This window comes from Granulicella sp. L46 (genome assembly GCF_009765785.1).
Classification (GTDB): Bacteria; Acidobacteriota; Terriglobia; order Terriglobales; family Acidobacteriaceae; genus Granulicella.
The window spans coordinates 269,714-327,384 of the sequence record NZ_LMUT01000025.1 but is presented as its reverse complement, the minus strand read 5'-3'; the positions used below and the strand labels follow the sequence as shown (position 1 = coordinate 327,384).

The following is a 57,671-nucleotide window of genomic DNA, read 5'->3' as shown; positions in this document are numbered from 1 at the left end:
TCATCGGCCTTTGGATGGGACCCCAATACTCACACCAATCGGGAATCGTCCTGATCATTCTTTGTATCCCTCTCTTCTTCTCCTATGCGAATAAAACCGCAGGGGCGATTGCCTTCGGGATCGAGAAGCACAAAATGGGATCATTCTGGGCAGTGGGTGAAGGCGTCGCAAATCTGACACTCAGCATCATCCTTGTTCACTGGTACGGAATCTACGGAGTCGCCATTGGAACCCTCGTGCCCAGCGTCATCGTGAATTTGGTCTTTTGGCCGCGATATATCTCCCACCTCGTGGGCCTCAATTACTTTGAGGTTGTATGGAAAGTATGGGCGCCGATGTTCCTGTCATCGGTTCCCTTCATCATTGCCACCTATGCGGTGGGCCTCCTCTGGCCTGCCCGTAGTCTTCCTGTTTTTTTCCTGCAAGTAATCTGCACCTTATCGATTTTCATCCTCACAATCGGTCTCATGTATCGGACGTACGTTCGCAGCCAAATCTTGCCTAAGATCCGGTCGTTTTTCTTTGCAGAGGCTACAGTCTAAGGACTGTAGCAAGTCAAGACAGAACCTTGCGTTTGAGCATTTAAAGTCGTTCGATGGAATGCCAGGGGGAATATTTGCCACTCGTTCGCAGACTCCGTACTCCAGCTCTCTTCTGCGCCCTTGCCGTTCTCGTCTGCGAGCTAATAGCTCTCCCGTACGCCAACATGGGCGTCGGCGACGACGGGCCTTATGTCCTGATGGCGCGACACCTCTCCGACACCGGACACATCGTCTTTAACGGCTGGGCCACGGCTATGCTCGGCTGGCAGCTTTATATCGGAGCGGCTTTCATCAAGCTCCTGGGCTTTACCTACACCGCTGCCCGCATAAGCACGCTGCTTGTGGCTACGGTGCTGGCCTTCGTCCTACAGCGCACACTCTTCCGCGCAGGCATCAGCGAGCGTAACGCCACGATTGGCACATTGGCGCTCGTCCTTTCTCCCCTTTACCTCACCCTCTCCGTTACCTTTATGAGCGACATCTTCGGTCTCTTTGCCGTCGTCATCTGCTTCTATGGATGCCTCCGCGCCTTGCAGGCCTCCACCACCAGCGCGGCAATCGGCTGGCTTTGCTTTGCAGTCGCGACCAACGCTATCTGCGGAACCGCCCGTCAGATCGCGTGGCTCGGCATTCTCGTCATGGTCCCCTCGACGCTTTGGCTGCTCCGAGCCCAGCGCCGCGTCTTGATCACTGGTACCGCCGCTACGTTCGCAGGCATTCTTTTCATTCCCGTCTGCATGCAATGGATCAAGCACCAACCCTACGCCAAACCCGAGCACCTACTTCCCACCACCTTCCCTATCGGTCGCACGCTCTCGGAACTCATCCACTTCTATCTGGATGTTCCATTCTTACTGCTTCCCATCATCGCTTTGTTCCTCCCCGGAATTCGGAGAAGCAGCCGTAATTTCAGAGTGGCGATTTCTACCGTTTCTCTCAGCTATATCCTGCTGGTGATCCATTTCTGGCACTCCCATCCTGGCTTCCTACTGGAACCGACTGTCGAAAGCTGGATCGGTGTGCATGGCGTCGCGGGAGGAATGTTCCTTCAGGGCACTCCTCCCATCTTTCTCCACACCACCATCCGGGTATTGCTGACGGTCGCTTCGATTGGCGGACTATTCGGCCTGATCGCGTCGTGGCTTCACACCAGACGAGCACCACCTGTTGCAGGCCCTTCCCACGGGAGTTCATGGAAGCAACTTCGCATCGTTCTCGTGCCGTTCGCTACAGCTTACGTTCTTCTTCTATTCCCCAGAGCAACTGGCTGGCTCTACGATCGCTACGCACTGGCGCTGCTGGTCATTGCGCTGCTATGTCTGGTCCGCTATTACGAGGAGCGAATCAACCCGCGGCTTCCGCTCTACTGTACCTTTCTGGTCGGAATTATGGCGATCTACGGTGTGATGATTACCCACAATATGTTTGCGCTCTACCGTGCGCGCGTGGTGATGGCCGCCGAGATCCGTGCCTCCGGGATTCCCGACACCGCCGTCGATAACGGCTGGGAGTACAACTTCGGGGTCGAAATCGAGCATGCCGGGTTCCTAAACGATGAGAGGATCGAAATACCCGCCCACACCTATGTTCCCACACCTCCGCTTCCAGCAGGCACTTGTCCCATGTTCTCCTTCGATGAAACTCCTCACATCCATCCTCTCTACGGCGTTTCCTTCGATCCCAACGCCTGCTATGGCACCGCTCCCTTCGCTCCGGTGCACTACTCTAGCTGGCCCTACTCCGCGCCCGGCACGCTCTACGTGGTCAAATACACACCACCCTCAAAGTCCTGAACTCCGCTCGCTTAGCATCGCGGCTGATAGGATTGCGGGCTAATCCCGCCAGATTTCCTCTGCCAGTGCTCATAGCAGCGAGTGAAACTCCAAGGAATAAATCCGGAGTTGGGCTGTCTCATGAACGCCTCGCGAGTTAGGTCAAACCAATCAAGACTTGCCTTATGCGCAGTCTGATCCCGAGGAAAAAGGACTGCCGGTGAAAATGCAAATCCGGCTCAGCGAGGGCGTGCATATCGATAAAGCCAGAAGGAATTCCAGATATATTGCGTCCACCAAAACGCCGCACGCACCAGTGAGAGTTTGGAGTACTCCCGATATATCTTCCATGTGTCTGTCACAGCTCTCAGCTTATTGGACGAACGGCTGTGCGCAGACAGCCGGTAACGGCCCAGGTCGAACGGAAGCCGATGACCGTTTTCGCCCTGCTGGATGATGCTTAGCCAGCCACAGAAATCCTCGTGCGTATAGCGATAGCGGTGCGGAAAGTGGAAGTCCGGCACCCGATCGCGATCGATAACCATGCTGAGGCAGCCGCCCGTGCCACGGCGAGTATGCAGCGCGCGCATGTCCAGCACCTCCGGTCCGGTGATCAGAGCACCAACAAGTGCCCCGTCGTGGGAGATGTGCCGGTAGTCGTGATAGATAAAGCCGTAGCCGTGCGTCATCATCCAATCCACTGCGCGAGCGAGCTTTTCGGGATGCCAAAGGTCGTCGGCGTCAAGAAAGGCGACAAAGCGTCCGTTAGCGGCGCTGAGCGCGAGATTGCGGGCAGCGGACGGGCCTTCGTTATGGGGCGTCCGCAAGGAGCGAAAGCGTGGATCCTCCTTTGCCGCAGCCTCGACGAGAGCAAGCGAATTATCGGTGGAACCGTCATCTACGAGAATCTGCTCCCAATCTGTGAACGTTTGCGCGCGAACCGTTGCGAAGGTTTCCGGCAACCAGCGCGCAGCGTTATAGACGGGAGTGATGATCGAAACCAATGGCATGTTGCAACCTTTCCGCGGACACACTAAACCGAGCGATGTGACCGCGTGCATTTAGGGCGATGTGGCCCTGTCGACGACGCAATAGACAGAGGCATATCGCGCATCGCTGTGGTGACGAAAGCTACCCCGGATAGAAGTGGGAGTAAGTGCCTTCCAGAATATCAGCAGCGCAAGGCAATTCTTCCTGTCCGCTCCTCCGAGTTGAAATATAGCCCGCAGGATGCGCACATGCAATCATCCCAGAACAGCGCCACACCAGGTCCTGCGAAGCCGTTGAGCAGCGGCTCGATCCTTGCTGTTCGGAAGGCAAGAAAGTTTGAAGGTGTGACCCGCGAACAGGGATTGCTGAACTTCACCCAGCACAGTTCTCTAAGGATGGGCGGCCGGGTACGAAGCCGTCGAGTAATCCGGTGAACTGTCGTTTGTGAGCAAATATGCAAGCGCGCCTGCTGCCAGTTTGTCGAAGTCGGACTGGTAGACTACGCTTGCGATAAACAGTCTATCGCTCTGAGGGGAAACTGAATCGTGCAAGATGAATCGACTCCCGAGGCACTGGCGCGCCAACCGCTGCGCAGACTTCATCTTCTTTATCACGAGGTGACGCTAGGCCGAAAAGAGTACTCCTATTCAATCGAGCGCGAGCAGTTTGAGCGGCACATTGACCTTTTTGTTCAGATGCGGAAGGCTCAGAGACTTGACTTGTGGCCGGAGGTGACGTTCGATGATGGGGACATTTCAAATTTCGAGGTTGCGCTACCTGTTTTACAGCCGCGAAGCCTGATTGCCCGCTTTTTTATTACCGCGGGTTGGACAGGAAAGAGAGCAGGCTACATGGACTGGCCGGAGTTGCGATCCCTACACGCGTCTGGTCAGCTGATTGGTGCACACGGATGGTCGCACACTCTTCTTACTCACTGTACAAAAAAAGAATTGGATAGAGAGCTCAGCGGGGCGCGGCTGCTGCTGGAGGATAAGCTTGGAGACTCGATTACGACGATGTCGTTACCGGGTGGCCGCTACAACCAGCGAGTTCTTGCGGCTTGTCGAGAGGCGGGATATTCAAAGATCTATACATCTGAACCCAGCGCCGAGCAAGCTCTCGATCAATATATGGTTGGCCGGCTAAATATCCGCGGGGATATGACCTTGGACTGGATTCAGAGTGTGTTTGAACCTGGGAGCCGCGTGTTGTCAGGCCTGGAACGCCAGTATCGAGTGAAGGCGACCGCGAAGAAACTGCTGGGAGACCGGTTATATGAAAAATTCTGGGCGGTACTAAATAGAAAAGAGCCGGGCACACGTGACGGTGGGGAAACCGCCGCATGAGAGTTCTGCACATCATCAGTAGCGGCGGAATGTATGGCGCAGAGGCGGTAATTCTCAACATGTCCCGCACCCTTAACGACGGACCGCATCGCAGCACGTTGGGAGTGTTCCTGAACTCTTCAAACCCAAATCTGCAACTCCATGAAAGCGCCACCAGGGAGGGCATCGAGTCGCACCTGATCCCATGCACAGGGAGACTTGACCGGACGGCTATTCGTCGTATTCGGGAGTTGGCAGCCCAGACGGGCGCCGACGTGGTCCATGCCCATGGCTACAAAGCAGACCTGTACGTCTATTTCGCGCTACGAGGATCTAACCTTCCGCTGGTGTCGACGTGCCACACCTGGTACAACCACGACCCCAAAGACCGTTTCTTCGGAATCGTGGACCGATTCGTTCTGCGCAGCTATGGAAATATCGTGGCCGTGTCGGAAGGCGTGCGCCAAGATCTTCTCGGAGCGGGCGTCCGCGCGGACAAGATCAGCATGATCCAGAATGGAATTGATCTGCGAGCCTTCGATCGCGCATCAGCTGTCGTGAAAGCTGAGTTGGGCTTGAACGACCATTCACTGGTTGGGTTGGTGGGACGCCTTTCGTCGGAGAAGGGCGTCGATATCTTTCTGACCGCTGCGGCTCGCGTCTTGAATCAACTGCCGGACGCAAAGTTCGTGGTGGTTGGAGATGGGCCTGATCGCGCCAATTTGGAAGCCCTGATCGACGAACTCGGCATTCGAGGCAGTGTGCGTATGCTTGGCCGCCGTGACGATATGCCTGCAGTCTATGCTTCGCTGGATGTGATGGTGTCTTCCTCGCGACGAGAGGGTTTGCCGATAGCCATTTTGGAGGGAATGGCCAGCCGCCTGCCTTTGATCGCAACACCCGTTGGTGCGGTACCGACAGTCATTTTCGATGGTCACACTGGAGTGCTGGTGCGTGCAGAAGACCCGGAATTACTTGCAACTAAAATCATCGAGCTGCTGCAAGATGACTCGCAACGGGAACGGCTTGGCTCGGCGGCAAGGAAATTGGTGGAAGAACAATTCTCTGCGCAGCGGATGACGGCTGATTATCTAAACGTGTATGAAGCGGCAACTGTAAAAGCGGCGAAGAGTCGAACACGTTGGTGGAAGTCATCGGTTGATCCCCGAGGAAACTCCAAGTGAGCGAACGGCGACTACGTGTTTTCATGATGGACTTGTGGGCAACCGTGCCGTACTACACGGCGTATCTCTCGAGGGCTCTCCTTGCAGAAGGCGTCGATGTATTGGTGGGGTCGATCACCTACTACCTCGATCTAGATTGCTTTTCGAGTCGAGGAATCAAAGTCGACCCCGGGCTACTGAATATAGTGGGAAAGTATCCCCTACCCCCACTGCCGCGCAGAGCGCTGAAGCTGATGGAGGCGCTCGTGAACCTGTCCGCGCTGACCGTGCGCTTCCTGATCTCTCCACCGGACGTAATTCATGTCCAATTTCTGCCCATGCTGAAATGGCATCTGCCACTCGATCTTTGGTTCCTTAAGTTTTGTCGCAACCGGGGCTCGAGAATTGTGCTGACAGTTCACGATGTACTCCCTCACAATACGGGCGAGACCTACAAGCCAACGTTTCTTCAGCTATATCAACAGGTTGATCGAATTATCTGCCACTCGGAACACATCCGGACGCTGCTAGGGACAGAATTTTCTGTGCCTGAGAACAAAATTTCGGTTATTCCGCACGGACCGTTCTTTTACGATCTGCCTGCAGCCCGTCCTGGGCAAACGTCGCCGAGCCTCGAGGTGGAACCGCACGGTGTGCAGGTACTGTGGCAAGGGATCATCTCCCCCTATAAAGGGGTCGACCTTCTGCTGCGCGCGTGGAAGGAGGTCGAAGCTCACGACGGTGATTGCCGGCTAGCGATTGTTGGTACTGGAGCGCCCGAACTGCTGGAGCAGATTCGTGATCAGGTGAAGGTCCTAGAGCTGAAGCGCGTGGAGCTGCAACTTCGCTTCATTTCCACCCGCGAGCTTGTGGCGCTGTATCGAGCTGCGGATATTGTCGTGTATCCCTATCGCGCGATTACAACCAGCGGAGCGCTGGCTACGGGGCTAGCCTTGGGAAAGGCAATCGTGGCCAGCGATCTGCCCGTGTTTCGCGAGTTGCTGACGGACCGGGAAAACGCGTTACTCGTCGATCCGCAGAAATCCGAAGACCTAGCTGGTGCACTAATCAAATTGGCTCAAGATGCGGCGCTGCGGGAACTTTTCGCCGGTAGGGTGCGTGCGATGGATTTCGGCGATCAATCCTGGATTTCGATTGCGACGAAAACAGCACAGGTCTATGAAAGCGCATTGTTTCCCCTCTCGTCCGCCTCTTCCTCTTGATCGCCAGAAGGCCTCTAGGGTCTTCCCAGAAGGGCCCGCTGCGAGCTTCAGTAGATTGTCCCTCAAGTTGTCTTAGTTTTTAAGAGTTCGGGTGTTAATAATCCTTCAACCGGAACCGCATCATCATCAACCGAGCATTCACGATCAAAGTAGCACTAGCAAAACTCACTGGATAACCGTGCAGTCATCGCAACCGCCCCATACGGCATCGACAGCTATGGGGCATTTTAGGGCTTACCTTTTATCATCGATTTGCCGTCAATAATTTCAAAATCATCGGTCCTGGAGTAGGTATGGGTCCCCAGGTTATTACTAGTCCACTCCGGATCGATCCGTCCCACAGGAATCTCGCTATATTCCATTTCGTTCATAACAGTTACTTCTGAGAAACACAGAGCATAGCCATATGCTTTCGAGCAGTCTTGGGACGGCCGGATTAATTTGCCATCTTGATAAAACAACGCTCCAGCAGGTCGGGCTCTTCGCACATCCGATACAACTGGATTATTGCGATGTGGCGTCCAGGGGCCGAACAATGAGTCTGCATAAAACAATCCAAGCTCGTCGCAACTCGAGTACCTGCCGTTGGACAACCCCGCAAACATCCAGAACTTCCCGTCTGCCCGATGGATAGTAGCGTCAACCGCGCCAACATCCCTTAGCAAGACCGCTGCAAGCGACCAGCAAGTTGGAAAAGTATCTGCACGATATAACTCCACCGTCCCATTTTGTCTGGACTCAGGGATCATATAAATAATTCCCTCGTGCTCGACTAAAAACGGATAGGAGAGATGGTAAGGACGGCGCAAAACCTCCACCGGCTCCATAAGCGTGCCTTCCGAACTTACTTCCGCACAGGAAATAAGAGCTCGCGATTCACTGTACCTATAATCTTCAAAAAATAGATAGGTTTTTCCATCTCTCACGAATAGAAATGGATCAGCGTAGAACCTGTCCATCGGTGGATGAACAATATGGTACTCCAAGGCATTGTCGAAACCGCGATTCGGCGACCGTTTCCGGATCGCCACAAACCATTGTTCAAAGCGTCTGGTCAGACGTGAGGATATATTGTTGCGAAAAGACTCCAGTACAAGACGCCACAGAAACAGCATCATCTGAAACGTATTTGGAATCCTGTAAATGCTTCGATCATAGTCATCCTTTTCGGTATAGGTCGCCAGGGACTCAATGTAACTCCACCCCCGCGAATCAAGGTCGCGTAGCCTACGCAAGGCAAATTCTGCGGTCTTCCAATAGATAGGATTTCTGTTTCGATAAAGCGAGGTAAAATCTGTCGCGGAATAGCTCCGGTAAATAACATGGCCGCCATCAAGAGACTCGTTCAGAATCTGCAGGACAGAGCCGGAAACAGGGTTCTCCTCGTATATTTCCCAAAAGAGCGGTGGCCGCCCCCTGTACGCAAGATTATCATCATGATGAAAAGACCAAGTACCATACCTTGCTACGTTCAGAATTTCGCCTCGAAGAATACGAAATCCAAACCGAAGGACGACATCGAGATTCGCAGCACGTATCTGAACGAGATCGTCCTCATCGAACAAATCTGCGGGGCCCTTGCGAACGGGATTTACTTCGATGCACTGGGATTCGCTAAGGATCATTGACAAATCACGCGGCGCTTTTGCGTCTGGATCAGTTTTGTACTTCTGGTAGTCCCATCGCGCGTAATGATGATAGAGAGCCAGATTCCAATGGTCTATTACCCACTTTTGCAGCGAAGGCTTCTGCTTCACCGCGGGCGTATTCAGAATGACAACCGAAACATCGGCAAACTCTGAGGCTTGAATATCCTCGATGATTTTGGCGACCCACGCACTAGTTGTCAGCGAATCCAGCATCACACCGATGCGTAACATACCTCTCCTATATCTTTTGTCATTCTGCCACGCGAGTTGCTTCGGTTTTGCCCGCTAAGTATAACAGTCGATCAATCCGAGAGGCTGGCGTTACACCCAAGGCACACGCTGAAGTCATGGCAATTATTGAGTTACGTTACTTTAGCGGATCGATTTCCGCCCTCGTCGTCAATTTTTACAATCAACTTTGTTCAGATGCGCGGTCGATTCTGCGGGTACTTTGTCGTTATGCCTTTCCGTTGGCTGAACCGAGTTCTCCCTGTGGACGTAATTTCAGAGAATTAGGCCGCCAACATCCAGCGTCTAATCGGAATTCCGGTGCGTGGAGATTCACGAGGCTTCCTTACCGCTCCATCTCAAACTCGGCTGGCTCTGCGTTTCGCAGTGCAACGCTCTCCAAGAGATCGGCCATCGTCGGGTCCTTCTCTGCACCAGGACGCGATCCGAGTTCCTCATAGACTGTTCGCAGTCGGCCCTCTTCCCAAGCTTGATGAGCTTCTCTCCAGTGCCACGCTACATCCGTTGAAAGATTTGGTGAGTTGACCAGTGCGCGATAACCACGCACGATCTTGCGCTCGAACTGTTCATAACTACGCAATGGATAGTGATAGACGCGAATGTTATTCGACGAAGCAATGATGCGCGGTATAGAGCGCGAGCTATGGTTACCGGTATACATTCCGTGGAGACCCGGAGCCAGACAGAATAGCTTGCTCATGCCGCCGTGATACCAGGGCGTATCGCCGATATCGTCAAATTTCTGCCACTCCACTCCCGAGCGGGGCAAAAAGTTGTGCCAGCTACATTTCAGAATGTTTTTGCGCCCATCCAATTCAGTGTGATAATGCCCGCTAACTGGATACCAGAATTCATCCGCATCCGCCGAGATAATCCAACGGGGACGGAACTTTTGTTTAGCTACCCGGATCATCCGGTTCACCAATTCGCTCTGCATGAAAGCGGCCTCGGGATTATCAATCACAATGAAATTAGGTAACTGCCTCTCGAACTTGGCCAGAATATCCCGCGTGCCGTCGGTCGATCCATTGTCGGTAACGACAAAACGTTCGATCCCGAAATGCCGATGAAAGTTGATATTGGATTCGATGATGTCGGCTTCATCCCGCACCAACAGCAGCATGGCGATCGGGCCTGGACGAGCTATCAAACGCACGGCTGCGCGGGTAAGCAACGACTCACCGACAAAGACATCTTTCAGCAAAGAACGTACCATGCGATCCTCAATTTCGCTGCTAAGACAAGTTCTATGCGAATTGCCTGACCGATGACGAAAGCAGGGAACAATCTCATCGCGCAGGCATGGCAATTCGAAGCAAAATTACTTTATTGAATAGATTACTGCCTTTTGGGGTCCGGGTAACTCAGCGATCCACGCCGAGCCCCAGTTCGCCGCCGCGGAGATACGGAACGCTGGGCTGATGCCGCACGCCAAAATTGGCTTTCCAGAGATTGGGTGAATACTCGACAGAGCCAACTTTGGTCCATGGGTGCGGAATGCAGGGTATTCACGTGCGCAAGTCGCGGACTTGCTAACCTTATGTTTCGCAGCGATGAGCTTCAGCCGAACACATTGCTGCGAGCCCACTGATTGTCATTACCAAGTCCCTGTAATCGTAATGACGATAATCTGCTGGTCTTCGAAAAGCTGATGTCCCCCTCGCCTTGGGCACTGGGAACTCTTCCGATCGCAAAAGCAGACTAGAGCAAGTGGGCAATTCCCAGCCTGGCGGCAACCTCCTCAATGTCAAAGTTCAGGTCTATTTCTGCCCCCAGATTGCGTGCGCCGGCAGGGTCGACTTGACGATAAGACTTTCTGTTGATCGAGGTGCAGTGTCCTGCCGCAACTAATTTCTCGGGAATGTCTTCGACGTGTCCCCCATAATGCCGTTTCCAGTACATGATGCCAACTCCGGAATCGTAGTAGTATTTTGAGCGTCGATGGCGCTCTTTTTCGTCGAGGCACTGAGGGTGATCTTTGAAGTACCGCCACCAACCGCAACCGTGCTCGAACTGATCCCTGCCTGCCCCCTTGGTCGTGCAACCCACCAATTCCCAATAACGATGGTGACGAAACCTAAGTAAGTTGCGGCGCCCACCCCAGTTGGGGACTGCTGCCGTGGCGCCATCGGGCAAGGTTTCGAACTTGTCTCGCAATATTTTCATCGTGTCAAGCGTGCACAACAAATCGGCATGCCAAAATGCGAGCCGGTCCGCGAACAGGAACGCAAATTCAAGTGGGAAGTGCGGCCACATGACATCAAATCCAAAATGAGAGTTGAAGTCGATCATGATCGAACCTGGCAATACCGTGGGTGGTCCGCAGCGCGGATCAAAACCGATTACTGGTGTCCAGCCGACCTCCTGAATGAGCCTTTGTTGGACCCTGCACCAGCGGTCGCTCACATTCCAACATAGCCACGGACGGGCGACCCCATTCAAAGCCTGACGCCACTCCGTAGCCGCTTCCTCTACCTTCTCCATCGGAAAGTTAAAGCGCGCCCAGTTCCCCTTTCCCGCCTGAGTCGCGTCCATCGCCGCTTCTTGCTTAGTCATCCTGTTTCGTCCTCACAGTGTTGCCTTTTCAGAACCCAGACTTCTGAGACAGTCGTGTCAATTGGCATTGTAGCTACTCGTAAGCGGCGATGGGTTCATCAACCGGCATGGGGTTACCGTGGGTACGTAGTATCCTTGAAATTATCTTTCCGCAATGCTGTCGACTAGAGGTTGGCAAATGATTGAGATCGCAGCCGGATCTTCAGAGCTGCCTGCAGCAAATGCGGCGAATGGCAATTTACCTCACGTTCTGTTGGTGGTGGACCAGTTTTCGAAGACTCTGGGGGGAGCAGAACGCATCATTCTGAGGCTTGGGGCTCTTTTGCCATTCTATGGATATCGCGCGTCCATCCTGACACTTTCGATTGATCCTACGATCGCCGAACTGAAGTCGCCGCCTTGCCCCATCTACCTGCTGCCGATCCAGCGCACCTACGATCTAACGGCGCTTCGAGCTGCGTTGGATTTGAGACAATTCCTCAAAGAACAGAACGTCCAGATTGTGAACACCTTCTTTGAGAGTTCCGATCTCTGGGCAGGCTTGGTCACCAAGACCATGTCAAAAGCGAAGCTTGTATGGTCCCGCAGAGACATGGGAATTCTTCGGGCACGCAAGCACAACCTTGCTTATCGGCTGATGGCCGGTGCCCCTGACGCGGTTTTTGCCGTCTCGGAACAAGTCCGCCGACATTGCATCGAGGTGGATCGAATCGGCCCCGCTCGCGTCCAGACGATTTATAACGGCTTGGATCTTTCCGATTGGGATACGACCTCCAGACCCGCCAGGGCGCCAGGCAAAGTCCTCGTCACGACCGTTGGGAATATCCGCAGGGTAAAGGGACACGACATATTCATCAAGGCGGCCGCGGCCATCACGTCGCAGTTCCCCAACGTCTCGTTCAGCATTGCGGGCGATGTGCTGGATCCAGCCTATTTCGCGGAATTGCAAACTCTTGTTCGGGACTTGAGCCTTTCTGACCGCTTCAGCTTCGAGGGCGGCATAGCAGATCTGCGAGAGCATCTTGCGACGGCTGACATCTTTGTCCTTCCCTCGCGCAGCGAAGGCTTCTCCAATGCCCTCGTCGAGGCTATGGCCGCATCCCTCCCGGTTGTTGCTACCGACGTCGGTGGAAACGCAGAAGCCGTGCAAGACGGAACCACCGGATTGATTGTCCCATCAGAGGATCCTACTGCGCTTGCGAACGCCATCGTGAGGTTGCTCTCCGAGCCTACCCTGGCAAAAGCAATGGGCGCAGCGGGAAAGAACCTGGCAACGGACAGATTCACGACAGAAACGATGATGAAGCACATTGCCAGCGCTTATGGAGCCCTACTGTCCGGAAGGTAGCCGGCACCTTGCGTCGTACCGTCGGCACACTTCCAATTACAAATCGATCTGCTGGTCCAGGGCCCAAGATTTCGATAATTATTTGAGAGACACTTTGCGTTTTGAACAATTGTGCCCACTAGCGTTTGCTACGATTCTCGCGCGGCACAGATCCCAAAATACCCGTTGTAGGATTAGGAATGACGTCCGAGACTTCTAGATGAGCAAGTTTAATGAAGATTTGTCACGCTATCTGGCACGCGGGTACCGCAGCAAAGATCTGTGGCTCAACCCGGCCATATGGGCTATCGCGTCCTATCGGTTCAGCCATTGGCTATATGTAGATAAGCCAATGCCCCTGGTCCGAATCCCGTTGAAGCTGATTTCGTTTGTGCTTACGAAGTCATGTGTGGTGATCCTGGAAATGGACATAGATCCGCAGGCGACCATCGGAGGCGGCCTGTACATCGGGCATACTGGAGGCGTGCACATTAATCCAGGAGCGGTACTGGGACGAAACTGCGATCTAGCGCACGGCGTGACGATAGGGGCTTCGGCGATGGGGCGGCAGGGTGTCCCAGTTGTGGGCGATGATGTATACATCGGGGCAAGAGCTACGCTCGCGGGTAAGATCAAGATCGGTAACGGAGCAAAGATTGCGGCCAATACCCTGGTAATAAATAACGTACCAGCGGGAGCGACAGTGATGGGAGTTCCAGGGCGGATCGTCATGCGCGCTAAGGTGCCGCAGTCAACCTCGACGGAACCGGAGAAGTCGCAAGAGGCTGAAGTTATCGATGGAGAGCAACGTGGATAGGCAGGAGGTTCGGCAAGCGTTGTCGGACGCTGTCCGGAACGAGGATGCGCGGGCCGTGCTGCGACATGCGCAGGAATTGCTGCAATCGAGAAGGCCGGCGGATACCATGTTCTGCGCGTCCGCGCTCAGGAACATGAGAGTGGCTCTGGTGAAGCAGGCAGTATGCAGACCGCTCAAAACGTTTGTGGTCCGCTCTGTGACTGTGGAGCCGATACTCCCTTTTCTGACTGTAGAGGCGGCGCTGGCAGGCTACGTGCTAGATATTGAAATTGGCGGCTACGGCACATACATGGACGAGATGCTGACGCCACAGAGTAGCCTGGATCGTTCTCAGGCAGAGCTCGTGCTGGTGCTACTCGATCTTGAAGAAATTTCAGGACGGTTGCCAGACTTGTGCGCGAGTGGTCTCGGAACGGACGTGGAAGCCGAGATTGCGGATTCAATCGCTCGTGTGGGGCAGATGTTGCGCACCTACCGCGACAGAAATGCCGGGCGCCTCGTGGTGCAGGGTTGCGTTGTCCCCGATAACACCTCGCTGGGGCCGGTCGGGGATGGGAATCTGAAGCACAGCCTGGTAAATGCGGTGAAGGAACTAAACCGGCAGATGCTCGCGGTGTGTACTACCGTTTCCGACTGTGTTTTTTTCGATGTGGACGAGATCGCTGCGCGGTATGGACGTGCAAACTGGAGGGACGCACGTCTTTTTCTCGCCTCACGCTTGCCCATTTCTGCAGGAGCATTCGAAACCTATGCGCGGGGTTTAGTGCGGACTATGTCGGTACTGTTTCGCGCACCTCGAAAGGTGCTTTGCACGGATCTGGATAACACCCTGTGGGGGGGCGTGCTCGGCGAGGATGGCCCTCATGGAATTGTGACCGGCAGTGCGTTCCCCGGCAACTGTTACCTGGAGTATCAGCGATACCTGAAGCAACTCGGGGCGCGAGGAATTCTTCTGGCGCTGGTATCGAAGAATAATGAGGCGGATGTGGAGGAAGCCTTTCAGTTTCGCGCAGCGGATCTTGCCGTACGGCTGGACACATTTGTCGCGAAGAAGATCGGCTGGAACGAGAAGTCCGATGCGTTGCGTGATTTAGCAAAGGATCTCTCCCTTGGGCTGGACTCGTTTGTGTTTGTGGATGATAGTCCAACGGAATGCGAGGCGATCAGGCAATACCTTCCAGAGGTCGCCGTGGTGCAGGCACCGGCGGACAAACCCTGGGAATTGGTGCCCATGCTTGCCGACAAGTGGTTCTTCGATTCGGCGGCAATAACCGAGGACGATGTAAACCGATCGAAGGAGTATGAGGCCCAGGTTCAGCGGGATACACTGCGCGACACCACAACAAGCCGGGACGAATTTTTACAATCGCTTGGGATTATTTGTACGTTTGTGAGCGCGGTCGATGCACCGTTGGCACGATCGGTACAACTACTCGCGAAGACCAACCAGTTCAACCTAACCACCCGGCGTCACTCGGCCACACAGGTGGAGCATTACGCCACAGCCGCTGGCGGACAGGCAGTGGCTGTGCGGGTCCGGGACCGTTTCGGCGATGCAGGGGTGGTGGGGTTAGCGCTGGTTGCCCAGGACGGAGATCAATGTGTGATCGACTCTTTCCTGCTCTCATGCCGTGTTATTGGCCGTGGAATCGAGACGGCACTCCTTTCGCTTGTGGCGCAACGGGCCGCGAAGATGGGCGGAAAATGGTTGATTGGAGAATACGTCGAGTCCAAGAAAAATGCTCCGTGCGCAGATTTTTATCCTCAGCACGGGTTTGAGAGAGTTGCGGAATCGGGCGGTGCAGGGTCGATTTTCTATAGACTGGACCTGACAGAACGGATGCCGATAAGCCCAGCGTGGTTAACTATCGAAGGAGATCCAACGTATGAGTTCGCAGCAGATACCATCGTCACTTCGTGATATTTTTGCCGACACGCTTGAAATCTCCAGCGACGAGGTAACCCCAGAGCTCAGCATGGAATCCGCGGAGACATGGGATTCCTTTCGACACCTGCAGTTGATTCTCTCGATTGAAGACGAATATGGCGTCCAGTTTGATCCGCAGAAGATTCCCGACCTGACAACGGTGGCTAAAGTCCTGCAAGCCTTGGAACAAAAAGGGGCAACGCTTTGATGAATGAATTGCCGCCGGAACCGACGTTTAAGCTATTGCATGTGGGGGTTGCGGTGCCGGACATCGACGCGGCGGCGAGCATGTTCGAATCACTTTTGGGGTACCGAGTCATCTCGGGCCCATTCGATGATCCGATCCAGAAGGTGACCGTCAATTTTATGACGCAGTCAGACGCGGATGTTGCGGAGATCGAATTGATCGCGCCGCTGACAGAGGATTCGCCGCTACGGACGGTTCTGAATAAGAACGGCGGCGGCGCCTATCATCTGTGCTTCGAGACAAACAATCTAGACGGGGCGCTCGCGCACGTAAGAAGTAAAGGCTGTATCGTGCTGGGTAAGCCTGCGCCCGCAGTGGCATTTGGTGGCCGGCGAATTGCGTGGTTCTACACGCGAACCCGCCAGCTCTTCGAGTTGGTTGAGACATAAACTGCCACCACGCAACTCTAACCTGAATGGCAAAGAGGACGTTATGAAGCGTGAATTTAGAGCCTTGGTTAAGAAAGCCCTTGGATATCGTTCCTGGAACTCAGACGACGATCAGCAGCGATTGATTCCCGACGCAAAAGTGATTTTCGACGTCGGAGCGAATGTCGGACAAACAGCGAAAACCTATCGGAAGCTCTTCCCATCCGCTGAGATTTGGTCGTTTGAGCCATTCCCTGCAAGTTATGAATCTTTGTCGCGCTCTCTCTCCGACCAGCGGTTTCATCCAGTCCCCCTCGCGCTTTCCGATCAGATTGCGACCACGACACTTAATATTGGCGGGGCAAGCATCACGAATTCTTTGCTAGTGAGAGAAACTCATACGGGAAAGACCATCGAAATCCAGACTGACACGGTTGACCACTTCTGTTCCGAGCACGGAATATCCAACATTGACATCTTGAAGGTAGACGTGGAAGGCGCAGAGAATCGTGTGTTCAATGGCGCGCAAGAAATGTTCTCTCGTCGGGCAGTTCGTTCAGTATTCGTCGAAGTTTACTTTGACCCAGTCTACGAAGGAATGCCCCTGATGTGGGATCTTCACGCCCAGCTAGGCAAGGCTGGATTTCGCTTACATGGGCTGTACTCGCTATGGGCAGGGAAGAATGGACTCCTGAGCTTTGGGAATGCCCTGTATATACTGCCACGTTGACCTGCGGTAGTCTAATACCCTTCGGATCCCAGAATTCCGCTTTCGCCGAGCGTCGGCGGTCGCTCCAATTGCGTGAAGACTTTGCCAATGCGCTCCGTCAAACCCAAAATCATATTCGCGTTTACTCGAATCGAGGGGCGCAGGTCACCGATGCCAGGCGCCAAGGTTCGGAGTAGCTCGCCGGCCGCGCCGCAGCAGGTCGTGCTTCGCCTTTCAAGGGACCCTCCAAATTCACCTCAGCGGCCCAGGGCAAAAAACCTATCTCGATCCACCCGTCCGAACTGCTGGTATGCCCCTAACAATACAGATCAGAATGATCGAAACGAGGGCAATCAATAGAATGACACGATGCTTGCCTTTGAAGAAAGGTGCAACTGCGGCCGGAGTTACAGCAACTTCTGCGGGAGAAGGTAACCCCGCGCTATCGCTTTTGGAATATTCATAAGCACCGATCGCGGGATGTATCGAGCGGAGCGTCCCGTCGAGGTCCCGCGTAAGACCGGCAAAGGGAATACCGGCTCCAATCGCAGGGCTTCCAGTTTGCAGATGGTAGTCGGTAGTAGAAACGAACCGCGGATTCGCAATGGTCCCATATCTGGTTGCTGGTCCCGAGCTCCGCGGAGCTCGCTGACTGTACCAGAGGTTGTTCGATCCGGAAAGCGTGCCGATTGTCGATCCACCGGCACAAATGTAGACATTCTGAGTTGATGTCCCGGCGTAGGCCGGCTGGGACACGATGTTGTTCACAAGATTCGTCGTTACATTCAGTTGGTTAGGGTATATCAGCACGGCGCACGCCGCGGTGGCGCTCGGATTATTGTTGAGATAGGAACTGCAGTCATACATCGTGTTGTTGTATATCTCAGCCCTGCCAACCCCGGTCGCACTCCCGTATCCCTTGACCGCGATGCAGGAATGGGGATCACCTTCCCCGCCATCACTGGCTACTCTCACCCCCGTGTGATGGATGATGTTGTTATAAATCTGAACAGATCCTGAAGATGGATCGATGTCGGACAGGTTGATACCGCTCCCGTTCACATCGGCAATGTCGTTATCGTGGATGGCGAAATTGTAGAAACCTGTTGAGCCGTCCTCATTGATCTGGAAGCCGTTATAGGCGCCCGTGTTGTAAATTCGGTTCCAACCAAACTCGAAGCCGTTTCCTTGGAAGTAAACGTCGTGGTACTGCTTATTCGAACCATTTGGAAGGTGCTTGGTGTCAACCGACACGTCTGTTATTACGTTTCCCAAGGCTACGGTACCTGTCGCGCCGCCCATAGCTCCTGCCTGTCCAGCGCAGGCTGGACACTCTATCGTGTTGCCAACGACGCGATCATCAATATAGGCATCGAGCCCTGAACCCCCAGCGCCGTCCGTCTCCCCTCCAATGAGCGTGAGCCCTGAGTACACCGTGTAGGAGGTGTGTTCGGCTTTGTTGCGAATGCCGACATCAGACCAACCTTCTCCTCCAAGGATTGCGGTAGCTCCAGGTCGAGCCATGAAAGTTAGGAATGAACTGGACGTAGCGGATGGATCGTCAACAGTCAGTGACGCGTGCCACCCATTCCCATCGAAATAGGGATAATTTACACCGTTCAAGAATACGAGTGTGCTGCCTTCTGGCAGGCACCCCTCATAAACCGTCGGGGTTCGCATTTTTGCCATGTCATAGTCGCTCTCTGTGTGGCTCGCGTGATTTGTCAAACCCCACGGAGTCGAATACGAGTTCGCCGCCAACATCGTCGCGCAACTCGCGGGCGTTGAGTTGTCCACTCCTGGCCCGATGAACCAGATATGCCCACTCCGAACCGTAAAGGTCTTGTCGGAGTTACTGGCTAAGCCTCCTTCGGAGACCACAATGGGTCCGGATGAGACATGGCCGACTTGGACGCCGATCTTGGTATCGGACCACAGGATGTATTGCGCTACCGCTCGACCGTTTATGGTTACCGTCGATGTTCCCCGAGTTGCGCCGAAATGAGCTCCAAAGATCGTCAAATAGGTCCCATTGTTGCCCTCGCCTCCCGAGTTCGGCCCTGAGGTGACGTCAGTGTAAAGAATGAGAGGGCTGGAGGAGGGCAACGTCGCCCCATTCGACGCGGGACCAGACGCTGAGTTTGCAGTAATCTTCTTGTCACCTACGGCGCGTGTCTCGCTCTTCCTGGTGGCAATGTTGGACGCTCCAAGCGGACTGCCAGCTCCGGTCATGACCACATACCCCGGACTAGATAGGACGGTGGAGGCCATTATCAGCGTTTTGTTCGAGGTATGGGCCGCCGAAGCATTGCTTGCGAAGCTATTTCGAGGCACACCCATCATGCTTGCCGGAACAGCGGCCATCGCGTCATCGGTGGCTTCAAAGCTCGCAGGAGCGTTGCGCCAGATGCCAGGCAGCGCGAAGCAGGTCGCGACAAAGAAGATGCACTTGAAATGACCCATGGATGATGTTCTCACGGTGCGAGGTCCTAAGCTTTGCAACGGGTGAACGGCGCTCGTGGCAGCACATAGTTTATGTCATCTGCGAAGGAAGCAGCACAGAGCACACCTTTCATAAAAAGAGCGGACCGGGAATCCTTCTCAAAGGTCATCCCGGTTCGTCGCTGTTTCAGAGTCGACGCTCTTGCTCGGAAGTTACGATTGATCTGCTTGTTATTGGTTCAAGGTGTGCAGGTTACTCCGCAGCTTGCAAAGACAGTATATTCGCGTCGAGGCTCGAGCACGCTGAAGAGAATCCTGAAGTTTTCAGGACATCTATCCGCGCGTTTTCGGCAAGGGAATGTTGCCTGCCAGTTCTTACTCGACGGCGAGTGTGACCTGCGCTGTTTGCGTCACCGACGCCGAAGCTGAAGTCACCGTGACCGTGTAACTTTGGACAGTCGAGCGGGCGACGTCAGCGCCGCAGCCAGTCAGACCCATTAGCGACGCTGCTCCGGCTAGCAAAAGCGCCAGGCTAGAGAGCCGCATTAGGCGTTTGCCGAAACGTCTGCTGCTGCGCCCGAAGGGTAGCAACAATAGACAGAGCGCCACCACGGGTAGTCCTCCGTTCAACTCCCTGGTCCGTTCCAGCCGTGCCGACTGTGCCGCAGAAGTCTGAATGCTCAGCGTAACGTTTGTCGTACCTCGGCCTGCAGCGATCATCGCTGGAGAAAAGGTTGCTGTGGCGCCGGTCGGAAGACCAGAGGCTGCGAACGTTATCGCGGGCAGTGTAGTCCCCGTGGTTGGAGTTACTGCCAGCGAGTAAACTGCCGTCCCCCCCGCTAACACGCTCGGGGTACTCCCGCTTACGGTCATGCTGAAAGATGGGACGATCGGCGCGGTTGCAGCGTCGACCGTCACCAATACCGTGGCCGATGCGGGGCTTGCGCTGCCCGATCCCTGCGGATTATTGCCGGTAACACTGGGGTACTGGGCAGTAAGACTATACGTTCCGACAGCGAGAGATGTGATCGACAGTGTTGCCACACCGGACGAATTCAGAGCAGCGGTTCCCAGGACTGAGGAACCATTCATAAAGCTGACCGCCCCGGTCGACACGGCCGTTCCATTTTCAGTCACGGTCGCAGTAAGGATCAGCGCCTGGCCCTCGGTAACTGGGTTCGGAGTCGCGGCGAGGGCAATGGATGTCGTGGAGGTTGAAGCATTTACCGTCACCGAAGCCGCAGCCGATGTGCTGGCCCCCAAGCTTGTGGTTCCCTGATAGTGGGCAGTCAGGCTATAGGTCCCGGCCGGCAAAGACGCGGTGGACAGCGTTGCGACTCCCGAGGAGCTCACGCTACCCGATCCCAGCACCGTGGATCCATTCATGAAGTTGACCGTTCCCGAAAACGAGGCTGTTCCACTAGCGCTCACTGTCGCCACCAGGTTCAGCGTCTGACCTGCGCTAACTGAATTCGGTGACGCAACCAGGCTTGTGGCCGTGGTCTTCGCAGCTGAAGAATTTACTATCACCGAAGCTACAGCCGACGTGCTCGCCCCCAAACTTGTAGTTCCCTGATAGTGGGCAGTCAGGCTATAGGTCCCGGCCGGTAGAGACGCGGTGGACAGCGTTGCGACTCCCGAAGAATTCACGCTACCCGATCCCAGCATCGTGGATCCGTTCATGAAGTTGACCGTTCCCGAAAACGAGGCGGTGCCACTCGCGCTCACCGTCGCCACCAGGTTCAGCGTCTGACCTGCGCTGACTGGATTCGGTGACGCAACCAGGCTCGTGGCCGTGGTCTTCGCAGCTGAAGCATTTACGGTCACCGAAGCTACAGCCGACGTGCTCGCCCCCAAGCTTGTAGTTCCCTGATAATGGGCAGTCAGGCTATAGGTCCCGGCCGGCAGAGACGCGGTGGACAGCGTTGCGACTCCGGATGAACCTACGGTGGCCGATCCCAGCATCGTGGACCCGTTCATGAAGTTGACCGTCCCCGAAAACGAGGCTGTTCCACTAGCACTCACCGTCGCCACCAAGTTGAGGGGCTGTCCTGCGCTGACCGGGTTCGGTGACGCAATCAGATTTGTGGCCGTGGTCGTCGCAGCTGAAGCATTTACGGTCACCGAAGCTGCAGCCGATGTACTGGACCCGAAGCTCGAATTCCCCACAAACCGCGCAGTCAGGCTGTAGGTTCCGGCGGGAAGAGATGAGATGGATAGTGTTGCGACGCCAGAGGAGTTCACGCTACCGGATCCCAACACCGTGGACCCATTCATGAAGTTGACCGTCCCAGACAGCGAGGCGGTTCCACTAGCACTCACCGTCGCCACCAGGTTCAGGGTCTGTCCTGCGGTGACCGGGTTCGGTGACGCAACCAGGCTTGTGGCGGTCGTAGAGACCACTTGCAAAGGAGCAACAGCCGATTGACCCGCCGGGTAGTGCGGGTCCCCAGAATAGGACCCAACGATCGCATAGGAACCAGCAGAAAGCGTTGAAAGTGTGAGGGTGGCCGTCCCTGCACTATCCAGTGAAGCTTGCCCGAGAGAAACACTCCCATTCATAAAGTTGATCGTGCCTGTCGGAAGTGAGCCGGCTGTTTGGCCTACCGTGGACGTCAACGTGACGGATTGTCCCAGATTCGCAGGGTTGGGCGAAACATCAATCGTAATCACATCTCCCGATGAGGTACCAACAGACTCCAGCGCACCGATTGAAGGCGGACTCGGCCTGAGGACTTTAGTGAAGTCCCACGTGAGATAAGTATTACTAATTCCCGCTAATTCGATCGGCCCTATAGAGATGCCCGCTCCAAGAGCAGGGCTCGAGCTTTGCAGTTCGTAGTTCGTCCAAGCTCCGTCGGAGGGATTCACGTAGAGAGGGTTCTCAATTGTCCCAACGGCAGTAGCGTAGGCCGTACTCCCGGGCGTGGCGGCGCTGTACCAGATGTTGTTTGATCCTGTGACAGTGCCGACTGATCCGCCGCCGCAGATGTAAACATTCTGCGCGCCGGTGTTCGTATAAGCGGGTTGATATACAACGTTGTTCACGAGATTGGTCGTGACATTGGTCTGGCCGTTGTAGACCAGAATCGCGCAGTCGGCGGACGAGTTCTCTGTGTTGAGATAGGAATTGCAGTCATACATCGTGTTGTTGTAAATCTCAGCCGTTCCAACTCCCGTCGAGCTTCCGTAGCCTTTGACCGCGATGCAGTTATGAGGATCACCGCCTGAGCCATCGCTGGCAACGCTGACCCCTGTGTGATGGATGATGTTGTTATAAACCTGAACGTATCCTGAAGATGGATCGATGTCGGACAGGTTGATACCGCTCCCGTTCACATCGGCAATGTCGTTATCGTGGATGGCGAAATTGTAGAAACCTGTTGAGCCGTCCTCATTGATCTGGAAGCCGTTATAGGCAGCCGTGTTGTAAATTCGGTTCCAGCCAAACTCGAAGCCGTTTCCTTGGAAGTAAACGTCGTGGTACTGCTTGTCAGAGCCACCGGGAAGGTACGTTAGGTCGGTCGATATTCCCGTCAGCGCGTTTCCCAAAGCTATGGTTCCCGTCCCGCCGCCCATAGCTCCAGCCTGGCCGGAGCACGCAGGACATTCGATCGTGTTGCCTACGACGCGGTCGCCAATGTAGGCATCGATCCCTGATCCACCATGCCCGTCTATTTCCCCGCCGATAGTAGTTAGCCCTGAGTAGACGTTGTAGGAGGCGTTCTCGGCTTTGTTGCGAATCCCGGCATCAGACCAGCCCTCCCCGCCAAGGGTTGCGGTAGCTCCGGGTCGAGCCATGTAGGTGACGAACGATGACGGTGTGGCTCCCGGCCAGTCAACCGTTAAGGAAGCATGCCATCCGTTTCCATCAAAGTAGGGATAGTTCACCCCATTGAGAAAGACAAGCGTATCCCCCAACGCTAGGCAATTGTTGTAGGTCTCTGGCGTCCGCATTGTCGCGTCGTTGTAGTCGCCCTCGTTCGTGCTGGCAAAGTTCGTTAGTCCCCAGGGTGTCGAATACGAATTTGCTGCTTCCATTGTCGAGCAATTTCCCGGAGCAGAAGTATCAACCGATGGCCCGATAAACCAAATATGCCCACTCCGAACAGTGAAGGTCAGATTCGAGCAGGAGCCGCCAGGAGTCGTCACGACGATTTGGCCGGAGCCAGTCGTCCCGCTCGCAATTTGAACACCGATTTGCTGCCGGTCTCCAGTATGGTCTGCACCCCAGTAGAGATATTGGGCTACGGGAGTTCCATTAACTGTGACCGTAGAACTCCCCTGGCTAGCACCGAAGTTCAGTCCGTAGATATCCAGATAGATTCCGTTACCACCTTCACCGCCTGTCGCTGGCCCTGATTGCACGTCTTGGTACATGCAAACCGGAGCCGATGCGAATGCTGGCACCGTAAAGAGGAACATAACAATAACAACGAGGAGAGCCTTCAATCGAATGGCTGAGTTCGCGGCGACGTTTGCTCCGGCGGCGATGCTCTTTGGAAGGACTGCAATGATATTTGGTACTGGCATCCGCGCCGCTGGACTGTCGCAGATTTGGTCGAGAGAGCGGGTCGCAATCCCAGCGTTCGGGCCAATCGATTTCAATATTGTCAAGACACACCTCTAAACCTTGCAAAACTCTTTCGCCGCACTATTCCCGTGATAACTATTCTCCGAGGTCTTTGTTACGAAAAGACACTATAGTAACTGTAAAAGCAGTTACTATCGACCGTACCACAGCTATTCAAAAGTGTTAGTGCGCTCGACCCGCTAAGAGCCCTTTTCGACAATTAACCAGTTCATAACTTCTGAGAACCGCGAGTAATCAGCGAATCGGCTTTCGAAGGTAATTCAGGAACTAACCTGTTTTAATTCAATAGATACCTGATTAGCCGTGGGGCGATTCGCCCGTTCGACCAAGGATCTTCTTGCTATGAAAATCAATGTGCTGCCACCTAATTCATTGATTCTCTGGATTTTGATTGCAAATGAGAGCGCTACCTCCCTCCTCCAATAGGTTCAACCGGGTTTCTTGACCGTGAAGGAGCTCATTGACGGCCCAGCAAGGGGCCTTAGCCGTCCTATCGAACCCAAAGATCCGCTCGTCCGCAGCTCACCCGATCTAGCCCCTGATTTAGGTCATCTCAGCTCTTTTCCCCCCGAACGCAAAACGGGAGACCCCGAAGGGTCTCCCGCTCTATCTCTACTTATCTAGAATACCAAGTTGAGTAGGGTAACTATGCCAACTTTTTGAATTTATTATTTACTTTAGAATGATGCACTTCGGTCGATTTCGTCGCCATGACCCCATTGACAACTTTTTAGCGGTTCCAACCTTCCGGTCCCTGGAACATCTCTGTCAGCGCATCCAGCAGCATATCCAAAACGCAGCGGGGGTCTGCCGCCTTAGCGCAGTTACCTGTCTATTACTTAAGGCTAGGATGAAAAAGCGCGAGGGAGACATGGTGGTACCGGGACGTCTCGCATTTAAGCCAGAGTCAACCCACCTTGAACATTTGCTTAATCCCTCGCAGCGCCTGCCTCGATCGCTCTTCGTTTTCGATCAATGAGAACCGAACGTGTTGATCCCCATGATCACCGAATCCGATGCCTGGGCTCACCGCGACCTTGGCGTCAACTAGCAGTTTTTTCGAAAACTCCATCGACCCAGAGGAACGATATTGCTCCGGAATACGAGCCCAGACAAACATTGTTGCTTTCGGCAGGTCTACCGGCCATCCGAGCTTATTGAGTCCCGGAACCAGCACATCGCGGCGCGCCATGTAGATGTCGCGGATCTCCGCAACACAGTCTTGTGGACCTTCCAATGCCGCAATCGACGCGATCTGTATCGGCGTAAACATCCCGTAATCGAAGTAGCTCTTGATGCGACCCAGCGCCGCTACAAGCTTCGGGCACCCGACCATAAAGCCAACTCGCCATCCCGGCATGTTGTAACTCTTCGACAAGGTAAAGAATTCGACAGCGATCTCTTTGGCTCCCGGCACCTGCATCACACTTGGCGCTACGTATCCATCGAATGTGATGTCGGCATAGGCAAGATCGTGGACCAGGTAGATGCCCAACTCTTTGCAGAGGGGCACTAGCCGTTCGAAAAATGAGAGTTCAACGCAGGCCGTGGTCGGATTCGCAGGGAAGTTCAGAATCAGGATCTTTGGCCGAGGTTGCATCCGCGGCAGCTCGTATTCCAGCTTCTCGATCAGGGTGGATTGATCCGTTTCATCCATCGCGATGCTCTGGACCTTCGAGCCTGCGATCACCGGACCGAAGATATGGATCGGATAACTTGGATTTGGTACGGCAACCGTATCGTCATCATCGAGCACGGCCAGGCATAGGTGAGCGATGCCCTCTTTCGATCCAATGGTCACGATCGCTTCTGTCTCAGGGTTTAGCGAGACATCGTAACGCCTCTTGTACCAGTTGCAGATTGCAGCGCGCAGACGAGGTATGCCGCGAGAGAGCGAGTACCGGTGTGTCGTCGTTCGTTGCGAAGCTTCGATCAGTTTGTCGACTATGAACTTCGGCGTCGCACCATCCGGATTGCCCATACCGAAGTCGATGATGTCTTCACCGCGTTTACGTGCGGCGGCCTTTAGGTCCCCAGTGACGTTGAACACATACGCCGGCAGGCGCGCCAGCCGTCTAAAGTCTTCCATTGCAAATTCCACTTTCTCCGAGTCCGGTATCTCCAACCGCACCCGCCAACACGTGATACAGAGTCTTATCTGGATGACAGCCTAAACTCCAAACTTCATCGATGTTACCTGACGTTCCTTCTCCTTCAGGCAAGGTGGCCCTATTGACTCCAATGATGCGACGTACAAGACGGCCGCCCATCACATCGGCAACCGCCGGGCCGCTCAAGGCGGCCACTACGCGGCCGACGAAAACACCTATCAAGGAGCCCTGACTCGTTCCCACGATTTCCGCTACCCGAAACCAGGCTCAAGCAGTCGATTTGTAACCCGAAGCTCAGCTAAGTCCACCTCCAGCGCACCGGTTTCCAGGTTGACGATATGCTCCCGGAAATGTGTTTGCCATCGCGTGACCTTCCACGCGCAGCTGGCTGTAACCCCGGACAGGCTTTCTGCAAATGCGGCATAATCGAAGCCATGTCCAGCTTGCACATTCGTTCATTGGGCGAGACTCCCACATCCATCTGGGCGTTGAACGCCACCCAAGTGCGCGATCTCACCGCTTCCCTAAGCCCTACGCCTGGAGGAGGTTCAATCTCTATCTTCACCGCAACGCTGGGCCTGGCTTTGGTGCATAAAGGTGCGAGCATTTCGCTAAAGCGTTCCGGGGAAGATGTTCCTCGACGCGAGGCTCTTATGGAGTTATGCGAAAGGATCAACTCCACTCTCGTGTCGATGAGCGGCTTTGCCGACGATGACTCCCAAGCTTTCCGGAACTATTTGGTAGCCCGTTCCCTACCTCGGACGACCGAAGAAGAGAAAACCTTGCGCAATGCGGCAATGGAAACAGCCATCCTGCACGCAACTCGGATTCCTATCGCATCCGCCAAGGAGATTTGTGTGGCCTTGGCGCAAGCAGAACGAGCGGTGAAGATTTCGGATCATCATTTGCTAACGGATGTCTTTGGGGGAGCAATACTCATGAAAGCTGCGGTTGAGGCTGTACTTCTCAACGTGGTTGCCAATGTTTTTCTCCTTTCGGACGAAGGAATGCGGGCGGCTTTGCAGCAGGAGCGAATTGAGTTGGAGCGATCTTCCTGCGCGATTCATGAAGCGATTGCACGGGCCTATCAGGCTCGTACTGCTGAGGAATTAAGCGATATTTCAGCCAATTCTGCTCATTAAAGCCCGTCACAGACCTCAAAGCTTGCCCGGACTATGATGATCGGGTGAAAACAGAAATTGCTCTTGGGGACATTCTTGCGAATGCGATTTCGCATGGTATTGGGCTGTTTTTGGCTATTGCGGGAGCGATTTACCTCATTCATGCGTCGACTCGGGGCGATGCGTGGGTGGTGGCTAGTTGTTCGGTGTTCTCCGCTACGCTGGTGATCGTCTATTTATTTTCAACACTTTATCACTCGCTGGTTGTTACGCGGGCGCGGCATGTGTTTCAGATTTTGGATCATTCGGCGATTTATTTGCTGATTGCGGGGACTTATACGCCGTTCACGCTGGTGTCGTTGCGGGGCAGCGTGGGATGGACGTTGTTCGGGTTTGTGTGGACGTTGGCTGTTGCTGGGGTGGTGTTCAAAAGTCTTTTGATTGAGCGGTTTGCGGTGGCTTCGGCGGTGGTGTATTTGCTGCAGGGGTGGGTGATTGTGTTCGCCATTCGGCCGCTTTATCACGCTATTGGGGGGCATGGGTTGGCTTGGTTGGTGGCTGGAGGGGTTCTGTATAGTTTGGGCATTGTTTTCTTTGCTTTAGACCGGCTGCGCTATTTTCATATGGTGTGGCATTTGTTTGTTTTGGCTGGAAGTGTGGCTCATTATTTTGCGATTTTGTTCTACGTGGTGCCGCCGCGGCCGTGAATTCGGGTGTTTTTCGACAGACTTAGCCCGGTTTCGGGTTACGCAGCGACGTGTTTAGCCTGGTTTCGGGACACACGTTTGCGTGAAGTTGTCGGAGGGTGGGTGAAATGACCCAGGTCGTGCGGACGGCGAGGGACACGACGGGGCTCTCGCGAACGTGAGTGGGCTTTCCTGTACGGATTTGGGTGGCGCCGGATATGGTTGTAGTCGCAGACGAGGGATGGGCTTTGAATCGATATCTGGCGAAGGCTACGGTGGTGGGGGCTCTGGGTGGGTTGTTGTTTGGGTTTGATACGGCCGTGATCGCCGGCACGACGGACCAGTTGAGTCAGGTCTTTCATCTGACGCCTTGGACGCTGGGGTTGACGGTGTCGATTGGCCTCGCGGGAACGATTGTCGGGGCGATGACTTCTGGGGTGCTGGGGCAGAAGATTGGGGGGCGCGAGGCGCTGCGGGTGATGGCGTTTCTCTATTTGATCTCGGCGATTGGGTGCGCGTTTGCCTGGAACTGGGATGCGCTGATGGTGGCGCGGTTTGTGGGTGGGTTGGGGATTGGCGGATCGAGCGTGCTGGGGCCGGTGTATATCGCGGAGCTGGCTCCGGCGAAGTGGCGCGGGCGGATGGTGGGGTTGTTCCAGATCAATATTGTGGTTGGAATATTGCTGGCTTATTTATCGAACTTCCTTATCGTGACGCAGCACCTGGGAGCGAGGCAGTGGCGGTGGGAGTTTGCGGTGGCGATTGTGCCTTCGGTGCTGTTCCTCGTGATGTTGTATGGGATTCCTCGGAGCTCGCGGTGGTTGGTAACGACGAACCAGACGGATGAGGCTCTGGAGGTGTTGCGGCTGATGGGGTCGCCCAACTCTGAGGAGGAGTTGAAGGAGATTATTGACTCGGTGCATTTGGAGAGAGGCGTGAAGGCGGAGCCGCTGTTTACGAAGAGGTATGCGCTGCCTCTGTTTCTCGCGGTATCCATTGGGCTGTTCAACCAGCTGTCGGGGATCAATGCACTGCTGTATTACTCCAACTCGATTTTTGCGTCGGCGGGATTTAGTTCGAGCTCGGCTGCGCTGCAGACGGTTGGCGTGGGACTGGTGAATTTGCTGGCTACGTTTTTGGGGATGAGTTTGATTGACAAGCTGGGGCGGAAGACGCTGATGCTGATTGGGTCGGTGGGTATGGTGGTGGCGCTGTCGGGTGTGGCATGGGTGTTCTATACGAATTCGCATCAGGGATTGCTGATGGGTTGCTTCATGCTGTTCATTGTGTTCTTCGCGATCTCGCAGGGGTCGGTGATCTGGGTTTATATCGCGGAGGTGTTTCCGTCGCGGGTGCGGTCGAAGGGACAGAGTGTGGGGTCGTCGTCACATTGGATTATGAATGCGATTATTGCGGGGGTGTTTCCGTATATTGCGGCGAAGAGTCATGCGCTGCCGTTTGTGTTTTTTGCGGGGATGATGGCGGTGCAGTTTTTTGTGGTGCTGTTTGTGTATCCGGAGACGAAGGGGCGGACGTTGGAGCAGATTCAGGCGGGGTTTGGGATCAAGTAGTTCTCAGTTGTTAGTTCTTGGTTGTTAGTTTTCGACTTTAGCTAGTTGGATTGTTGGCTACGGGGAAATTCATCGTTCCCACCCCGTCCGCAAGTGCGCGTATGGATGGGGCACCCGGCTTTTTGGCTCGTTGAGTGTTAATAGGAGGCAGTCCCCGGGGCTATCTCAGGTGCAAGGGCATACCTTGGGGCTAAAGCCCTCCTTTTGCTTATTAGCTATGAGACCCGAGGCTGAAGCCTCGGGGTACCTGGATCATGGCGGGGGAAGAACGGGCGCTTGCTTTGCAAGCGAGAAGCAGGTTCTTCGCTGCGCTCAGAATGACAGACAGAAAAACAAGAGCAAAAGCAACGGCAAAGGAAGAAGCAGATTCCTTCGCTTCGCTGCGGAACGACAGCCAGAAAAGCAAAGACAACGGCAACAGCAACGGAGAAGCGGATTCCCGGAGGGAATGACAGAAAGAAAGGCAACGGCAAGGGCAACAGCAACGGAAGAAGCAGATTCCCGGAGGGAATGACAGAAAGAAAGGCAAGGACAAGGGCAACAGCAACGGAAGAAGCAGATTCCCGGAGGGAATGACAGACAGAAAGGCAAAGACAACGGCGAGAACAACTGCAAGAGCAAAAACCAATGCAGGGGTTTCTCCACTGCGCTGCGCTTCGGTCGAAATGACGAGCTCTATTGCGGGTGCGCTGCGGTCGAAATGACGAGCTCTATTGCAGGTGCGCTGCGGTCGAAATGACGGAGCGTTGGGGAAAGTTTTGAGAGCGGTTTCGCCCGCGGAATGGGGGCGTGGGAGACGCTAGCGGGGCCAGGCGTTGGGGGGGGCGAAGGTGGGTTGCTTGCGGCGGAAGAGTTTGACGGTGAGAGCTCCGAAGAGGAAGCCGCTTACGTGCGCCATGTAGGCTACGCCTCCGTGCTGGACGTTAGCTACGGCGCCTACGTTGACGAGCTGCATGAGGAACCAGAAGCCGATGAGAAGGATCGCCGGGATATACGTGATGCGGATGAAGAGGAAGAAGAAGAAGAGGGAGCGGATGCGGTCGCGGGGATAGGTGACGAGGAAGGCTCCCATGACGGCGGCGATGGCACCGCTGGCGCCGAGGGTGGGGACGTAGGAGCCGGGCGAGGCGGCGACCTGGGCGAACATCGCGATGAGGCCGCCGAGGAGATAGAAGACGGAGAAGCTGAAGGGGTTCATGGCGTCTTCCATCGCGGGACCGAAGGCCCAAAGGAAGATCATGTTGCCCAGGATGTGAGACCAGCTTCCGTGCAGAAACATGGAGGTGATGAGAGTGATGAGACCGTTGCCGGAGCGGATGTAGGCGGGGACGGCGGCCCATTGGTAGACGAACGTGTCGCCGCCCTGGAGTTCGAGGAACCAGACAAGAAGGTTGAGGACGATGATGACGACGGTGGCGATGGGAAAGTGGACCCGGCGCCTCGACACGTCTCCTAAAGGGATCAAGCCTCCCACGCTGTGCTCCTCCAAAGGGCTTTGCCGAAGAGTATCAGAAGCGGGTTGATGCGAAGTATGCGATGGGGCCGAAGTCACGGACTTGGGCGGGGTGGCGGTGGTAGGTTTATTGCTATGGAAAAGGCTGCGGTTTTGAAGAGGTTGCAGGAGACGGGGCTGGTGCCGGTGTTGCGGGCGGCTTCGGTGGAGAAGGCGATTGCGCTGGCGGAGGCGGTGGCGGCGGGCGGGGTGAACGTGCTCGAAGTTACGATGACGGTGCCGGGGGCGGTGGAGGTGATTGCGCGGCTGGTGAAGGAGCGGCCAGAGATCCTGGTGGGGGCGGGGACGGTGTTGGATCCGGAGACGGCAGAGCGATGCATTGGGGCGGGAGCGCAGTTTGTGGTGAGTCCGGCGCTGAACTTGAAGACGATTGCGCTGTGCCGGCGAGTGTCGGTTGCGGTGCTGCCGGGTGCGCTTACGCCTACCGAGATTGTGACGGCGTGGGAGGCGGGGGCGGATGTGGTGAAGGTCTTCCCTGCCGGGGCGATGGGTGGGGCGAAGTATTTGGTGTCGTTGAAGGGGCCGTTGCCGCAGATTGAGATGATTCCTACGGGGGGTGTGTCGCTGGCGTCGGCGAAGGAGTTTTTAGAGGCGGGGGCATTTGCTTTGGGAGTGGGGTCGGATTTGGTGGACGCGAAGGCGATGGCTGCGGGTAAGCCGGAGGTGGTGACCGAGACCGCGCGGAAGTATATGGCGATTGTGCGGGAGTTTCGGGGGCGGGGAGCGGCGTAGAGGGTTGTTCGTTCTCAGTTGTTCGTTCTCCGTTGGAGTTCGCGCTTCGAAATTGGGGTGCAGGATTTTGGTGGGCTTGCGGTGTGTGGCGTCACGATTTCCCTTGGGGTAAGCGACTACAATCTAGCCATGAAACCAACCGGTAGCTGGGTTGGACGCGCCTTGGTGCGCGTGATGGATTGACTCGTGAGCATCATGAATTCCCGCGTGGAAGAGGTTACGCAGCGAATCGTTCAGCGGAGCGTGGGGACGCGTCGGCGTTATCTTGAGGCGATTGCTGCTGCCGCTAGCGTGACACCTTCGCGAAGGGTGCTGGGATGTGCGAACCAGGTGCATGGGTTTGCGGCTTGCGGTGCAGAAGACAAGGCGATGTTGCGCGCGGGGGATGCGGGGAATCTTGCGATTGTGACGGCGTACAACGATATGCTGTCGGCGCATCAGCCGTATGAGCGGTTTCCGGAGTTGATACGAACGACGGCGCGTGAGGCCGGTGGCGTGGCGCAGGTGGCGGGCGGCGTTCCGGCGATGTGCGATGGGATTACGCAGGGGGCGACGGGGATGGAGCTTTCGCTGTTCTCGCGGGATGTGATTGCGATGTCGGCGGCGGTGGCGCTGTCGCACCAGACGTTCGATGCGGTGGTGATGCTGGGGATCTGCGACAAGATTGTGCCGGGACTGGTGATTGCGGCGCTCTCGTTTGGGCATCTGCCGGTGGTGTTTCTGCCTAGCGGACCGATGACGAGTGGGTTCTCGAATGATGAGCGGAAGTATATGCGGCGGGATTTTGAGAAGGGGCTGGTGACGGTCGAGGAGTTGATTGAGGCGGAGTCGAAGTCGTATCACGGGCCGGGGACTTGCACGTTCTATGGGACGGCGAATACGAACCAGATGATGATGGAGATGATGGGGCTGCATCTGCCGGGGTCGTCATTTGTGAACGCGAATACGCCGTTGCGGGATGCGCTGACGCGGGCTGGGGTAAGGCGCGCGATGGCGATGTCGGCGCTGGGCAAAGAATATATGCCGGTGGGGCAACTGCTGGATGAGCGCGTGTTTGTGAATGGGATTGTGGGGCTGTTGGCTACGGGCGGGTCGACGAACCATACGATTCATCTGGTGGCGATGGCGGCCGCGGCGGGGATTCGGCTGGAGTGGAGCGACTTTGAGGATCTGGCGAACGTGGTGCCGCTGCTGGTGCGGGTGTATCCCAATGGGAAGGCCGATGTGAACCAGTTTCATGCTTCGGGTGGGATGGGATTTTTGATTGGAGAGTTGCTGGATGCTGGGCTCGCGCACGAGAATGTGCAGACTGTCGCGGGGCCGGGGCTGCAACGGTATACAGACGTCGCGTTTCTGACGGATGCGAAAGAGGTTGGGTGGCGGATTGGCGATGGGGTCAGTAAAGACGAGCAGATTCTGCGGCCGGTGAGTGCGCCGTTCGATGTGCGCGGTGGGCTTTGCGTGCTCGAGGGGAATTTGGGTAAGGCGATTGTGAAGACGTCGGCGATTGCACCGGATCTTCATGTGATTGAGGGAGAGGTGACGATCTTCCATAGCCAGGAGTGCGTGCAGAAGGCGTTCAAGGCGGGAGAGCTGAACCGGGATGTGATTGTGGTGGTGCGGTTTCAGGGGCCGCGGGCGAATGGGATGCCGGAGTTGCATAAGCTGCTGCCGCCGCTGCAGGCGGTGCAGAGCGCTGGGTTCAAGGTGGCGCTGGTGACGGATGGGCGGTTGTCGGGCGCGTCGGGTGAGGTGTTGTCGGCGATTCATTTGACGCCCGAGGCGGCGGAGGGTGGGCCGATTGCGAAGTTGCGGGATGGGGATCGGGTAAGGATTGATTCGAATACGGGAGAGCTGACGGCGCTGGTGGAGGCGGAGGAGTGGGAGGCGCGCGAGGCGATGCGTGCGGATCTTTCGGCGATGCAGTATGGCGTGGGGCGGGAGTTGTTCAGTGTGTTTCGGCGGACGGTTAGTCGCGCGGATGAGGGTGGGACGATTTTTGCGGAGCTGTTGCGGTCCTCCGCGGACGGCGACAGTTTGGATCGTGGCGGGGCGACGAGGTAGTCCCCGGGGCTAAAGCCCATGTTTGGGCGTTGCGTGGATGTCCGGGCTGAAGCCCGGACCTATCTCAGGTGCAACAGCAACAGCGAAGGCAACACCAACGGCAAGAGCGAGGACAGGGGCAAGAGCCAATACAGGGGTCTCTCCGCTGCGCTGCGCTTCGGTCGAGATGACGTGATGATGGGAGAGAAGAACGGGCGCTCGCTGCGCGAGCGAGAAGCAAGTTCCTCGCTGCGCTCGGAATGACAGCCAGAAAGGCAAGGACAAATGCAAGGGCAGCGGCGGCGAGGGCAACAGAAGAAGCAGATTCCCAGAGGGAATGACAGAAAGAAAAGCTAGGGCAACGGCAACAGCAAAGGCGGCTGCTTATTTCGTGGAGGTGAGGGCTTTTTCTATTAGCTTGCGGCCTAGTTCTATCTCTTCGCCGCTTACGGAGTGGGGCTTGTCGGGGTAGCGGCGGAGGGTTACTTGCGCGCCCATGGCGGTGAAGATTTTGGCGGATTCTTCTACGCGGGGCCAGGGGACCCAGGCGTCGGGGTCGCTGCTGGCGAAGAGGGCCGGGGTGCCGGCTAGGTCTCCGGAGTGGGTGAGATTGGAGTCGGGGGGGCCGATGAGGCCGCCGGTCCAGGCGATGAGGCCGGCGTAGCGGGCGGGGTGGGTGGCGATGAACTCGGTGGCCAGGCAGGCGCCTTGGGAGAAGCCGGCGAGGACGATGCGGCCGAGGGGAATGCCGGCTGCCAAGATGAGGTCGACGATGGAATGGACGCGGGCTAAGGCGGAGTCGAGGAAGGGCTGATTGGTTTCGCGGTCGGCGAGGAAGGATTGGGGATACCAAGCGGAGTTGGCGGCTTGCGGTGCGAGGAAGGCAATGGGAGAGTTGGCGGGGGCGAGCGCGCGGGAGAGGGTGAGGATGTCGCGGGCGGCTCCGCCGCGGCCGTGGAGAAGGATGACGGCGGCGGTGGCTTGATCGAGAGGTGCGCCGGCGCGATAGAGTTCGCCGTTGGCGTGAGGGTCGCTGGCATTGTCTTTCATGCTCGTCGGCGAAGACGCGGACGGAGGGGGCACCCGGTCAGCGATGGCAGTTTCTGGAGCGCTGGAGGTGGTGGCGGCGGAAGTAATTTTGTGGAGTGTGATGGGGGCGAGGCGCTGCTCGAGTTCGGGGCGGCGGGATTCGAACCAGGGGGGAAGGCAGAGACGTTCGCCGAGGGACTCGAGGGGCTCGTCGATGGCGAAGCCGGGGTTGTCGGTGGCTAGTTCGAAGAGGACGCCGCCGGGCTCGCGGAAGTAGATGGAGTGGAAGTATTCGCGGTCGAGGACTTCGGTGGCGGGAAGATGTTCGGTGATGGTGGTGCGCCACTCGAGGTGGGATTCATCGTTAGCGGCACGGAAGGCGATGTGGTGGACGGAGCCGGCGCCGGAGCGACCGAAGTTGGCTTGCGGGTCGACGAGGATGTCGATGTGGTTGCCTAGAGCGGAGGAGTCGGCGGGCGAGGCGAAGCGGAGGCGATTCCCTTCTGCGGCGATTTGCTGGAAGCCCATGAAGGCGAGCGTGGCGGCGGTTTCGGTGGCGTCGAGTTGGAGCATGGTGACGCCGAAGAAGCCGCGGACGGCGTGCTCGGCCGGGACGTCAGAGAAGCGCGGAGGGTGTGCGGTGGCGGCTTTGGAGTGAGCTACTAGCTCGATCTTCATACCGTCGGGGTCGGCGAGGGTGAGGACTTCTTCGTCGAAGCGGCGGGGGCTGCGGGTGAAGGGGATGTGAAGGTCGACGAGGCGCTGCTCCCAGTAGGCGAGGGACGCGGCGGGGATGCTGAAGGCGGTGTGAGTGACTTCGCCGGCGCCGGCAGTACCGCGACTGGCGCGGGGCCAGGGGAAGAAGGTGAGGATGGTGCCGGGGGAGCCGGCGTCGTCGCCGAAGTAGAAGTGGTAGGTGCCGGGGTCGTCGAAGTTGACGGTGCGCTTGACGAAGCGGAGGCCGAGGCCCTGGGTGTAGAAGTCGAGGTTGGCCTGGGGGTCGGAGGCGATGGCGGTGACGTGATGGAGACCGACGATGGGCTGTGCAGGCATAAAGGGACCTCTAAGACCGAGTGTAGAGGATAGAGGGTAGAGCGTAGAGAAGGACGGAAAAGCATATCTCGGGGTGGTGATGGTTGTGGGGGTGGCTGGTACACTCGGCAATCATGGCTCCTGCTATCGCGGCTCACGCGCTCACACGCAGTTTCGACGGGTTTACGGCCGTCGATCATATTGATCTTGCAGTAGAACCTGGGCAGTTTTTTGGATTTCTTGGGCCGAATGGTGCGGGGAAATCGACGACGATTAAGATGCTGACGGGGCTGCTGGCGCCGACGTCGGGGTCGATCCAGATCCTGGGGCAGGATTTGTTTTATAACCCGGTGGAGGTGAAGCGGTTGATTGGCGTGGTGCCGGAGGGCATGGCGCTGTTTGGCAAGCTGACGGCTCGCGAGTATCTGCTGTTTGTGGGGCGGATGTATGGGTTGGAGAAGGTGACGGCGGAGGCGCGGTCGACCGAGCTGCTGGAGTTTATGGGGCTGGCGGACCAGGGAAAGAAATTGATTGCGGACTACTCGCATGGGATGGGAAAGAAGCTGGCGCTGGCGGCGGCGGTGATTCATGGGCCGAAGGTGCTGTTTCTGGACGAGCCGTTTGAGGGCGTCGACGCGATTGCCGCTAATACGCTGAAGACGATGTTGCAGAGCATGATCGCGCGGGGAGCGACGATCTTTTTGACGTCGCATGTGCTGGAGATTGTGGAGCGGCTCTGCTCGCACATTGCGATTATTAATCGCGGACATATTGTGGCGAATGAGTCGTTGGATGAGTTGAGGGCGGGTGTCCAGGCAAGGTTGACGCCGGGGGCCGAGGGCGATCCGCAGGCGCGGATTACACTGGAGCAGATTTTTCTGAACGTGGTGGGCGGCGAGGCGGGGGAGACTGCGCATCCGGAACAGGAGCTGACATGGCTGAGCTAGAGCGGGGTGGGTGGACGGCGGCACAGACACGGGCGCAGTTTGGGGCGATTGCGTGGCTGCGCTGGCGGATTATGTGCAACGGCTATCGGCGCAAGGGTGGCGTCGGCGAGATGGTGGGGATGGTGCTGCTGTCGGTGCTGTTCCTGGGGATGGTGCTCGCGTTTGTGGTGGGGGCCGGTTTTGCGGCTTACTTCTTTGTCGCTAAGGGACACCTGGCGTGGATTACGTGGCTGCTGTGGGGAATTTTTCTGCTTTGCCAGTTGCTGAATATTCAACTGGGGCAGCCGACGACTACGTTTGATCCGACACAGCTGATTCGGTTCCCGCTGAAGGTGGAGACGTATGTGGGGATACGGCTGTTCTTCGGACTGCTGACGCCGGCGAATGTGGCGGGGACGCTGACGTCGCTGTCGGTGGCGGTGGGGATTGGGGTGGCGGCGCCGAGGCTGTGGGTGTATGCGCTGATTGCGATGGCGGTGTTTGCAGCGACGAATGTGCTGTTCTCGCGGATGATCTTTGCGTGGGTGGATCGGTGGCTGTCGACGCGGCGCGCGCGCGAGGTATTTACGGCGATTATTTTTATGGGGTCGCTGGGAATTCAGTGGGCGAATTTTACGTTCAACCCGGCGTATAACCACAACCACCGGACGCACGCGTATGCCGTGTCGCAGCAGCGGTTTGGGTTTGTGGGGCCGCTGATTGCGCGCGCGCAGCCGTGGCTGAAGCCACTGCCTCCAGAGCTGGCGAGCTCGTCGCTGACGAAGGCGAACCAGGCGTCGGTTGTGGGGTTTGCGGGATATACGGTGGCGGCGTCGCTTTGGGCGGGACTGTTCCTGCTGGTGTTTGCGCTGCGGATGCGGACGGAATTCCGCGGTGAGAATCTGTCGGATGGGGCTAGTGTGGTTGCGAGGAAGACGACGAAGGCCTTGAGGGTTTCGGGTGGAACAGCGGTTGCTCCCGTGAGCGTGGCTGCGGTGGGGACGACGGCGGCTGCGGCGAACGAATTTGCGGTTGCTGGCGGAGCGCGGGTGTGGGCGGTGATTGAGGCCGTGCTGAACAAGGAAATTCTGTATGTGCGGCGGAATACGGGGATTCTGTATGGGCTGGTGATGCCGATCTTCCTGGTGCTGATCTTTGCGGGCAAGTTTGCGACACGGTCAAGTACGGGTTCGATATGGGTATTTCCTGTGGCTGTCGCGTACACGCTGCTGGCGATCTGTCCGCTGAGTTATAACTCGCTGGGGATGGAGACGACGGGTGCGCAGTTTTACTTTATGGCGCCGGTGAGGATGCGGGATATTCTGCTGGCGAAGAACCTGCTGGGATCGGCGATGGCGGGGGTGGAGATCGTGCTGATCTTCGTGATCGTCAGCTATATGGCGGGGGTGCCTTCGTTGCAGACGGCGGTCGCCGCGATCTTTTGGGCCGTGGGGACGCTGGCGGTGAATATGATCTTCGGCAACCAGCGGTCGATTACTTCGCCGAAGAAGATGGATTTGCAGAAGGCGATGCGGCGGCAGGCGTCGCAGGTCAGCGGCCTGATTGCGATGGCGGTGCTGATGGTGTCGTCGGGTGTGGCGGCGGGGATTTTCTTCTTGTGCTTCTGGCTGCATGCGTTGTGGGCGCTGGTGCCTATCTTTGCGGTGTTCGCGGCGGTGGGCGTTGGGTTCTATTTGCAGAGTTTGAAGACCATCGATCGGTTCGCGCTGGATCATCGCGAGGAGTTGCTGCTGGAGTTGTGTAAGGCGGCTTAGGCCCGTTCTGGGTTCTCAGTTCTCAGTTCTTAGTTCTTAGTTCTTAGTTCTTAGTTCTTAGTTCTTAGTTCCGATGATGCTTAGCATGCGGCCCGTGAAGCCTTGTTCGGCGCGGTGGCTGAAGTATTTTCGGCGGCCGTCGCGGAGACGGGTGCAGGCGGTGCAGTGTCCGATGAGGGTGATGGATGAGGCCTTGAGGCCGGCGTCGAGGAGCTGGCGGCGGTTGGCTTCCCAGAGGTCCATGTGGATCTGGGGGCCGAGGTTGGAGTGGCCGGGGGCGCGGGCGGTTAGGAAGAGCATCGGATACTTTTCGCGGATGGGGTCGGCGTCGTAGACCTCGGAGAAGAGCGAGGGTGCGTAGGCGAACTGGCTTTCGAACTCGTGGCGAACTTCTTCGCCGACGGCGAAGCAGCAGGCGCCGATGGAGGGGCCGATGGCGGCGATGAGGTCCTGGGGGCGGGAGCCGAAGTCGCGACGTAGGGTGCCGATGCCGCGCTCGACGATGCGGGCGAGGGTGCCGCGCCAGCCGGCGTGGAAGGCGGCGATGGCGTGGGTGCGGGTGTCGGCGATGAGGACGGGGACGCAGTCGGCGGTGAGGATGCCGAGGAGGATGTTCGGATCGCGGGTGTAGAGGGCGTCGCCGCGGAGGAGGGCTTTGCCGGCGGGTGTGGTGAGTGGGAGGTCGGCGGCGTTGACTCTTTGAATGATGCCGGTGTGGCATTGGCGGATGGTGATGAGGTCGGGGACGGGCTTGCAGGATTTTGTGAGGGTTGCGACCAAGCGTTGACGGGCTGTGGCGACGGTCGCGGGGGCGTCCTCTGGGGTGTAGCCGAGGTTTTGTTCGGGAGGGCCGCCGGCGGCGTAGGCGGTGGAGAGACCACCCTGGCGGGTGCTGAATCCAGCGATGAGCCAGGGGTGCGCGCTCCAGGTGGGGACGGCGAGGATGCCCGGGGTGGAGCGGCGGCGGGTGTCGGGTGGGGAGGGTTTTGGGGCGGATGGGGATGGTTTGGTCGAGCGGCGGGTGTCGTGGGTGAGGCCTGCGGCCGTGAGAGTTGCGTCGGGGTTGGCTGGTCGTTGGGAGGGCTTCGGCTGCGGGGTGGTCTTGCGACGCATAGGGGGATTTTACAGGGTGGGACTTTCGGCGGAGTGAGCCTGTAAGCAAAGGATTTTAGAGGGTTAAAAAGTTTTGGGCCCGCTTTCTGGCGGGCCCTTGAGAGGCTTTGGGGAGGGGATTAACTGAGGAATAACCGGGGGGTCGCCCAAAAAAAGGGCAAAGAGGAGGAGCTTACTTCAGGTAGGACAGATTGAATAGCCTCTCAGTTGTAACTTCAGACGCTCGAGGGGATGGATTGGTTGCACATATTTCAAGAATTGGAGAATCCGATGAATTCATGTAGTTTCTGCAGGAATTCAGCTATGAATTGCAACCTTCCCCTGTCCTGAACGTCCAATCGCGCAGGTATGTGAAGATTCGCAAGGCCTTGAACTTCCCTGTGCATCGAACGACGAGAATTGCGTTCCATGGCGGAAAGCCAGTGTATGAGGCTTCGGGAAATTTGGCTTTAACTGGATTATCACACCCAACCTATTGCAATTGAGAGAGATCGGCGTTTATCATACCGCGACTGCAGCATGAATAATTCAACTCAAATCGCCTCGCACCTACTTCGCTCCCGCATTGGAAAGCTTTGTGTGGTCATCATCGGTACATCTCCAAACGAGATGATCGAGAAGGCTACGGAAGTACTGAAAGAGTCCACCTTTCTGGAGTTTCGGCTGGATTACCTGGCCAAACCGTTGGCCGCGCTGCCAGCGCTGAAACATTTTTTAACGGAGAATGGCGCAGCGACGGTGATTGCGACATGCCGACTGAAAGATAATGGCGGGCGGTTCGATGGATCGAGGACGGCGGCGCTTGAGATTTTGCTGAAGGCGGCTGCGGCTGGATTTCATCTGGTCGATATTGAGTTGGAGTCGATCGAGAAGCTGCCCAAGAGCACGATGAGCCAACTGCGCGAGGCTGGGGCCGCGGTGATCATCAGCTACCACGACTTCCATGCGACCAAGGACCTGGATTCGGTGTATGGGCGGATCAAGCCATTTCATCCCGATTTCATTAAGATTGTGCCTACGGCGCGGTCGCTGTCTGACAACCTCACGCTGATGAAGTTTCTGGAACGCGTCGAAGATGAGAGCAACTCGAGTGTGGTCGGGATTTGCATGGGCGAGCCGGGAATTATTTCTCGGGTGCTTGGACTGAGAGCTGGGTCGGCGTTTACATTTGCTGCCGCGAGCCAAGGCGAAGAGACCGCGCCGGGACAGATCGCGGCGCGCACGCTGCTTGAGACGTACCGCGTGGACCAGGTGGATGCAGCGACAAAGATCTATGGCGTTGCGGGAAATCCGATCAAGAGCTCGCTGTCGCCGCTGATGATGAATACGGCTTTCCGGCGCGAGACCGTGAATGCTGTGTATCTGGGGCTACAGACATCGAAGGCTGATGATCTGTTCAAGCTGGCGCGCGAGGTGCCGATCCAGGGCATGAGCATCACGATGCCGCTGAAGCAGGACGTGATGCCGCTGCTGGAGCGGACGGATGCGCTTTCGGCGAAGATTGGCGCGGTGAATACGATTCTTCGTGCGCAGGATGGGAAGTTCTACGGGTTCAACACCGATGTCGCGGGTATTGTGGCTCCGCTGGAACGACGGATGTCGTTGAAGGGCGCGAAGGTGCTGGTGCTGGGTGCCGGTGGTGCAGCGCGTGCGGCGGTGTTTGGTTGTTGTGACAAGGGCGCGGAGGTGTACATCCTTAACCGCACGCCAGAGACTGCGCAGAAGCTGGCGAGGCAGTCGGGTGCGAAGGCGATCAAGCGCGACGTGGCGGCCAAGACTCAGTTTGATGTGATCATCAATGCGACTCCGGTGGGGATGGCTGGAGCAGTGAAGGCGGGGGCGAAGAGTGTGCCGGCGTCTCCGCTGGAGGCCAACGAGATCAATGCGCGGTATGTGTTTGATCTGGTCTATAACCCGATTGAGACACCGTTGCTAAGGATGGCTCGGCAGAAGGGTATTGCCGTGATCACGGGCGTGGAGATGTTTGTGCAGCAGGGTGCGCGGCAGTTCGAGATTTGGACGGGCAAGCCGGCGCCGGAGGAAGAGATGTTGCGGGTGGTGTTGCACTCCCTGCGCCAGAGTGCTGAGGGTTCGGCGGGGGCCGCGGCGGAGACGCATGCTGCGAGCGTGCCTGCGCCCGCAGTGAAGGCTGAAGCTGTGGCTACTCCTAAGGAGAAGTCTGCGGTTGCGGCGCCGGTGAAGACGAAGGCTGCGCCGGTTGCAGTGAAGGCTAAGCCGGTAGCGAAGAGTGCGGCGAAGGTTCCGGTGCGGAAGGCTGCTCCGGTGCGCAAGGCGGCGCCTGCGAAACCGGTGCGGCGGAAGCCTCCGGTGAAGGCTGCGGTGAAGGCTAAGCCTAAGGCGAAGTCGCGGTAGCGGGTGGGATTTGTCCCAGGGGCTAAAGCCCCTGTTCCTGATCGCTGTTTATTGCCGAGACTAAGTCCCGGCCTATCTCAGAAGCAAAAGCGAATCATATTTTGTTGAGCGCGCTCCGCTTGTCTCAGAGCGTCGGTGGAGAAGCAGATTCCTTCCCCTTCGACTCGCTCAGGGTGCGGGATGACAGCCAGAAAAGCGAGAGCAACAACAACGGCAGGAGCAGATTCCCAGAGGGAATGACAGAAAGAAAGGCAACGGCAACCACACACGCAAGAGCTACGGCGAATCTAGTTGGCGTCGAATTCGCGGGCGATCCATTGCTTTAGGGCGGACATGCTTACTTCGCGGCCTAGGAAGGCCTGGACTAGAGCGCGCGCTGGTTTGGAGCCTCCGGGCTCGAGGACTTCGCGACGATAGCGGAGGGCGGTGGGGCCTTCAATTAAATTCTGTGGGTCGAATTGCGCGAAGAACTCGAGGGCCATCACCTTGTCGTAGAGGTAGGTGTAGTAGTTCGACGTGTAACCGACGAGGTGGGTGAAGGCGGAGTACATGCGGTTACCGTCGACGAATTCGTAGCGGGAGAAGCGGTCGTAGCCGGTGCGGAGGAGAGCGTCGAGGTCGAGGTCTGCCACGGGTTTGTCGTGCGTTTCCATGGAGTACGTGGCGTACATTACCTGGGTTAGGGTGGCGAGGGCGCGGCCGTGGGCGCTGGCGCGGACCATGCGGGCGAAGACATCGTGGGGTATAGGCTCGCCGGTTTGATAGTGGCGGGCGAAGGTGCGGACTAGCTCGGGGTCTTCGAAAAATTCTTCGAGCATCTGCGAGGGGACTTCGACGAAGTCGCCTTCGGTGGAGATGCCGGACTGGCCAGCCCAGCGCTGGCGGCCACCAAGGACTTCGTGCATGAGGTGGCCGAATTCGTGGAAGCAGGTGACGACGTCGGAGTATTGCATGAGACCTGCGTCGTCTGCGGAGGGTTGCGGGAAGTTGCAGACGAGTGAGGCTTCGGGGAGTTGCAGGTTGAGGACGCCGCTGACGAGAGAACACTCGCTGAACCACTTGCTCTTGCCTTCGCGCGGGTGCATGTCGAGATAGATACGGCCGATGGTTTGCGCGTGCGTGGATGAGGTCGCGTCGTTGTCGATGACGTTGAAGGCCTTGACGCCGGGGGCCCAGACGATGGCGTCTTCTGCGCGCGCGAAAGTTACGCCGAAGAGTTTGCCGGCGGTCGAGAGGATGCCGGCTTCTACCTGCTCATAGGGGAAGTAGGGGCGGACGGATTGCGAGTCGAAATCGTAGCGCGCGCGACGATATTGCTCTTCCCAGAAGCGGGCGTCGCTGAGGGTGAGCGGGAGGGCGTTGGGATCGCGTTCCTGGACGAAGGCTTCGAGCTCGGCGAACTCCTGCTTTGCGGTTTCCAGGGCTGCGGCTTCGACTTCGTTGAGGAAGGTGCGCATGTTGGCGGCGGAGCCCATCATCTGGTCGACGGTGGCGAGGTCAGCCCAGCTGCGGAAGCCGAGGAGCGTGGCCATCTCTTCGCGCGAGGAGAGGAGATCGAGGAGGACCTGCTTGTTGGCGGGATAGGCGCGGTCGTTGTAAGCGAGATACATGCGGCGGCGGAGTTGAGGGTTGATGGCGTAGGTCATGATGGGCGCCATCTCGGGGGGATCGGTGGTGAGGACTACGGGGGCGTCGGCGGTGAGATAAGGGCCGTCGTCGCTGGCTTTGGCGGGGTGGACGCCGTGGCGGGTGAGGTAGTCGTCGGGAAGGCCGAGGAGGTCGTCGGGATTGTCGACGGGGATCTTGCGGACGTCGTCCTGGACGGCGCGGCTGAAGGTCATGCTGAGCTGCGTCATGGTGTCGGCGAGAGCGCGGATGCGATCGCGGGTGGGTTCGTCTTTGTCGACGCCAGAAAGACGGTAGCCGAGGAGGGCGCGGTCGAGGTAGTAGAGCGTGGCGGCGTCAGCGGAGGTGGGCGCGTCGACGAGCGATGTGTTGAGTGCGGCGAGGGCCTGGTAGACATCGCGGTTGAGGCTGAGGGCTACGCTCTCGGCGCCGATTACTTGAGATAGCTGCTGGGCTGCATCGCGGACGTCGGCTAGTGGATGAACCATGAACATCACGCCGCTCTGCGAGCCAGCCATGCGGAGATGCCAGCAGGCGCGATCGTAGGGGACGAGAGTGTTGTCGATGGTGCGGGGGCCGGTGATGGCGAGGAGGTCGGCGATGCGGGCGCGCGAGGCGGCGAGGTGATGCTCGACCCAGGCGTTCGCGGCGTTGGCGTCGGCGAGGCCAGTCCAGATGTGCAGCGGATCGGGGATGGGGTGAGTTGCTGACTCGGACGATTTGGAATTTTCTTCGACTGCCTGCATGGATGCGATCTCCCCTTACATGTGGCGCTGGGCGCTTGTTATCAGTGTAGGCGATGAGGGTGTGTGAAGTGCGGGTTGGCAGGGCAAGCGGAAGGCCTGTCTCATTTTGATGGACTTAGGAAATATTTTGACAATCGTATCCTTCAGAGGATAGATTGATGACGGGTACTCTTACCCATTGAGGTTAATCCTATGAAGCGTACTATGTTGGCCATCCTCGCGATCTCACCTTTGATGATGCATGGACAGGTGAAGTCGTCTGCTCAGCCCGGATCTACGCCCACTCTTGAATCGAGCAACGTGCAGCCTGCTGCACTTGCTGGGATCAAGTCTGCAGACCATAGCGCAAGCCCAACCGTCGTACGAGTTTCGTCCGGCGTTACAGCACCGGTGCTTGTGCACTCGGTGGATGTTAATCGCGAACAGATTCTGCAAGCAGTTGGACCGGAAGATCGCGTTGTGCGCGTTGCGATGACGGTCGACGCGTCTGGCAAGCCCACGGACTTGAAGGTGATTCAGTCGACCGACAAGTTCACGGACCAGGCGATTCTTACCGCGGCAAGCCAGTATCGCTATAAGCCAGCGACTTTGAATGGAAGCGCTGTGCCGATGGAAATGACGGTTAACTTCAGGATCGAGTAAGAGGCAACTATTTCGGGCCCTTGTTTGCGAGGTGAAGGCTATGGCCTTCACCTCGCAGCATTTTGGGCCGGCGATTAGGCTTGTTTGCGAGGGGAAGGCTATGGCCTTCACCTCGCAGCATTTTGGGCCGGCGATTAGGCATGTTTGCGAGCTGAAGGCTGTTGACCTCACCTCGCAGCATTTTGGGCGGGGATTAGGTGTGGTTGCGGGGCGGTATTCGGAGGATTGGACAAGCTGGCGTAAGCTCTAAGGGCATAGGTTCGAGGGGAGCGCGCTTCGTCTTTGAGCGTCAGGAGCGCCTGTGAGTGTTAGGAGGGTCTATGGCCACTGCGAAATTTCTTGATCCGCCGCCTGCTGCAAGTCGCGACAAGGCTTCGTTTGAACTACTGCGGGTGTGGGTGGCTGAGCAGGGACAGCATGTGAGCCTGCGGAGTGGCGCGTGGGAGGATCCGTTTGCGTGGGGGATCGTGCTGGCGGATCTCGCTCGGCACATTGTGAATGCCGAGTCGATGCATCGCAAGGACTTCGATGAAGAGGCGTTCCTGGAGCGGTTGCTGGAGGGTTTTCAGGCCGAGATTGATTCGCCGACGGATGAGCCCGAGGGTGAGATCAAGCAATAGAGGTGGGCAAAATTACATTGCGAGAGCGACGCGTTCGAGCTCGGCCTGAATGTGCTCCGCGGTGCAGCCGGGAACTTCAATGCGTGACGCGGCGGTGCGGGCCTCGTGGTTGGAGACGCCGTAGCCACGACCGCTGAGGAAGTTGGCAACGATCTCGGCAGCCTGGAACGAATCGACGCCGGACTGCAGGAGCTCATTGCGCAGCGTCATGAGGTCGGTGGGCGTAAATTGCTCGACGTAAGTGCGGTCATCGTTCTTATTTTCGGCTTCGCTCACGGTTCGACCTCCTTTGATCGCGATAGAGATACGCGACTTGTACCGTTAGACAAGAATCGTACGGTGCAGGTTGCAGAGGCGATGTGATTTATTCACAAAAGTTACATTTCGTGGTGCCGGGATGGGAATGAATCCTCGCGAGCACACGATATCCTGTAAGTATGTCTTCTATCGTTTCATCACCGATTGTGCTTGACGGCATTGCGATCGCCGGGCAAATCAAGTCAGAGCTGGCCGCGGAGGTCGAGGCTGCGCGCGAGCGCGGATATGTGCCGGGGCTTGCAGTGATCCTTGTAGGCGAAGTGCCTGCCTCGCAGATTTATGTGCGCAGCAAGGTCAAGACCTGCGGGGAGCTGGGGATTTATTCCGAGATGCACACGCCGCCGGCGAGTGTGACGACGGAGGAGTTGCTCGCACTGGTGGCATCGCTCAACGCGCGCGAGAATATTGACGGGATTTTAATTCAGCTGCCGTTGCCGGCACATGTGGATACGTCCCGGCTGCTGGAAGCTGTGATGCCGGAGAAGGACGTTGATGGCTTTCATCCGGTGAACGCAGGAAGGCTGCTGAGTGGATCTCCGATGGAGGAGATTCTTGCGCCGTGCACGCCTGCGGGGATTATGGAAATTCTGCGGCGAAGCAAGATTCAGATTCGCGGCAAGCGCGCGGTGGTGATTGGGCGGTCGAACATTGTCGGGAAACCCGCGGCTGCGATGCTGATCAATGCTTCGGCGACCGTGACGGTGTGCCACTCGCAGACGGCTGACCTAGGGGCGATTACGCGCGAGGCGGATATTGTGGTGGCGGCAATTGGGAAGGCTGGCTTCGTGAGTGCAGAGATGGTGAAGCCGGGCGCGACGATCATTGATGTCGGGATGAATCCGATTTCGACCGAGGCGGAGCTGCAGAAGTTTTTCCCCGGCAATGCGACGCGGCGCGCGGCATTTGAGAAGCGTGGATCGACGCTGATGGGCGATGTGGATCCGGCGGCGTTTGCAATTTCGGGGGCGTATACGCCGGTTCCGGGAGGCGTGGGCGCGCTGACGATTGCGATGCTGATGGCGAATACGGTGAAGGCCGCGCGGCTGCGGCGAGCGTAGACTTCAGGCACAGAGATGTTCGTGAGAGGAGACAGACGGTCATGAAACTGCGAAATGTTTTTTCTGGACCTCAGATGCAGCCGTTCCGACGGTTCGCGGCGATTGCTCTCTCTGCCTGTCTCGTTGAGTGCCTGGTTGTGTGGTTTGCAAAGAAGCCGCTGCCTTGGACCGGGGTGATCGCCGCCATGGTTCCGCTGTTCGTCGTGGTCTTGATTGTCATCCCGATGATTCGCGCATCGAAGAGTGGGTCCAAAGGCTGAATGATGCTGCGTGTAGGACTTACGGGAGATTTGGGAAGCGGCAAGTCGACGGTGGCGCGGATGCTGGCGGAGCGCGACGCGGTAGTGCTGTCGTCCGATGAGATGGGGCGTGCGTTGATGCAGCCGGGTGAGCGAGCTTACGCGCAGATTGTGGAGGCGTTTGGTCGCGAGGTGGTTGCGGAGGATGGGACGCTGGATCGGAAGAAGCTCGCGGCGCTGGCGTTCGATGCGAAGCTGCCAAGGATCGAGGAGCTGAACGCAATTATTCATCCAGCCGTGATTGACGCGCAGGCGGAGCAGCTGGCGGAACTCGAGAAGACGAGCCCGCACGCGATTGTGGTGGTGGAGTCGGCTCTGATTTTCTCGACGCAGCATGCACCGCGCGGGAGCTGGCGGGACCGGTTCGACTGCGTGCTGGTGGTGGACGCTCCCGAAGAGGTGAAGATTGCGCGCTTTGTGGATCGCATTGCGGCGGGGCGGGCACTGTGTGGCGATGAGCGGGAGGGATTTGAAGCCGATGCGCGGCGGCGGCTGCAGGTGCAGCATGCGACGGTGTATCCGGGCGACTGCCTGGTGTTGCATAACGATGGAGATGTGGAGTTCCTGGAGCAGCAGGTTGCAGTGGTGTGGGAGCAGTTGCAACAGATGGAGCGGGCTGGCGGGAAACGCTGAGGCTGCTTGAGCGAATCGAAGATGGCGTGGGAGACACGCTACGGTATGAAGACTGAGGGCGCGATGGGGGTTTCCTGCGCGGGAAGGCCCTTGAATTTGATACCCTTGAGGTACACGATTTTCAGGAGAACACTATGGCGACAGCGACATTGGAAACAGTACAGCCGAAATACAAGGTAGCCGATATTGGGCTTGCGGAGTGGGGACGCAAAGAGATCATCATCGCGGAGCAGGAGATGCCCGGGTTGATGTCGATCCGGCGGAAGTATGCCGCGGAGAAGCCGCTGGCCGGCGTGCGCGTGATGGGCTCGCTGCATATGACGATTCAGACGGCCGTGCTGATCGAGACGATGGTGGACCTTGGCGCGGACGTGCGCTGGGCGAGCTGCAATATCTTCTCCACGCAGGATCACGCGGCTGCTGCGATTGCGGCGGCGGGCGTGCCGGTGTTTGCCTGGAAGGGCGAGACGCTGGAGGAGTTCTGGTGGTGCACGAATGAGGCGCTGACGTTCCCTAACGGCAACGGCGGTTTCCTCGGACCACAGCTCATCATCGATGATGGTGGCGACGCGACGCTGCTGATCCACAAGGGCTATGAGCTCGAGAACGGCGACAAGTGGGTAGATTCGGCTTCGGGTTCGCACGAGGAAGATGTCATCAAGGCGCTGCTGAAGAAGGTTCATGCTGAGCGTCCTGCGCATTGGCATGACGTCGTCAAAGAGTGGCGCGGTGTTTCGGAAGAGACGACCACCGGCGTTCACCGGCTCTACAAGATGCTGGAGCACGGCACGCTGCTGGTGCCGGCGATCAATGTGAATGACTCGGTGACCAAGAGCAAGTTCGACAACCTGTATGGCTGCCGCGAGTCGCTCGTCGACGGCATCAAGCGCGCTACCGATGTGATGGTGGCGGGCAAGGTTGCTGTGGTCTGCGGGTATGGCGATGTGGGTAAGGGTTCGGCGGCGAGCTTGCGCGGGCTGGGTGCTCGCGTGATCGTTACCGAGATCGATCCGATCAATGCGCTGCAGGCGGCGATGGAAGGTTACGAGGTCACGACGCTCGAGGATACACTCGGCCGCGGCGATATCTATGTAACCTGCACGGGCAATGTCGACATCATCACGCTCGAGCACATGAAGAAGATGAAGGACCAGGCGATTGTCTGCAACATTGGACACTTCGACAACGAGATCCAGATGGAGCCGTTGAATGCGTACAAGGGCGCCGTGCGCGAGAACATCAAGGCGCAGGTGGACAAGTACACGTTCGAGAATGGCAACGCGATCTTCGTGCTGGCTGAGGGTCGGCTGGTGAACCTGGGTTGCGCTACCGGGCATCCGAGCTTCGTGATGTCCAACAGCTTTGCTAACCAGACGCTTGCGCAGCTTGATCTTTGGAAGAACAAGGACAAGTACGAGATCGGGATCTATATTCTGCCGAAGTTGCTGGATGAGGAAGTTGCGCGGCTGCACCTGGAGAAGATTGGCGTGAAGCTGACGACGCTCAACGAGAAGCAGGCGAACTACCTGAGCGTGCCGGTGGAAGGACCGTACAAGTCAGAGCACTACCGGTACTAGGAACAGGAAGTAGGAAATAGCAAAGGCCGCCGAGGATATCGGCGGCCTTCAGCTTTAACTGCTTCCATTCCCTTCGTTATTGCGCGTCGGCGTCTTCGGCGACGATGGCCTGCACGCCGGGAGTAGGCGCTGCGTGTTGCGCACCGACGGGCGCTTGATCGATGAGGACGATGGTGCGGACGGCGCCTGAGACGTAGGCGATCTGGGCGCCGCTGAACAGCGTGACGGTGGAAGAGGCGAGCACGGTTCCGGTGGGAACGACGTCGATGGCATAGGTGCCTTCGGGGAGGTCGATGTATCCGGAGTTGGCGCCAAAGCCGAGGTTGACGGCCATGGGCGAGGTGCTGCTTCCCTTGGCCTGTGAAGGGGAGAATGGAACAAGATAGACGTCGACGGCGCCGGAGCGGGTGGTCTGGTTGATGACGCGGATGGCGATGCGGCCGGAGGAGGCGGGGGTGGACTGATCGAGCAGGAGGGTCTGCTGGAGGTTGGCCAGGCCCGCGCCGATGATCTCGGTGTACTGGCGGTTGGGGGCGAGGGTTTCGTTGTTGGCTACCAGGGTCTGGCGAGTTCCGGCCTTGGCGGCGGCGAGGTTGTAGACGCCGGGGGACATAGGAATGTAGCTGGTCGTGGTGCCGAAGCCGAGGTTATAGGCGAGGGCGGAGCTGTTCTGGTAGGAGTCGATGACGCCAGCATCGGGGGAGGCGTCGATGATGCGGAGCTGTGCAGAGGTGGAGGTGATGCCCTGGCAACCGGAGAGCCCGACGGCAGCGAGTAGCATGGCGGCAAAGAAGGCTCGGCGGCGATCAGAGATGCGAGCTGCTCGGGGTCTGCCGGGATTGGGGATTGACGCCATTAAGAGGGTTAGGGGAGGCCCGAACTGACTGGCTGCGCGGAATTCGCGTACCAGCTCACTTTATCGGATTTGCGGGCGCTTCGTCGCGCGTTGGGGCGTGCAAAAACGGTTGGAGTGCCAAAGGAGGAAAGGCGTGGCGGGAGGGTGTCTGAGATGTGAGCTGTGGCTGCGGACAAAAATCAGCCCCGAGCGTAATGCCCGAAAGGACATTTACACACGGGGCTAGCTCTCTTTCTTTTGCTGCGCCGCCAATACTACGCCGAGAGAGGGGACTTTCGTCAATAGGCGAGTTTGGCAGGTGTGGATTACTTGGCTACACGGTGGGCGACGATGAGGTCGGAGATGCGTTCGTAGGCTCCCTGGGGGATGACGCCGCGGGTGGCGAGCTGGTTTTTGGCCGTGTAGGGACGGCCAGCGATCACGCGCCTAGTGTAGGCGGGACCGAAGCCGGGCAGGGCGTTTAGTTGGTGTTGGGTGGCGGTGTTGATGTCGAGCGGTTCGGACGGTAGTTGCCTGCTATGCGCAAGCTGCTGCTCGAAGGAAACTTGGCCGGAAGCTTGGGCGCAGGCAAGATTGAGCGCGACGCCGAGAGCCAAGAGGACAAGGGTGCGGAGGAGGCGCATCGCTAGAGGCTGCGAGAAACGCGGCGGCTGCCTTCTTCGATCTTGAGGATCTGACCGTCGCGCATGTGCAGGATGCGGTCGGCGATCTGGGCGGCCTCAGGGTTATGCGTGATCATGAGCACGGTCTGGTTAAGCTCGCGGCTGGAGGCGTGGAGCATCGATAGGACGGTGTCGGCGTTCTGGGAGTCGAGGTTGCCGGTGGGCTCATCGGCCAGCACGATGGCGGGACGGGTGATGAGGGCGCGGGCGATGGCGACGCGCTGCTGCTCGCCGCCGGAGAGTTCGTTGGGGCGGTGGTCGAGACGGCCTTCGATCTTCAGGAGGCCAGTGAGTTCGTTGAGAAGCTGCTGGTCGAAGGGCTTACCGGTCGCGGCGATCTCGTGGGCTAGCTCAATGTTGGCCTGGGCGGAGATGGTGGGCAGCAGGTTGAAGCGCTGGAATACGAAGCCGATCTGGGAGCGGCGCAGGCTGGTGCGCTGCGGGTCAGATAGTCGGGAGAAGTCTTTGCCCTGGATGAGCAGGGAGCCGGAGGTCGCCGAGGTGAGGCCGCCGAGGATATAGAAGAGCGTCGATTTGCCGGAGCCGGAGGGGCCAACGATGGCGACGAACTCGCCCGGCTGGACGTCGAAGGTGACATCGCGGAGGGCTTCGACCTTTAGCTTGCCGGAGCCATAGATCTTCCCTAAGTGTTGGGCGGAGATGATGGGGGCATTTGCGGTGGGGGGTGGAGTGAGGACTGCGGCTTGGCTGCTTGATTCCATATGAGAATTCAAGTCTATCGCAGCGGGAGGTTGCAGGAGCTTCGGGGCAGGGGCTTCCGCGGGATGTCAGGCAAGGCCCGTGGCGATTTGGGCCAGGTCCGAGGGGCAGTCTGGCTCGTCCACGAAGATGAGCTCGAGGCGGACGGTGAGGACGCGGCGGCGCCTGGCGCGGTGAGGGTTGTGGTCGCGGACGGTGCAGAGGCTCTTCATGCGGGTGTGGCTGTCGCGGGAGAGCTCGACGCCGCAGGAGAGGAGGCCGCTGTAGAGCTCAAAGACTGAGCGCAGCAGGAGCTCGAAGCTGAGCTCGGTGGCGTTGGGAGGGAGCTCGCGGCGTTGCAGCAGCCAGCAGCCGCAGCTTGCCATGGTCTCCAGCAGGATTGGCACGAACTCCTGATGGTCTTCAAAGGAGCGGCCGCGAAGGAGGATTAGGGGTATTTCCGCGGGGAGAGTGGTTTCGGAGATGCCGAGCGGCTCAGGGTTCATGGTGCCTCGCTTGCTGTAGGGGATATCGGAGATCGGCGACGGGACGTGAGCGGTGTCGCAGGCTGCGACGGAAGCGGGGGCGTGGTGGCTATCGTGGAGCGATATTCGTCGCGACAGTGTGGGATGTTGGGCGAACGGAAGTGTGCGTACACTGAAAGCCATAGATCCAGAGCATGGGGGTGGCCCTTGGTCATCGGGCTTGGCACGGACCTGATCGAGATTGAGCGGATCGCGCATACCGTGGAGCGGTATGGCGAGGCATTTCTGCGGCGTGTATTCACGGCTGGGGAGATTGAGTACTGCCAGCGCAAGAAAAAGAACCCGGCAGAGAGCCTGGCGGCCCGTTTTGCGGCCAAGGAAGCGGGCGCGAAGGCGCTGGGAACGGGGATCAGCCGGGGTGTGAACTGGCTCGAGTTTGAGGTTCGGAGGCTTCCGGGGCAGCGGCCTGAGCTGTATCTGAGCGGAAGGGCGGAGGAGGTGGCGAAGGCGCTGGGGATCCGGCGGTTGTCGTTAAGTTTGGCGCATTCGCGGGGATTATCGATCGCGGTGGTGGTGGCGGAAGATTAAGTACAGCACCTTGACGGAAAATGGTTGCATCCAAAGTTGGCAGACTTCCGGCGATGATTTCCTGCAAAGCGCTGATACGATGGTTTCACAGTGTGACATGCCCGATCTGCTCTTACTGATGACAGATCTCCGAGGAGTTCGATGCCCAGCCAGCAAGAAGTCAAATGGTCGCAGCTGAAGGTTGGGCTGATCGTCCTGGTGTCGATCGCTCTTCTGAGCACGCTGCTTTTTCTCATGACGAGCGCGTCGGGAATGAATGTTTTCAGCCATAAGATCATTCTCTACACCTACTTTCAGAACTCTGATGGCCTGAAGATCGGCGCGGCCGTGAACCTCGAGGGTGTCACGATCGGTGAGGTGACGCATGTGACCGTGTCGACGGATCCGGCGCGCAAGTTGACGCCGGTGAAGGTCACCTTCAAGATCGACCCCAAGTATCACGCCAGCGTGCACACGGATTCGAAGGCGTCGCTTTCGACGGTGGGCGTGCTGGGCGATACGGTGTTGGACATCAACAGCGTGGTGGCAACGGGGCCGGAGGTGCAGACCGGGACGGAACTAGCGACGCTGCAGACGCCGAATCTTACTGACGTGGTGAAGGCCAGCCAGGGAACGATTGAGAGCCTGAATGTCATCCTGGCAAAGATGAACATCATTGTGGACAACATTCAGCAGGGCAAGGGCACGGTCGGCAAGCTGATCAATGACCCGGAGATGTACAACAAGGCCGTGCTGACAATCAACCAGTTGCAGGCGATGGTGACGAATTTGAACGAGGGGAAGGGTTCGGCAGGAAAACTTCTGCACGACGACCAGCTCTACGACCGGTTGAACGATACGTCGGCCAAGCTGCAGCAGATCGCGTCGGATTTGAACAATGGCAAGGGCTCGGCGGGCAAATTGCTGAAGGACGAGACGCTGTATAACAACCTGAATTCGACGCTGAAGCACGCGAATGATCTGCTGGCGGAGGCGGATGCAGGCAGGGGGGCGTTGGGCCTGCTGACCAAGGACCCGGCCTTCGCGAAGAAGCTGGACGGGACGGTGACGCAGTTGGATTTGCTGCTCACCAATGTGAATACCGGCAAGGGGACGATCGGTAAGCTGGCGACGGATCCCACGATGTACACCAACCTCAACACTCTTCTGACCAGCAGCACGGACCTGGTGACGGCGATTCGGAAGGACCCGAAGAAGTACCTGGTCATCCACCTGAAGATCTTCTAGAGCGGCAGCGAATCGGCGGGCTGGGCTGAAACTTCTGGCCGGCTGTCGACGTATGATGGGCATCGTTACCCAGCTGTGCCCTTTCGCGACCATAGATTTTTGCTCTATTCTGGCTGCGACAGAGCGACGTGCTGTCTGCAATTAAGGAGATCCATGCGTACCTTTCTATCCGCAATCGTGCTTGCCATCGCGGCACCCGTTTGTATGGCTCAGACCTTTTCCACGCCAGCCGACAGTGGGCCAACCTCAGCTCCGAAGAAGCCGGTGAGCTTCGATGTGGCGTCGATCGACAAGACGGCCGACCCGTGCACCGACTTTTACCAGTACGCCTGCGGGAACTGGATGAAAGCTAACCCGATACCGTCCGACCAGGTGCGTTGGGGACGGTTCAACGAGCTGTCCGAGCGCAACAACTACCTGCTGTACACGGAGTTGAAGTCGGCAGCCGACGCGCCCAAGACCGCGCTGCAGCGGCAGTACGGTGACTTCTTTGCCGCCTGCATGAATACGACCGAGGTGGACAAGCTGGGAGTTAAACCCTTAGAGGCGGAGTTGGAGGCGATTGCCGCGCTCGAGGGCGCTAAAGACCTGGCGGCGTTCAATGCGAAGCAGCTCAAGCGGGGCGGTGGCGGTTTCTTCGGCATCGGCGTGACCCAGGATCAGAAGGACAGCTCGCAGCAGATTGCCGCGACGGGGCAAGGCGGGCTGACGCTTCCTGACCGGGATTACTATCTGAATCCGGACGCGCGCTTTGTGACGATCCGCAAGCAGTATATGGACCACCTGGTGAAGATGTTCACGCTGCTTGGCGATACCCAGGACAAAGCGGTCGCCGAAGCGAACGACGTGATGCAGATTGAGACGTCGCTGGCGAAGGGTTCGATGGACCGGGTGGAGATGCGCGATCCGGCCAAGCGTTATCACATGATGAGCGTCGCCGATCTGCAGAAGCTGAGCCCGAACTACGACTGGACGGTTTACCTGGATGGCATCGGCATGCCGCAGGTGAAGGACGTCGACGTGGTGAGTCCGGGATATGTGACGACGGTGAACGAGGTGCTGAGCACGCAGCCTCTGCAGGCGATCAAAGCGTACCTGCGCTGGCACACGCTGCACGAGGCCGCTCCCTTGCTGTCGAAGCCGTTTGAGGATGAGAACTTCGCGTTCTTCTCGCAGACCCTGCAAGGCCAGAAGGAGCAGCAACCACGCTGGAAGCGCTGCACGCGGTTGACGGATCGCGCGCTCGGAGAGGCGGTGGGGCAGGATTGGGTGAAGCAGAATTTCCCGCCCGATGCGAAGGCCAACATGGAGAAGCTGGTGCATGCGCTCGAGGCGTCGATGGCGGCTGACCTGCAGACGCTGCCGTGGATGAGCGATGCGACCAAGGCGGAGGCGCGGAAGAAGCTGGATGCGATCACCGATAAGATTGGCTATCCGACTCACTGGAGGGACTACTCCAGCGTGGTGGTGAAGCGTGACGATCTGCTCGGGAATGTACAGCGTGCCGATTGGTTTGAGGAGAAGCGCAATCTCGACAAGTATGGCAAGCCGGTAGATACGATGGAGTGGGGCATGACGCCGCCGACGGTGAACGCCTACTACAACCCTCCGCAGAACAACATCAACTTCCCTGCCGGCATTCTGCAGCCTCCGTTCTATGACAACGCCATGGATCCAGCGGTGAACTTTGGCGGCATCGGTGTGGTGATTGGCCACGAGATGACGCATGGCTTCGACGACCAGGGCTCAAAGTACGACCTGCACGGCAATGTGAAGGTGTGGTGGACTCCGGAAGACCTGGCCAAGTTCAAGGACCGCACCGAGTGCACGGCCAAGGAGTATGACGGCTTTGCGGCAGCGCCAGGGCAGAATCTGAACGGGCATCTGACGCTGGGCGAGAACACGGCGGACAATGGCGGGCTGCGCATCGCCTACCAGGCGTTGATGGACACGCTCGCCAAAGAAGGAGCCGCGGCTGAACCGGGTTACACGGACGGCAAGCGCGACGGCTATACGCCTGCGCAGCGGTTCTTTATCGCCTTCGGACAGGTATGGTGCCAGAACGCGACGGAACAGTCGGCGCGGGTGCTAGCGAAGACCGATCCGCATAGTCCGGGACAGTGGCGGACCAATGGTTCAGTGCAGAACTTCGACGAGTTCGGCAAGGCGTTTGGCTGCAAGGTTGGCCAGCCGATGATGCCGGCGAGTGGGGGCTGCCGCACCTGGTAAAACTGGACCCGAAATGATGGAAGAGGCCTCGGACTTCGGTCCGGGGTCTTTTTTTCTGCTCTCCATTCCGCGGCTGGCGAGTCGAAAGCATATCGAAATCAGGTTTGGAGGTGGAAATGACTGCGGCAAAAATTGGCGTAAAGTCGCTGTACCTTCTACAATCACACCTAGGTTCTGTACTCCCTCTTATACAGGTTTCCCTGTTCGAACAAGCCATGATGGCTACTCCCGGACGGGGATGAAGGAAACGCATGAAGTTGAGTTTGATTGGCCGGTGGTCGATGGCCTTGTTCGCGTCGTTGGCATTGGGTCTTGGCATGACTGCCTGTGGTGGTGGCACCATCGGTTACATGTGGGTGTTAGGGCAGGAATATAACCAGGTCGCCGGATTCAAGGTAGATCAGTATTCCGGCAACCTGACAGAGGTTCCGGGGTCGCCCTTTTCAAGCAACGGATCCGTCCCAGTCTCGATTGTGATCAAGTCGGGTGGACGGTTCGTATACATCATTAATCAAGGTGTAGGCGGCAGCGCCAATGGCCCGGGCAGCGATCAGACGATTGCGGAGTACAGCGTTGGTGGTGACGGCGTCCTGGTATTCCAGCAGTCCTACCAGAGCCAGGGATATATCACGCAGTGGGCGCAGATGGACTCCAGCGGCACGTACCTGTATGTGCTGGATAAGTATTCTCCCGGCTTAAATACGGAGACCGGTCTTTATAATGCGCCGAACACGAGTGGCAACGGCTCGATCACGGCATTTGTGGCAGACGCCAACACGGGCCGCCTGACGCTGCTGACCAACTCGCAGACCCAGGTCGGCCAGGTGAACCTGCCGTTCTGGGAAGTTGGACCTTCTCCCGTCATGTCGAAGTCGCAGGGCGGCTGCCTGTATACGGTCAACGGCGGATACAACGCGTCGGGGGCTCAGACGGTTACACCGTATTCGATTGGAGGGTCCGGCCAGCTGGTGTTTACGACCACGGGCAACATCGTGATCCCGCAGTCGACGACCGGCATAAAGACCAACATCACGTCCATCAATGGTTCGGGAACCTTCATGTTCCTGACGGATGCGGCGAGCAACGTCCTGTATGGCTACCAGTCGACGGGGGCATGCAACCTGACGGCGCTCAACGGCGGCTTTACGAACCTGGCGACCATATTCCCCAATACATCGGATCCGACATATTCGTTTATCGACAACTCAGGGACGAAGCTGTATGTCGCGAACAACTCGACGACGAGCACACAGCCGACCACGCCGTTCAGCTCGCTGTCGGCGCTAACGATCAATACAACCAACCAGCAACTGCAGCCGATTATTGGCTCGCCATACCCGGTTGGTTCCGGGCCGACGTGCATTGTCGAGGATCCGAGCAGCCAGTACCTCTACACATCGAACTACAACGATGGAACGGTGACTGGCTTCGCGATCAACGGAGGCAATGGAGTTGGAGGCACTGGCGAACTCTCCCAGTTG

At 57.6% G+C, this 57,671-nt stretch carries 46 protein-coding genes (1 of these 46 cut by a window edge); 30 read left to right on the top strand and 16 right to left on the bottom strand.

What is annotated here, in order from left to right; all coding sequences use genetic code 11:
* A protein-coding gene (locus tag GSQ80_RS21380) for a lipopolysaccharide biosynthesis protein (RefSeq protein WP_158789676.1) crosses the window boundary here: on the top strand, positions 1-542 show its 3' end. Its footprint begins 988 nt before the window's first position; the window shows 542 of its 1,530 coding nt (coding positions 989-1,530); its start codon lies beyond the left edge, outside the window; the stop codon is at positions 540-542.
* Positions 543-616: 74 nt separating this feature from the next.
* Positions 617-2,335, top strand: coding sequence for a glycosyltransferase family 39 protein (locus tag GSQ80_RS21375; RefSeq protein ID WP_158789675.1), 1,719 nt, complete (start codon positions 617-619; stop codon positions 2,333-2,335).
* Between the two features lie 218 nt (positions 2,336-2,553).
* Here GSQ80_RS21375 and GSQ80_RS21370 read toward each other — a convergent pair whose 3' ends face one another.
* The gene (locus tag GSQ80_RS21370) at positions 2,554-3,324 is read right to left on the bottom strand and encodes a glycosyltransferase family 2 protein (protein WP_158789674.1); all 771 of its coding nucleotides are present in this window, start codon (positions 3,322-3,324) and stop codon (positions 2,554-2,556) included.
* A 525-nt stretch (positions 3,325-3,849) separates the two neighbouring features.
* Here GSQ80_RS21370 and GSQ80_RS21365 point away from each other — a divergent pair.
* Genes GSQ80_RS21365 through GSQ80_RS21355 form a run of 3 tightly spaced genes read left to right on the top strand, consistent with a single transcriptional unit; the run spans position 3,850 to position 7,015 of the window.
* A complete protein-coding gene (locus GSQ80_RS21365; protein WP_158789673.1) occupies positions 3,850-4,650 on the top strand; it encodes a polysaccharide deacetylase family protein in 801 nt (266 codons plus the stop codon).
* Entirely contained in the window at positions 4,647-5,813 is a 1,167-nt protein-coding gene (gene pelF / locus GSQ80_RS21360; protein WP_158789672.1) for a GT4 family glycosyltransferase PelF, read from the top strand. Before GSQ80_RS21365 ends, pelF begins: the two co-directional genes overlap by 4 nt.
* Positions 5,810-7,015, top strand: a complete 1,206-nt coding sequence (locus GSQ80_RS21355; protein ID WP_158789671.1) for a glycosyltransferase family 4 protein — start codon at positions 5,810-5,812, stop codon at positions 7,013-7,015. The genes pelF and GSQ80_RS21355 overlap by 4 nt, the downstream gene beginning before the upstream one ends.
* A 227-nt stretch (positions 7,016-7,242) precedes the next feature.
* Here GSQ80_RS21355 and GSQ80_RS21350 read toward each other — a convergent pair whose 3' ends face one another.
* The 3 genes from GSQ80_RS21350 to GSQ80_RS21340 all read right to left on the bottom strand — a co-directional run bounded on the left by GSQ80_RS21350 (position 7,243) and on the right by GSQ80_RS21340 (position 11,469).
* The gene (locus tag GSQ80_RS21350) at positions 7,243-8,895 is read right to left on the bottom strand and encodes a hypothetical protein (RefSeq protein WP_158789670.1); all 1,653 of its coding nucleotides are present in this window, start codon (positions 8,893-8,895) and stop codon (positions 7,243-7,245) included.
* Between the two features lie 343 nt (positions 8,896-9,238).
* Complete coding sequence (locus GSQ80_RS21345) at positions 9,239-10,129, bottom strand: glycosyltransferase family 2 protein (RefSeq protein WP_158789669.1); 891 nt, start codon at positions 10,127-10,129, stop codon at positions 9,239-9,241.
* Positions 10,130-10,614: 485 nt separating this feature from the next.
* On the bottom strand, positions 10,615-11,469 hold the full coding sequence (locus GSQ80_RS21340) for a hypothetical protein (RefSeq protein ID WP_158789668.1): 855 nt from the start codon (positions 11,467-11,469) through the stop codon (positions 10,615-10,617).
* Positions 11,470-11,647: 178 nt separating this feature from the next.
* Between GSQ80_RS21340 and GSQ80_RS21335 the strand changes: the two genes are divergently transcribed.
* The 6 genes from GSQ80_RS21335 to GSQ80_RS21310 all read left to right on the top strand — a co-directional run bounded on the left by GSQ80_RS21335 (position 11,648) and on the right by GSQ80_RS21310 (position 16,885).
* Positions 11,648-12,817, top strand: a complete 1,170-nt coding sequence (locus GSQ80_RS21335; RefSeq protein WP_158789667.1) for a glycosyltransferase family 4 protein — start codon at positions 11,648-11,650, stop codon at positions 12,815-12,817.
* A gap of 199 nt (positions 12,818-13,016) precedes the next feature.
* On the top strand, positions 13,017-13,613 hold the full coding sequence (locus tag GSQ80_RS21330; protein ID WP_158789666.1) for a serine O-acetyltransferase: 597 nt from the start codon (positions 13,017-13,019) through the stop codon (positions 13,611-13,613).
* Between the two features lie 55 nt (positions 13,614-13,668).
* A complete protein-coding gene (locus GSQ80_RS21325; protein ID WP_158789665.1) occupies positions 13,669-15,534 on the top strand; it encodes an HAD family hydrolase in 1,866 nt (621 codons plus the stop codon).
* On the top strand, positions 15,500-15,748 hold the full coding sequence (locus GSQ80_RS21320; RefSeq protein WP_158789664.1) for an acyl carrier protein: 249 nt from the start codon (positions 15,500-15,502) through the stop codon (positions 15,746-15,748). Before GSQ80_RS21325 ends, GSQ80_RS21320 begins: the two co-directional genes overlap by 35 nt.
* Complete coding sequence (locus GSQ80_RS21315) at positions 15,748-16,176, top strand: VOC family protein (RefSeq protein ID WP_158789663.1); 429 nt, start codon at positions 15,748-15,750, stop codon at positions 16,174-16,176. The genes GSQ80_RS21320 and GSQ80_RS21315 overlap by 1 nt, the downstream gene beginning before the upstream one ends.
* Before the next feature lie 43 nt (positions 16,177-16,219).
* Entirely contained in the window at positions 16,220-16,885 is a 666-nt protein-coding gene (locus GSQ80_RS21310) for an FkbM family methyltransferase (RefSeq protein WP_158789662.1), read from the top strand.
* A gap of 258 nt (positions 16,886-17,143) precedes the next feature.
* Here GSQ80_RS21310 and GSQ80_RS21305 read toward each other — a convergent pair whose 3' ends face one another.
* From GSQ80_RS21305 to alaC, 3 genes are all read right to left on the bottom strand, one after another.
* A complete protein-coding gene (locus tag GSQ80_RS21305) occupies positions 17,144-19,327 on the bottom strand; it encodes an IPT/TIG domain-containing protein (RefSeq protein ID WP_158789661.1) in 2,184 nt (727 codons plus the stop codon).
* 354 nt (positions 19,328-19,681) lie between these two features.
* Entirely contained in the window at positions 19,682-23,923 is a 4,242-nt protein-coding gene (locus tag GSQ80_RS21300; RefSeq protein ID WP_158789660.1) for an Ig-like domain-containing protein, read from the bottom strand.
* An 884-nt stretch (positions 23,924-24,807) separates the two neighbouring features.
* Entirely contained in the window at positions 24,808-25,989 is a 1,182-nt protein-coding gene (alaC, locus tag GSQ80_RS21295) for an alanine transaminase (protein ID WP_158789659.1), read from the bottom strand.
* Positions 25,990-26,445: 456 nt separating this feature from the next.
* Between alaC and GSQ80_RS21290 the strand changes: the two genes are divergently transcribed.
* The 3 genes from GSQ80_RS21290 to GSQ80_RS21280 all read left to right on the top strand — a co-directional run bounded on the left by GSQ80_RS21290 (position 26,446) and on the right by GSQ80_RS21280 (position 29,389).
* The gene (locus GSQ80_RS21290; protein ID WP_158789658.1) at positions 26,446-27,153 is read left to right on the top strand and encodes a cyclodeaminase/cyclohydrolase family protein; all 708 of its coding nucleotides are present in this window, start codon (positions 26,446-26,448) and stop codon (positions 27,151-27,153) included.
* A gap of 44 nt (positions 27,154-27,197) precedes the next feature.
* A complete protein-coding gene (locus GSQ80_RS21285) occupies positions 27,198-27,839 on the top strand; it encodes a hemolysin III family protein (protein WP_158789657.1) in 642 nt (213 codons plus the stop codon).
* A gap of 227 nt (positions 27,840-28,066) precedes the next feature.
* Positions 28,067-29,389 carry a sugar porter family MFS transporter gene (locus GSQ80_RS21280; protein WP_371315750.1) on the top strand — a complete coding sequence of 441 codons (1,323 nt, stop codon included), beginning with the start codon at positions 28,067-28,069 and terminating at the stop codon, positions 29,387-29,389.
* A gap of 799 nt (positions 29,390-30,188) precedes the next feature.
* Here GSQ80_RS21280 and GSQ80_RS21275 read toward each other — a convergent pair.
* Entirely contained in the window at positions 30,189-30,836 is a 648-nt protein-coding gene (locus GSQ80_RS21275) for a rhomboid family intramembrane serine protease (RefSeq protein ID WP_158789655.1), read from the bottom strand.
* Positions 30,837-30,977: 141 nt separating this feature from the next.
* On the opposite strand from GSQ80_RS21275, the gene GSQ80_RS21270 reads away from it, so the two are divergent.
* Together GSQ80_RS21270 and edd are read left to right on the top strand one after the other, a co-directional pair.
* Positions 30,978-31,634: a bifunctional 4-hydroxy-2-oxoglutarate aldolase/2-dehydro-3-deoxy-phosphogluconate aldolase gene (locus GSQ80_RS21270; RefSeq protein WP_158789654.1), complete on the top strand. Its 657-nt coding sequence runs from the start codon at positions 30,978-30,980 to the stop codon at positions 31,632-31,634.
* Between the two features lie 195 nt (positions 31,635-31,829).
* On the top strand, positions 31,830-33,698 hold the full coding sequence (edd, locus tag GSQ80_RS21265; protein ID WP_158789936.1) for a phosphogluconate dehydratase: 1,869 nt from the start codon (positions 31,830-31,832) through the stop codon (positions 33,696-33,698).
* A 363-nt stretch (positions 33,699-34,061) separates the two neighbouring features.
* On the opposite strand, the gene GSQ80_RS23550 is transcribed toward edd, so the two are convergent.
* The gene (locus GSQ80_RS23550) at positions 34,062-35,759 is read right to left on the bottom strand and encodes a VOC family protein (RefSeq protein ID WP_158789653.1); all 1,698 of its coding nucleotides are present in this window, start codon (positions 35,757-35,759) and stop codon (positions 34,062-34,064) included.
* 113 nt (positions 35,760-35,872) lie between these two features.
* On the opposite strand from GSQ80_RS23550, the gene GSQ80_RS21255 reads away from it, so the two are divergent.
* Positions 35,873-36,685 carry an ABC transporter ATP-binding protein gene (locus GSQ80_RS21255; protein ID WP_158789652.1) on the top strand — a complete coding sequence of 271 codons (813 nt, stop codon included), beginning with the start codon at positions 35,873-35,875 and terminating at the stop codon, positions 36,683-36,685.
* Positions 36,673-38,439, top strand: coding sequence for a hypothetical protein (locus GSQ80_RS21250; RefSeq protein ID WP_158789651.1), 1,767 nt, complete (start codon positions 36,673-36,675; stop codon positions 38,437-38,439). Before GSQ80_RS21255 ends, GSQ80_RS21250 begins: the two co-directional genes overlap by 13 nt.
* Before the next feature lie 57 nt (positions 38,440-38,496).
* Here the strand turns inward: GSQ80_RS21250 and pgeF are convergent, their stop codons facing one another.
* Positions 38,497-39,552, bottom strand: a complete 1,056-nt coding sequence (gene pgeF, locus GSQ80_RS21245) for a peptidoglycan editing factor PgeF (protein WP_158789650.1) — start codon at positions 39,550-39,552, stop codon at positions 38,497-38,499.
* Positions 39,553-40,071: 519 nt separating this feature from the next.
* Between pgeF and aroE the strand changes: the two genes are divergently transcribed.
* A complete protein-coding gene (aroE, locus tag GSQ80_RS21240; RefSeq protein ID WP_158789649.1) occupies positions 40,072-41,925 on the top strand; it encodes a shikimate dehydrogenase in 1,854 nt (617 codons plus the stop codon).
* 287 nt (positions 41,926-42,212) lie between these two features.
* Here the strand turns inward: aroE and GSQ80_RS21235 are convergent, their stop codons facing one another.
* Entirely contained in the window at positions 42,213-44,297 is a 2,085-nt protein-coding gene (locus GSQ80_RS21235; protein WP_158789648.1) for a M3 family metallopeptidase, read from the bottom strand.
* A gap of 192 nt (positions 44,298-44,489) precedes the next feature.
* On the opposite strand from GSQ80_RS21235, the gene GSQ80_RS21230 reads away from it, so the two are divergent.
* The 3 genes from GSQ80_RS21230 to GSQ80_RS21220 all read left to right on the top strand — a co-directional run bounded on the left by GSQ80_RS21230 (position 44,490) and on the right by GSQ80_RS21220 (position 45,559).
* Complete coding sequence (locus GSQ80_RS21230; protein ID WP_158789647.1) at positions 44,490-44,939, top strand: TonB family protein; 450 nt, start codon at positions 44,490-44,492, stop codon at positions 44,937-44,939.
* A gap of 40 nt (positions 44,940-44,979) precedes the next feature.
* The gene (locus GSQ80_RS21225; protein WP_158789646.1) at positions 44,980-45,189 is read left to right on the top strand and encodes a hypothetical protein; all 210 of its coding nucleotides are present in this window, start codon (positions 44,980-44,982) and stop codon (positions 45,187-45,189) included.
* A 70-nt stretch (positions 45,190-45,259) separates the two neighbouring features.
* Positions 45,260-45,559 (top strand): DUF5076 domain-containing protein, encoded by a 300-nt coding sequence (locus GSQ80_RS21220; protein ID WP_158789645.1) that lies wholly within the window; start codon positions 45,260-45,262, stop codon positions 45,557-45,559.
* A gap of 12 nt (positions 45,560-45,571) precedes the next feature.
* Here GSQ80_RS21220 and GSQ80_RS21215 read toward each other — a convergent pair whose 3' ends face one another.
* Positions 45,572-45,835, bottom strand: coding sequence for a hypothetical protein (locus tag GSQ80_RS21215; RefSeq protein ID WP_158789644.1), 264 nt, complete (start codon positions 45,833-45,835; stop codon positions 45,572-45,574).
* A gap of 161 nt (positions 45,836-45,996) precedes the next feature.
* Between GSQ80_RS21215 and GSQ80_RS21210 the strand changes: the two genes are divergently transcribed.
* The 4 genes from GSQ80_RS21210 to ahcY all read left to right on the top strand — a co-directional run bounded on the left by GSQ80_RS21210 (position 45,997) and on the right by ahcY (position 49,444).
* Positions 45,997-46,935 carry a bifunctional 5,10-methylenetetrahydrofolate dehydrogenase/5,10-methenyltetrahydrofolate cyclohydrolase gene (locus tag GSQ80_RS21210; protein ID WP_158789643.1) on the top strand — a complete coding sequence of 313 codons (939 nt, stop codon included), beginning with the start codon at positions 45,997-45,999 and terminating at the stop codon, positions 46,933-46,935.
* Between the two features lie 41 nt (positions 46,936-46,976).
* A complete protein-coding gene (locus GSQ80_RS21205; RefSeq protein WP_158789642.1) occupies positions 46,977-47,195 on the top strand; it encodes a hypothetical protein in 219 nt (72 codons plus the stop codon).
* The gene (gene coaE / locus GSQ80_RS21200) at positions 47,196-47,867 is read left to right on the top strand and encodes a dephospho-CoA kinase (RefSeq protein ID WP_254059834.1); all 672 of its coding nucleotides are present in this window, start codon (positions 47,196-47,198) and stop codon (positions 47,865-47,867) included. It begins immediately after the preceding gene.
* 134 nt (positions 47,868-48,001) lie between these two features.
* A complete protein-coding gene (gene ahcY, locus GSQ80_RS21195; protein WP_158789641.1) occupies positions 48,002-49,444 on the top strand; it encodes an adenosylhomocysteinase in 1,443 nt (480 codons plus the stop codon).
* A 76-nt stretch (positions 49,445-49,520) separates the two neighbouring features.
* Here the strand turns inward: ahcY and GSQ80_RS21190 are convergent, their stop codons facing one another.
* The 4 genes from GSQ80_RS21190 to GSQ80_RS21175 form a co-directional block, all read right to left on the bottom strand.
* Positions 49,521-50,225, bottom strand: a complete 705-nt coding sequence (locus tag GSQ80_RS21190) for a DUF4397 domain-containing protein (RefSeq protein WP_158789640.1) — start codon at positions 50,223-50,225, stop codon at positions 49,521-49,523.
* Between the two features lie 380 nt (positions 50,226-50,605).
* Entirely contained in the window at positions 50,606-50,923 is a 318-nt protein-coding gene (locus GSQ80_RS21185; RefSeq protein WP_158789639.1) for a helix-hairpin-helix domain-containing protein, read from the bottom strand.
* Between the two features lie 2 nt (positions 50,924-50,925).
* On the bottom strand, positions 50,926-51,684 hold the full coding sequence (locus tag GSQ80_RS21180; RefSeq protein ID WP_158789638.1) for an ABC transporter ATP-binding protein: 759 nt from the start codon (positions 51,682-51,684) through the stop codon (positions 50,926-50,928).
* A gap of 66 nt (positions 51,685-51,750) precedes the next feature.
* Complete coding sequence (locus GSQ80_RS21175) at positions 51,751-52,329, bottom strand: hypothetical protein (RefSeq protein ID WP_158789637.1); 579 nt, start codon at positions 52,327-52,329, stop codon at positions 51,751-51,753.
* Between the two features lie 24 nt (positions 52,330-52,353).
* Between GSQ80_RS21175 and acpS the strand changes: the two genes are divergently transcribed.
* From acpS to GSQ80_RS21155, 4 genes are all read left to right on the top strand, one after another.
* A complete protein-coding gene (acpS, locus tag GSQ80_RS21170; RefSeq protein WP_158789636.1) occupies positions 52,354-52,734 on the top strand; it encodes a holo-ACP synthase in 381 nt (126 codons plus the stop codon).
* Between the two features lie 141 nt (positions 52,735-52,875).
* Positions 52,876-53,961, top strand: coding sequence for an MlaD family protein (locus GSQ80_RS21165; RefSeq protein ID WP_158789635.1), 1,086 nt, complete (start codon positions 52,876-52,878; stop codon positions 53,959-53,961).
* Between the two features lie 153 nt (positions 53,962-54,114).
* Positions 54,115-56,190 (top strand): M13 family metallopeptidase, encoded by a 2,076-nt coding sequence (locus tag GSQ80_RS21160; RefSeq protein ID WP_158789634.1) that lies wholly within the window; start codon positions 54,115-54,117, stop codon positions 56,188-56,190.
* Between the two features lie 251 nt (positions 56,191-56,441).
* The coding region (locus tag GSQ80_RS21155; protein WP_158789633.1) for a beta-propeller fold lactonase family protein at positions 56,442-57,671 on the top strand (1,230 nt) is incomplete at its 3' end.

What these genes read in the sequence shown, in the direction of transcription:
- coaE (WP_254059834.1), top strand. Translation starts at nt 47,196, where the DNA reads ATGATGCTGCGTGTAGGACTTACGGGAGATTTGGGAAGCGGCAAGTCG.
- GSQ80_RS21230 (WP_158789647.1), top strand. Translation starts at nt 44,490, where the DNA reads ATGAAGCGTACTATGTTGGCCATCCTCGCGATCTCACCTTTGATGATG.
- GSQ80_RS21310 (WP_158789662.1), top strand. Translation starts at nt 16,220, where the DNA reads ATGAAGCGTGAATTTAGAGCCTTGGTTAAGAAAGCCCTTGGATATCGT.
- aroE (WP_158789649.1), top strand. Translation starts at nt 40,072, where the DNA reads ATGAATAATTCAACTCAAATCGCCTCGCACCTACTTCGCTCCCGCATT.
- GSQ80_RS21250 (WP_158789651.1), top strand. Translation starts at nt 36,673, where the DNA reads ATGGCTGAGCTAGAGCGGGGTGGGTGGACGGCGGCACAGACACGGGCG.
- GSQ80_RS21190 (WP_158789640.1), bottom strand. Translation starts at nt 50,225, where the DNA reads ATGCTACTCGCTGCCGTCGGGCTCTCCGGTTGCCAGGGCATCACCTCC.
- GSQ80_RS21175 (WP_158789637.1), bottom strand. Translation starts at nt 52,329, where the DNA reads ATGGCTTTCAGTGTACGCACACTTCCGTTCGCCCAACATCCCACACTG.
- GSQ80_RS21340 (WP_158789668.1), bottom strand. Translation starts at nt 11,469, where the DNA reads ATGACTAAGCAAGAAGCGGCGATGGACGCGACTCAGGCGGGAAAGGGG.
- GSQ80_RS21315 (WP_158789663.1), top strand. Translation starts at nt 15,748, where the DNA reads ATGAATGAATTGCCGCCGGAACCGACGTTTAAGCTATTGCATGTGGGG.
- GSQ80_RS21350 (WP_158789670.1), bottom strand. Translation starts at nt 8,895, where the DNA reads ATGTTACGCATCGGTGTGATGCTGGATTCGCTGACAACTAGTGCGTGG.
- pelF (WP_158789672.1), top strand. Translation starts at nt 4,647, where the DNA reads ATGAGAGTTCTGCACATCATCAGTAGCGGCGGAATGTATGGCGCAGAG.
- GSQ80_RS21165 (WP_158789635.1), top strand. Translation starts at nt 52,876, where the DNA reads ATGCCCAGCCAGCAAGAAGTCAAATGGTCGCAGCTGAAGGTTGGGCTG.
- GSQ80_RS21160 (WP_158789634.1), top strand. Translation starts at nt 54,115, where the DNA reads ATGCGTACCTTTCTATCCGCAATCGTGCTTGCCATCGCGGCACCCGTT.
- alaC (WP_158789659.1), bottom strand. Translation starts at nt 25,989, where the DNA reads ATGGAAGACTTTAGACGGCTGGCGCGCCTGCCGGCGTATGTGTTCAAC.
- edd (WP_158789936.1), top strand. Translation starts at nt 31,830, where the DNA reads ATGAATTCCCGCGTGGAAGAGGTTACGCAGCGAATCGTTCAGCGGAGC.
- GSQ80_RS21235 (WP_158789648.1), bottom strand. Translation starts at nt 44,297, where the DNA reads ATGCAGGCAGTCGAAGAAAATTCCAAATCGTCCGAGTCAGCAACTCAC.
- GSQ80_RS21320 (WP_158789664.1), top strand. Translation starts at nt 15,500, where the DNA reads ATGAGTTCGCAGCAGATACCATCGTCACTTCGTGATATTTTTGCCGAC.
- GSQ80_RS21370 (WP_158789674.1), bottom strand. Translation starts at nt 3,324, where the DNA reads ATGCCATTGGTTTCGATCATCACTCCCGTCTATAACGCTGCGCGCTGG.
- GSQ80_RS21225 (WP_158789646.1), top strand. Translation starts at nt 44,980, where the DNA reads ATGGCCTTCACCTCGCAGCATTTTGGGCCGGCGATTAGGCTTGTTTGC.
- GSQ80_RS21185 (WP_158789639.1), bottom strand. Translation starts at nt 50,923, where the DNA reads ATGCGCCTCCTCCGCACCCTTGTCCTCTTGGCTCTCGGCGTCGCGCTC.
- GSQ80_RS23550 (WP_158789653.1), bottom strand. Translation starts at nt 35,759, where the DNA reads ATGCCTGCACAGCCCATCGTCGGTCTCCATCACGTCACCGCCATCGCC.
- GSQ80_RS21305 (WP_158789661.1), bottom strand. Translation starts at nt 19,327, where the DNA reads ATGGGTCATTTCAAGTGCATCTTCTTTGTCGCGACCTGCTTCGCGCTG.
- GSQ80_RS21180 (WP_158789638.1), bottom strand. Translation starts at nt 51,684, where the DNA reads ATGGAATCAAGCAGCCAAGCCGCAGTCCTCACTCCACCCCCCACCGCA.
- GSQ80_RS21255 (WP_158789652.1), top strand. Translation starts at nt 35,873, where the DNA reads ATGGCTCCTGCTATCGCGGCTCACGCGCTCACACGCAGTTTCGACGGG.
- GSQ80_RS21335 (WP_158789667.1), top strand. Translation starts at nt 11,648, where the DNA reads ATGATTGAGATCGCAGCCGGATCTTCAGAGCTGCCTGCAGCAAATGCG.
- GSQ80_RS21210 (WP_158789643.1), top strand. Translation starts at nt 45,997, where the DNA reads ATGTCTTCTATCGTTTCATCACCGATTGTGCTTGACGGCATTGCGATC.
- GSQ80_RS21270 (WP_158789654.1), top strand. Translation starts at nt 30,978, where the DNA reads ATGGAAAAGGCTGCGGTTTTGAAGAGGTTGCAGGAGACGGGGCTGGTG.
- ahcY (WP_158789641.1), top strand. Translation starts at nt 48,002, where the DNA reads ATGGCGACAGCGACATTGGAAACAGTACAGCCGAAATACAAGGTAGCC.
- GSQ80_RS21345 (WP_158789669.1), bottom strand. Translation starts at nt 10,129, where the DNA reads ATGGTACGTTCTTTGCTGAAAGATGTCTTTGTCGGTGAGTCGTTGCTT.
- GSQ80_RS21330 (WP_158789666.1), top strand. Translation starts at nt 13,017, where the DNA reads ATGAGCAAGTTTAATGAAGATTTGTCACGCTATCTGGCACGCGGGTAC.
- GSQ80_RS21205 (WP_158789642.1), top strand. Translation starts at nt 46,977, where the DNA reads ATGAAACTGCGAAATGTTTTTTCTGGACCTCAGATGCAGCCGTTCCGA.
- pgeF (WP_158789650.1), bottom strand. Translation starts at nt 39,552, where the DNA reads ATGCGTCGCAAGACCACCCCGCAGCCGAAGCCCTCCCAACGACCAGCC.
- GSQ80_RS21220 (WP_158789645.1), top strand. Translation starts at nt 45,260, where the DNA reads ATGGCCACTGCGAAATTTCTTGATCCGCCGCCTGCTGCAAGTCGCGAC.
- GSQ80_RS21290 (WP_158789658.1), top strand. Translation starts at nt 26,446, where the DNA reads ATGTCCAGCTTGCACATTCGTTCATTGGGCGAGACTCCCACATCCATC.